Here is a 57021-nt window from a genome sequence, read left to right as displayed (position 1 = left end):
TCCACTCCCTGCCCCCCCCCGCCCCGGGGCCCCCCCCCCGCCCCAATGGGGGCGCCCCCCCCCGGGGGGGGGGGGGGGGCCCCCCCCCCCCCCCCCCCACGGCCGCGCCCGCCGGTCGGCTGCCGCTCCGCTGCGGGCCCGTTCCGGGGCCGTGCGTCGCCGTTCCGTCCGGGGTCGCAGCTCCGCTCGGCAGGCCCTGCCCAGCGGTCCTGTGCGGCAGTGGCTCTGCTCGGCGGTCCCGCTCAGGGCCGCGCGGCCAGCAGCCGCTGCTCCTTCGCGGGCTCGATGCCGTGCACGATCCGGCCGCGCTTGCGTCCGTCGGCCTCGGTGTCGCCGGCCGGCCCGCGCTCCTGCAGCCAGGTCCAGGTGTCCCGCGCGGTCTCGGCGAACGGGCGGCAGCGCAGCCCGGCGGCCTCCGCCCGGGTGGTGTCGGCGAGCCAGATGCCGGCCATGGTGGGCAGACCGGGCGCCCAGAGGGGGAGTTCGCTCCACGGCTGGACGCTGTCCGGCCCCTCGGCCAGCAGCGGCGCGTCCTCGACCCAGACCAACTCGGCCCCGGCCCCGATACCGGGCCCGTCGCCGTCGCCGTCGTCGCCCGCCCCCACCGCCGCGATGCAGCCCGTCAGGAATTCCCGGTAGGTCAGCCGGCCGGGCGGCGCCGTGGTGACGTAGCGGCCCGCCGTGCCCGCCGTCACAAGGTCGAGCCCGAACACCGCGAAGTCCCGGACGTCGATCAACTGCACCGTCCGCTCCGGGTCCCCCGGTGCCAGCACCCGGCCGCCCCGGGCCATCCGCTCCAGCCACCACGGGAGCCGGCCGCCGCGCTCGTGCGGGCCGATCAGCAGTCCGCTGTTGAGGATCGTGGTGTGCTCGGCCCCGAACTGTTCCAGCACCGCGCGCTCGCAGCCGGCCTTGAGCGCGGTGCTGAACTCCTGGCCGGGCGGGGTGTCGGCCGGGCAGGGGTGGAGGGCCGAGGACTCGTCGATCACTTGGGCCGGCCAGTCCGCGAAGGCGTGGACGGAGGAGACCAGGACGTAGTGGCCGGCGCGTCCGCGCAGCAACCGCGCGGAGAGCGCGGCCTGGGCGGGCTGCTGGGCCGAGGTGTCGACCACGGTGTCCCAGCGCCGGTCCTCGACCAGCCGCGCCAGGTCGTCGGCCGAGTCGCGGTCGCCGCGGACGACCTCGACGCCGGGCAGGTCGCCGCCGGAGCGGCCCCGGTTGAACGTGGTGACCGCGTGGCCGCGTGCGAGGGCTTCGGAGGCGAACGCCCGCCCCAGGAAGGACGAGCCGCCGAGCAGGAGGATCTTCATACCGGCAAGCCTGTCCCGGGGAGGGTCCTCGGTATGCCGTCGTTCGCGCTGGGCGGAGCCCGCCCGCGCCGGAAGCAGCCGGGATGCTGATCGTCCGGGGGCCGCATAGCATCCCACCTGTACCGAAATGCCCGAATCGGTTCGCCGGGCCCAGGCCCCGAGGAGACGCCGCCATGACCGAGCCCGAGCTGGAGGCCCTGGCCGCCGACGCCTACGTCTACGGCTACCCGATGGTCGCCGGCCTCACGATGGTCGAGCGGTTCGTCCAGGGCGGCACGGGCGTCCTCCCGGCGACCCCGTACAACCACTTCGGTCACGCCACCCGGCTGGCCGGCCCGGACGACGAATTCGTCTCGGTCAACAACGACACCGTCTACTCGGTCGCCCAGCTCGACCTCTCCGAGGGCCCGCAGATCCTGCGGCTGCCGGACACCGCCGGGGCGTACCACGTCCTGCAGTTCGTCGACGCGTGGACCGACAACTTCGCCTACCTGGGCCGCCGCGCCACCGGCACCGGGGCCCAGACCTGGCTGGTCGTCCCGCCCGACTGGCACGGCACCCCGACCGATCCGGACCGGGTGATCGTCTCGCCGACCACCGTGGCCACGATCGTCGGCAGGTTCGCCTGCACCGGCCCGGACGACCTCCCCCGGGTCCGGGCCCTCCAGGACGGGCTGACCCTCGAACCGCTGGAGCCGGGCGGCCTCTCCGCCGGGCTGCCCGCACCCGACCCGGAGGTGCCCGAGCGGCTCGCCTTCTTCGAGCGGCTCCGGGTCTGGATGGCGGCCTTCCCGCCCGCGGAGACCGACCGGACGTACGAACAGCGGTTCGCGCCGCTCGGCCTGCTCGACACGGGCACCTCGCCGTACCGGGCCGCGGCCCCCGACTGGACGCTCGCCCTGGCGAAGGGGCTGGCCGCCGGCCGGGAGCGGGTCGAGGACGCGACCCGCCCGCCCGAGGACCACCCGGCCGGCGAGTGGCGGGCGGCGCTGCACCTGTTCGACTACAACGTCGACTTCCTCGGCCCGGGCACCCTCGACGACCCCGAGTGGCGCATCCCCGACCGCCGCGCCGCCTACCTCAGCCGGGCCGCCGCCGCCCGTGCCGGCCTCTGGGGCAACCACGCCTACGAGGCGCTGTACGCGATGACGTACGACGACGCCGACGGCCGCCCGCTCACCGGCGCCCACCACTACACGCTGCGGTTCGACCGGCCGCCGCCCGCCGACGCCTTCTGGTCCGTCACCATGTACGGGGTCCCCGAGTACTACCTGGTCGACAACCCGGCCGACCGCTACTCGATCGGCGACCGCACCCCCGGTCTGGTGCACGGCCCGGACGGCTCGCTGACGCTCCACCTCCGGCACGACCGGCCCGCGGACCCGGCCGAGGCGGCGAACTGGCTGCCCACGCCCGAGGGCGGCTTCCGGCCGACGATCCGCATCTACCAGCCGCAGCCGGCGGCACTGGACGGCACCTACCGGCTGCCGCCGATCCGCCGCCGGTAGCGGTTCCGGGCGCGAGGGGAGTCGGGGATGGGTGACGCCGTCGGCGGGATGCTGGCCTCCGCCGTGGGCATCGCGATCAGTCCGATGCCGCTCATCGCGGTGATCCTGATGCTGGCCACCCCCAGGGGCCGGAGCAACGGGACGGCGTTCGCGGCCGGCTGGGTGGTGGCGCTGGCGGCGGTGGTCACCGTGGTCGTGTCGGCGGGGTCGGGGCTGTCCGCCGGCTCGGACCGGCCGTCCTGGGCCTGGTGGCTCAAGCTGGCCCTCGGGACGCTGTTCCTCCTGCTGGGGTTCAGGCAGTGGCGGGCCCGGCCGCGCGAGGGCCACGTGCACGGGCCACCGGCCTGGATGGAGGCGGTGGACCGGTTCACCCCTGTGAAGGCGGCCGGGCTCGCCGCGGCGCTGGTGGCGCTCAACCCGAAGAACCTGGTGCTGGCCGTCGGTGGCGCGGTCTCGATCGCGACCGCCACCGCCTCGGGCGCCGGCAAGGCCTGCGCCGCCGCGCTGATGGTGCTGATCGGCTCGCTCTGCACGCTGGTGCCACTGGGGGTGTACCTGTTCGGCGGGGACCGGGCGGCCAGGATCCTGGGGGAGTGGAAGGCGTGGATGGCCGCGCACAACGCGGCGATCATGACGGTGCTGCTGGTCGTCCTCGGTGCCACGTACGTCGGTGACGCCCTCACGGGCCTCACCTCCTGACGGGCCACCGCCGCTGCTCCGCCCCGCCCTACCGGCCCCCGTCGCCGGTCCCGGCCCGCTCCCGTCCCCCTCAGGTTCAGTGCGGCGAGGGGCTTCCGGACGCCGTGCCCGCCGAGGTCGCCGAGGTCGCCGGCTCGGACGGTGCACCCGGTGCGGACGAGGCGGACGGGGAAGCGGTCGGCGGAGCACTCGGCGAGGTCTCGCCCGTCGGTGTCGCCCCGGCCGGCCCGGTCGGGGTGGCCGACGGTGTGCCCGTGGCGGGGCCGGTCGCCGAGGGTGCCGGGCTGCCCGGCCCGTTCGAGGGCGTGCCGGAGGGTGCACCGGAGGGCGTGCCGGACGGCGAAGGCCCGCGGGTGGGGGCCGGGTCCGTGCCCGGGCCGGTCGCCGGGTCGGTGCCGCCCGGCCCGGCCGGCACCGGGGTGGCACCGCCGCGGTGCTGCGGCCCGCCCTCCAGGGTGACGACGGCCTGCGAGGGCGGTAGCGCGATCCGGGCGGTCCAGCGGGTGCTCGGGGCGAGGCCGTCGTCGACGGAGACGATCACGGTGATCCGCTGCCCCGGCGCGAGCGTGCCGGAGTCGCGGCTGAGCCGGAGCCAGGCGACGTCGACGTCGGCGTGCCAGCGGATCTCGGTGGTGCCGGAGTTGGTGAGGGTGAGCACCGTGCGGTTGCCGTACTCGCCCGCGTCGACCGTGAGCAGGCCGCCGGTCGGGGACGGGGCCTGCGCGGCTGACCCGGCGTCCGGGGTGGGCCCGGCGATCGTGGCCGGCCCGACGGCGGGGGCCGGCGCGGCGACCAGCGTCGGGCTGCCGAGCGGGGTCGCCCCGTGGCCCGGTACCGGAACCAGCGGGCCCTGGATCCCCGGGAGCAACGTTTCTGCACTCAGCGGCCCGGCACCCGCCAGCTCCATCCCGGCCACCGCGGCGCCCGCCGCACCGGCCGCCTCCGGCACGCCCGCCGGTCCGCCCGGCTGCCCGGGCCCCGCCGACGGACCGCCCGGCCGGCGGCTGCCCGCCCGTGCGTCCTCCTCGACCCGGACCGACGAGACCGACGCCGCGGCCCCGGGCCCGTCGCCGCCGCGGTGCCCGGCCCAGAGCGCGACCACCGGCGCCGCCAGCACGGCGGCCAGTACCCCCGTGGTCACCACCCGGCGGCGCACCGTCGGCCCCCGGCCGGTGTCCGGTGCGCGGTGGCGCGGGAACCCGCCCTGGTCGAACCGGAGGCCCGGTTCGGTCACCGGCACCGGACCCCCCGCCCGGCGGCCGGCCGGACGCCGGGCCGGCTGCGGCAGGAAGACCACGGACCCCGCCGGGGCGCCCGTCGCCACGGGCGCGGCCAGCACCGGGAGCCCGGACAGTCCGGCGGCCCCCTCCGGCACCTCGCCCGCGACCCGCTCCGCCGTCCCCCGGCAGGTCGGACAGGCCACCACGTGCTGCACCAGCTCCCGGCGGAGCGCCGGGCCGAGCACCCAGTCCCGCCAGCTCTCCGCCCCCGCCCCGCCGAGCCGGTCGAGTTCGGGGCAGCTGCCGACGCCGAGCACCAGCAGGGCCGCCCTGGTCCGGTCGACCTCGGCCCGGGCGGAGTCCAGCAGCGTCCGGACGGTGTCGAACGGCAGACCCAGCACGGCCGCCACCTCGATGGGGCTCAGCCGGTGGCGCACCGACAGCTCCAGGGCCTCGCGCTGCTCGGGGTCGGTGCCGGCGGCCTCGGGCCAGGCCAGCGAGGCCAACTCGCGCCGGCGCCGCCCGGCCTCCTCGTCCGCGGTGGCCGAACCCCCGACGCCGGACCCTCCGCCCGCCGCAGCCTCGCCCGCCGAAGTCCCGCCCGCCGAAGTCCCGCCCGCAGACCCCTCGACCGCCGGGGCGTCGTAGGGCCCGGGCACGCCCGGCCCGTCCGCCAGCCGCCGCAGGCAGCAGTACCGCGCCAGCGAGTACAGCCAGGCCCGCACCAGGCCGGGCTCGGCGAGCCGCGCGCCGTGCCGCACCGCCAGCTCGCGCACCTCGCGCAGGGCGGCGCCGGCCGCCCGGTGCTCGCACAGCACCGAGAGGCAGTAGGTGAAGAGTCCGTCCACCTGGCGGTCGTACGCCGCGAGGACGGGGTCGCGCGGTCGTTCCGTACTCGTTGTCACCCGTCCGACGGTAGAGACGCCACCCGGTCGGCCCGCGCCGTTTCGCCCGGTTGTACTTCTTTCGGGTAACAACATCGCCCGTTCGTGGACCGGCTGCCCCGCCCGGACCCCGCCCGGACCCCGTCCGGACCCCGCCCGGACCCCGTCCGAGCCCCACCCGAGCCCCACCCGGGCCTCGTCGCCCCGGTCGTCATCGCCGCCGCTGCCGCCCCGCGTTGTCGGACCCAGGCGCTACGGTGACCGCATGGCTGCCCGTACCAAGACCACCGCCAAGCCGCGCCCGGCGTACCGCTGCACCGAGTGCGGCAACCAGCTGCCCAAGTGGGTGGGCCGCTGCCCGGAGTGCAACGCCTGGGGCACGGTCGAGGAGTACGGCGCGGTGCCGGTCCGGACGACGGCCGCGGGGCCGGTCAGCTCGCCCGCCCGTCCCATCGCCCAGGTGGACGGCCAGGTGGCGACGGCCCGCTCCACCGGCGTGTCCGAGCTGGACCGGGTGCTCGGGGGCGGCCTGGTCCCCGGCGCCGTGGTGCTGCTGGCCGGCGAGCCCGGTGTCGGCAAGTCCACCCTGCTGCTGGACGTCGCCGCCAAGGCGGCCTCCGCGCAGCACCGCACGCTCTACGTCACCGGCGAGGAGTCGGCCGGCCAGGTCAGGCTCCGCGCCGACCGGATCAACGCACTCTCCGAGCACCTCTACCTGGCCGCGGAGTCCGACCTCGGGGCCGTCCTCGGGCACATCGAGGCGGTCAACCCGGGCCTGCTGGTCCTGGACTCGGTGCAGACCATCGCCTCGGCCGAGCTGGACGGGGCACCCGGCGGGCCGGCCCAGGTCCGTGAGGTGGCGGGCGCACTGATCCGGGCCTCCAAGGACCGCGGGATGGCCACCCTGCTGGTCGGCCACGTCACCAAGGACGGCCAGATCGCCGGCCCCCGCCTGCTGGAGCACCTGGTGGACGTGGTGCTGAGCTTCGAGGGGGACCGGCACGCCCGGCTCCGGATCATCCGCGGGATCAAGAACCGGTACGGCGCGACCGACGAGGTCGGCTGCTTCGAGCTGCACGACGAGGGCATCGAGGGTCTGGCCGATCCGTCCGGTCTCTTCCTGACCAGGCGCGACAAGCCCGTCCCGGGCACCTGCCTGACCGTCACGCTGGAGGGCAAGCGCCCGCTGGTCGCCGAGGTGCAGGCGCTGATGGTGGATTCGCAGATCCCCTCGCCCCGCCGGACGACCTCCGGTCTGGAGTCGCCCCGGATCGCGATGATCCTGGCCGTGGTGGAGCGTCACGGCGGGGTGAAGCTCGGCAAGCAGGACATCTACACCGCCACCGTCGGCGGGGTGAAGCTCTCGGAGCCCTCGGCGGACCTCGCGATCGCGCTCGCCGTGGCCAGCTCCTCCTCCGACACCCCGCTCCCCAGCAACCTGGTGGCGATCGGCGAGGTCGGCCTGGCCGGTGAGGTCCGGCGGGTGACGGGCGTGCAGCGGAGGCTGGCCGAGGCGCACCGGCTGGGCTTCACCCACGCGCTGGTCCCGTCGGACCCGGGCAAGGTCCCGCCGGGCATGAAGGTGGTCGAGGTGGCGGACATCGGCGAGGCGCTGCAGGCGATCCCGGGCCGCCGCCGGGCCGCCGCCAAGCCGAAGGGTGAGGCTCCGTCGGCCCCGCCGGCCCCGCGCGCGGCCCGGGTGGCGGCCTATCCGGAGGAGGTCATGGAGGGGTGGGAACCGCTCGACTCCGACGAACTGCACTGACCCAAGCCCTGTCGTTGCCGCACGCAGTTAGACTTCCCCTTGTCTCATTGGTGATAAGGCAGTACTAAGCGACAGAGCAACAGACCGCAGGGCCGGCGCACCGCGCGAGGCGCGCGGTACGGGGCGACCGGAGGAGTCACGTGGCAGCCAGCGACCGGGCGGACAAGTCCTCCCGCGAGGAGGCCCTGCTACGGGCCTCCCTCACCGCCATCGCTCCCGGAACGGCGCTGCGCGACGGCCTGGAGCGGGTGCTGCGGGCCAACACCGGCGGTCTGATCGTGCTCGGTTTCGACAAGACCGTCGAGCCGATCTGTACGGGCGGCTTCGTGCTGGACGTCGAGTTCACCGCGACGCGCCTGCGCGAGCTGTGCAAGCTCGACGGTGCCGTGGTGCTCGACAAGGACATCACCAAGATCGTCCGGGCCGGTGTCCACCTGATGCCGGACTCCACCATCCCGACCGACGAGACCGGGACCAGGCACCGCACCGCGGAGCGGGTCAACCGGCAGACCGGTTTCCCGGTGGTCGCCGTCTCGCACTCGATGCGGCTGATCGCCATGTACGTCAACGGCACCCGGCGGGTCCTGGAGGACTCGACCACCGTCCTCTCCCGCGCCAACCAGGCGCTGGCCACCCTGGAACGCTACAAGCTGCGCCTGGACGAGGTGGCCGGCACGCTCTCCGCGCTGGAGATCGAGGACCTGGTGACGGTCCGGGACGTCACCGCCGTGGCCCAGCGGCTGGAGATGGTCCGGCTGATCGCCACCGAGATCGCGGGCTACGTGCTGGAGCTCGGCATCGACGGCCGCCTGCTCTCGCTCCAGCTGGACGAGCTGATCGCGGGCGTGGAGCCGGAGCGCGAGCTGGTCGCCCGGGACTACTTCCCGGAGCGTGCGGCCAAGAAGGGCCGGACGGTCACCGACGTGCTGGCCGACCTGGAGGCGCTGACCCACGCCGAGCTGCTGGACCTGCAGACGGTCGCCAAGGCGCTCGGCTACTCGGGCACGCCGGAGTCGCTGGACTCGGCGGTCTCGCCGCGCGGCTACCGGCTGCTGGCCAAGATCCCGCGCCTGCCCAACACGGTGATAGAGCGGCTGGTGGAGCACTTCGGCGGGCTGCAGAAGCTGCTGGCCGCCAGCATCGACGATCTGCAGACGGTCGAGGGCGTCGGCGAGACCAGGGCCCGCTCGGTCCGCGAGGGCCTCTCCCGGCTCGCCGAATCGTCCATCCTGGAGCGCTACGTCTGACCGGTCCGGTCCGGACACGCAGGAGCCCCCGACCGTCCGCGGCCGGGGGCTCCTGCGTGTCGTCCGCAGGGCGGGTGACCGCCGGTCAGTTCTCCAGGCGGATCGAGGAACGGGCCGAGGCCTGGCCGCCGGAGAGGCCGGTGAGGTCGGCGACGACCAGGTAGTTGCCGGCCGGCGCGGGGGCCGGGTCGGCGGTGGCGCACTGCGGCTTGCTGCGGCCGCGGTCCCAGGTGAAGGTCTCGGTCAGGCCGTTGTTGGCCGGGAGCTGCACCCAGTTGCTGTTGCGGTCGGCGGGGCAGTCGCCGGAGGACCAGATGCGCTCGCCGTTGCTGGCGGTGACGGTGATCGCCGAGGCGGTCCGGCCGAGGTCCACCCGGCAGTTGGTGCCCGAGGAGTTGGTGACGGTGAGCGCCAGCCGCGGCTTGTCCTTGGGCTGGTAGGCGTTCTGGGCGCTGGACAGGCCGAGCGTCACCTGCGAGGAGGCGCAGACCGGCAGCGCCATGACCTCGGGGGTGTTCACCGGGGGAGGGCCGCCGTTGCCGCCGCCGGTCCCGCCCGCGGCTCCGCCGGTCCCGCCGCTGCCGCCGGTTCCTCCGGCCGCGCCGCCGCCCGTCGCGCCGCCGCCCGTCGCCGTACCGCCGGTGGCGGGTGCGGGGTTGGGCGCGCCGCCGGTCGTGCCGCCGGTGCTGAGGCTGGCGTCGCCGCCGCCTCCGCCGCCCACCGCGCCGCCGGTCGCACCACCCGTGGCGGTGCCTCCGCTTCCGCTGCCGGGGCGCGAGTTGTTCGCCGGTCCGCTGGGCGAGGCGCCCGGCGTGATCGCCTGGGCAGGGCTCTGGGACTGGGTCGGCGCGGCCTGCGCGGTCTTGTCCTTCGAGCCGTCGTCACCGCCGCCCTGATCGGACATCAGCCAGATGACGAGGGCGGCGACCGCGACGACGGCGATGAGCACGACGATGCGCCGACGCCAGTAGATCGAGGCCGGCAGCGGTCCTACGGGTTGACGCAGAGAGGGCACGCCCAAACTCTACGAGACAGTGTGTGCCCCCTGACGCACCAACACCGCACACTCACCCCTTCCTTCACATGATCCGCCATTTGCGCCGTTCGGGGGAGGCTGAATGGGGGGTTTTGCGGCCCGATCCGGAATCCCGTGATCCACTTCGGTTGCCGTCGCGGGCGTGGGAGGATCGAGGGGCCATGGCTGCCAACACCGTCACCCCCGCCGTCCCCGTCGTCCCCGCGCCCGCGTCCGCCGCCGGGGGGCCGAAGCTCGCCCTGCCGCTCCCCGTGCTGCACACGACCGTCCTCGACTGGTACGAGGCCAACGCCCGGGACCTCCCCTGGCGGACCCCGGACGCCTCGCCCTGGGCCGTGATGGTCAGCGAGTTCATGCTCCAGCAGACCCCGGTGAAGCGGGTGCTGCCCGTCTGGGAGACCTGGCTGGAACGCTGGCCGACCCCGGCGGACCTGGCCGCCGAGGCGCCGGGCGAGGCCGTCCGGCTCTGGGGCCGGCTGGGCTACCCGCGCCGCGCGCTGCGCCTGCACGCGGCCGCGGTGGCGATCACCACGGAGCACGGCGGTGAGGTCCCGGACGACCACGCGACCCTCCTGTCGCTGCCCGGGGTCGGCGAGTACACGGCGGCGGCGGTGGCCTCGTTCGCCTTCCGCCAGCGGCACGTGGTGCTGGACACCAACGTCCGCCGGGTGTTCGCCCGGGCGGTGACCGGCGTGGAGTACCCGGCGCAGGCCACCACGGCGGCCGAACGGCGGACCGCCACGGCGCTGCTGCCCGACGCCGCCGCGACGGCCGCGACCTGGGCGGTCGGCGTGATGGAGCTGGGCGCCCTGGTCTGCACGGCCCGCGGCCCGGAGTGCGGCGACTGCCCGCTGTTCACCGTCTGTGCCTGGCAACGGGCTGGCTGCCCGCCCTACGAGGGCCCGGCCCGGCGGGGCCAGACGTACGAGGGGACCGATCGGCAGGTGCGCGGCAAGCTGCTCGCGGTGCTGCGGGACGCCCACGACACGGTGCCGCAGGCCCTGCTGGACGCCGTCTGGCCGGATGCGGTGCAGCGGGCCCGCGCCCTGGACGGGCTGGTCGCCGACGGCCTGGTCGAGCCGGTCGAGCAGGGCGTCTACCGGCTTCCCCGGTAGCCCGGGCCGACCGGAGGTCCCGACGGGCGGTCCCGGCCCGGCGGCTCACGCCGGCAACCCCGCCGACCTGTGGCCCCTGAGCCCCCTGGGCCCCTGAAACCCGAAGCCCCGAAGCCCCGAAGCGCCGTGGCGCAGGCCCGGCCCGGCCCGGACAGGCCGGAGGCCCCCGCTCCGTGGAGCGGGGGCCTCCGGCGGCCGGGCGTCAGATCGCGACGGCCGCGGCGTCGGACCCCTTGGCGGCCGCGGCGTCCTCGGCCGGCGGTCCGCCGGCGCCGCGCAGCGGCACCTCGCGCATGAAGACCGCGGCGGCGACCGCGATCACGGCGACACCCGCCCCCCAAAGGAAGACGGTGTGCATGCCGTTGGCCACCGCGTGGTGGTAGGCGTCCTGCACCGGCTCGGGCAGGGCCCGGAGCGCGGCCGGGCTGAGCTGCGACGGGTCGCCCTGCGAGCCGCCGGCACCGGCCGCCGAACCGAGCCGCTCCGTCATGGTCTCGGTGACCCGGCTGTTGAACAGCGCGCCGAACAGCGCCACACCGAACGAGCCGCCGATGGTGCGGAACAGCGTGGCGGTGGAGCTGGCCACACCCATGTCCTTGAGCTCGACACTGTTCTGCGCGACCAGCATGGTGATCTGCATCAGGAAGCCCATACCGGCCCCGAGCACGACCATCCAGCAGGCGGAGGCGAAGTTCGAGGTGTCGGTGGAGAGGGTGGAGAGCAGCACCATGCCGACGGTCATCACGATCGTGCCGATGATCGGGTAGATCCGGTACTTGCCGGTCTTGGTGACGGCCTGGCCGACGACCAGCGAGACCACCAGCATGCCGAACATCATCGGCATCAGCAGCAGGCCGGAGTTGGTGGCCGAGGCTCCCTGGACGGTCTGCTGGTAGAGCGGCAGGAAGACCGTCGCGCCGAACATCACGAAGCCGACCACGAAGCCGATCACCGAGACCAGCGTGAAGTTCAGGTTCTTGAACAGCGAGAGCGGCAGCATCGGCTCCTCGACCCGCTGCTCGACGTAGCAGAAGCCGATCAGCGTGGCCGCCGCCAGCGCGGCCAGGCCGAGGATCTCCTTCGAGCCCCAGGTGTACTCCTGGCCGCCCCAGGTGGTGATCAGGGTCAGTGCGGTGATGCCGGTGGTGAGCAGCAGCGCACCGAGGTAGTCGATCCTGGCCTTGCTGCGGACCTTCGGCAGCTTCAGCGTCACCACGACGACGGCGAGGGCGACCGCGCCGAGCGGCAGGTTGATGTAGAAGGTCCAGCGCCAGTTCAGGTGGTCCGTGATGAAGCCGCCGACCAGCGGACCGCCGATGGTGGCGAGGGCCATCACCGCGGCGAACATGCCCTGGTACTTGCCCCGGTCACGGGGCGGGACGAGCGCGCCCATGATCGACATCACGCCGACCATCAGACCGCCGGCGCCGAGGCCCTGGAGCGCGCGGAATCCGATCAGCTCGGTCATGTCCTGGGAGAGGCCGGAGAGGGCCGAGCCCGCCAGGAAGATCACGATCGAGATGAGGAAGGTGCCCTTTCGGCCGTAGAGGTCGCCGAGCTTGCCCCAGATCGGGGTGGAGGCGGCGGTGGCCAGGGTGTACGAGGTGACCACCCACGAGAGGTGCTCGGCGCCGCCGAGCTCACCGACGATGGTCGGCATCGCGGTTCCGACGATCAGGCCGTCGAGCATGGCGAGCAGCATGGTGACCACCAGGCCGATCATGACCAGGCGGATCTCGCGGGGGGAACGGGGCTGTTCGTCCTCGGCCGGTTTCTGTTCCGGTGACGGGGTGTCGGCCTTGGGTTGTGACATGGGGGTGCGGTCTCCCGGACTGGGTGGGGCGGGGCGTGGCTGACGGGAGCCCGGCGCGTCGGACGACCGGCCCGGCTCCTCGGCGTCTACTTACTTGACGCCCGGCTAGTTTGCGGATCGACGGCACGGTAGGTTGTGTACTAGCCGGTCGTCAAGCCAGTTTTTCCGTGAACTGCCCGGGCAGGGAGAATGAGTCCGGAACGGGGCGCCGAACGCGGCGCCCGTCGGCAACGCCGCGGCCGCCGCAGGTCGTCAGCACCGGACATCGACGCAGTCAGAGGCAGGCCATGGGCACGACGCACAGCCCCCGTAGCGACACCCGGGCCCGCATCGTCGCGGTCGCCCTGGAGCTCTTCTCCGAGCACGGCTACGAACGCACCTCGCTGCGGGAGATCGCCGACCGGCTCGGTGTCACCAAGGCCGCCCTCTACTACCACTTCAAGACCAAGGAGGACATCGTCCACGGCATCGTGGCCGCCACGGCCGTGCCGATCGACGAGCTCATCGCCTGGGGTCGCGAGCAGGAGTGGTCGCCGGAGGTGCGGGACGAGCTCATCCGCCGGTTCGCGGCCGGGATGTCCGAGCGGGCGCCGCTGCTCCGCTTCTTCCAGGAGAACCAGCCCGCGCTGCGGGACCTGCCGGCCGGGCGGGAGTTCAGGGAGCGGATGATCGCGTTGGTCCGGCTGGTGCACGGTCCGGGGGCGAGCTTCGCGGACCGGCTGCGCGCGATGATGTCGCTGTTCACCATCAACTCGGCGCTCTTCCTGCTCCACCAGGACAAGCGGCCCGAGGAGCGGACGGCGGCCGGTGAGGTCACCATCGGGGAGCCCACCCCGGAGGAGGCGATGGCGGCCGCGCAGTACGTCGCGCTGGAGATCGGCCGGACGATCGGCCACGCCGCGCCGGGGAACTGAACGACCGTCGGCCCGGCACCGGAGCGGTGCCGGGCCGCCCCCCCCCCGGTGGGGGGGCCCCGCCCCGGCGGGGCCGAGGGGGGCCGGGGGGGGGCGGGCCGGGCCCGGGGAAGAACCCCCGGGGCCCCGGGGCCCCGCCCGCCGCCGCGGTGAACCCCCCCCCCCGGGGCGGCCGCGCGGGGGGGGCGGCGCCCCCCACGCCGCAGTGGTGCGGAGACCGGGCCCGGGCGGCGCCGTGGGGCGCCGTGGGGCCGCGGGCCGGAACGGGCTCAGAACCCGGTGACCCCGTGCCCCGCGAGGTAGGCGATCGGGTTGACCACGGCGCCGTAGCGGTTGCTGGAGCGGATCTCGAAGTGCAGGTGCGGCCCGGTCGAGTTGCCGGTGTTCCCGGAGCGGCCGATCTGCTCCCCGGCCGAGACCCGGTCGCCCGCCGACACCGAGACGGCCGACATGTGCGCGTACTGGGCGTACCGGCCGTCCGCCAGCCGCAGCACGACCTCCTTGCCGTACGCGCCGTCCCAGCCGGCCGACACGACGGTGGCCTTGCCGACCGCGAGCAGCGGGGTGCCCGGGGGGACCGCGAAGTCGACCCCGGTGTGGTAGCCGGCCGCGTACTCGGGGTTGCGCACGCCGTACGGGTTGCTGGTCGGGGCGCCCGGGACGGGGGCGGACCACTCCGGGGCGGGGGCGGGGGCGGGGGCGGGAGCCGGCGCAGGCTCGGGCTCGGGGGCCGGTGCGGGGGCGGGGGCGGGCTCGGGAGCCGGCTCGGGGGCGGGCTCGGCCGGTGCCTGGTCGGCCGACGGCGCCGGGGCGGCCGGCTCGGGGGCCAGCAGGTTCACCGCCACGGCCACGAGCTCCTGGGCCGAGTCGTGGTCGTGCGACAGCTTGTACTCGCTGGGACCGGCCACCTGGACCAGGGCCGGGGTCTGCGCCGCCCCCTGCGGGACGGTGAAGGCCGAGCTGCCGGGGGTGGTGGGGGTGACCGTCTGCGCCGAGGCGTTGCCGGGGGAGGCGACCAGCAGGGCGCCGGCCAGTATGACCGCGCTGGCGGCGGCGGCACTGGTGGCCCGGTTGCGGTCGGTCCGCAGCAGCGGGGCGACGGTGACGTGGTTCCGGTCGTTTCGCAGCGGCGAGGCGGCGGCGAGCCGGCGAAGGGCCGGCCCCAGGGGCGGGACAGGGGGCATCGGAGCTCAACCTCACGGACGTACGGGGGCAGCACGCTGAGCCCGGTCGGGCGGGCTGAGCAGGGACCACTCAGGTGTAACCGTCACCGAGCGGAGTCCCAAACGGTGTGACGTACTACGGCGTGTAGTCAGTGTTGCGCCGGAGATTCAAACCGACGGAGTAACGATCATGAGATCGGATGGTCTGTTCATGGCCCCACGTGCTCGGCCGTCCGTCCGGCCGTCCTACTACTCCCGCTCGTACCGGCCGGTGGCGCTGTGACCAGCACCACCCGCGGGCCGAGTTTGAAGCAGGGCGAATCGGGTCGAAACCAACGAATCCGGCCCGCCCCCGCAGGTGCGGGGACGGGCCGGACGGATGGTTCAACGGCGCCTGGTCACAGGCTGATCACCACTGCTCGGTGGATCAGTTGTCGACCGGGCGGACGCGGATCCAGGTCTCCAGGTAGTTCGAGGACTCGTTCTCGACCTCGATGCTGGTACCGGTCTTCGGGACCTTGACGCTGCTGTACTTGTTCTCCTCCGACCAGTAGGACTTCAGGTCGGAGAACTCGTCGACACCCTTGGCCTTCGGGTAGACCGTCGGGACGCCGGCCTTGTGCAGGGTCAGACCGTCCACGCGGCGCGAGCCGAAGGTCGAGTCGTAGCCCTGGACGCGCGGGCGCTGCAGGGTGCCGTCCGACCACTTGAGCGGGGTCGGGTGCGAGTCGATCGGGAGGATCAGGCCCTCGCCCGGGTGGTTGGTGACGTTGTTGTCGCTCTGCGACTCGTCCCAGTACCAGAGCAGCAGACCGGGCTGGTAGGCGTAGTGCTCGACCCAGTTCGGCTTGCTGTTGGCGAAGCCGAAGTTGTACGGGCCGGTCTTCAGGGTCTTGTCGTACGAGACGTACTGGCGGTTCTCGGCGATGTAGTACTGGGCGTACTCGTTCGAGAACTTGCCGCTGATGCGGGAGAAGCCCTTCGCGGCCCAGCCGTTGTCACCGTTCTCGGCACCGTCGGTGAAGACGGTGGCGCCGTCGGCGGTGACCGCGATCTCGTCCAGGGCCAGGCCCTTGAGGTGCAGGCCACCGTCGGTGGTGTAGTGGAAGCGGACCTTGACGGCCTTGCCGGCGTAGGCGTTCAGCGGGAAGGAGAGGTCGCCCCACTTGCCACCGGAGGTGCCCGTCAGACCGGCCTTCTCGGCCGGGTTCTTCGGGATGGCGACACCGTTGAAGGTGCCGTCCAGGGCCGCCCAGTTGGCACCACCGTCGGTGGAGACCTCGGCGTAGCCGTAGTCGAAGTCCTGCTCGATGTCGTACCAGGCCTTGGCCGTCAGCGTGGCCGAGGTCTTGCCGGTGAGGTCGACGTCACGGGTCAGCGAGACGTTGAGGTCGTCCGCGCTGCCGCTCCACCACTCGTTGGCACCCGCGAACGGGGTGTTGATCTCGGTGGTGACGGTCTTCTTCGGCAGGTCGACGACGAGCGCCTGCGGCAGGTTGGAGTTGTACTCCGCCGGGCCGATGTGGTGGGTCGACTCGGTGCCGGCCTTGGCCTTCTCGAACTTCAGCCAGCCGAGCTTCAGCTTGCTCCAGGCGTCGAGGTCGTTCGGCTTGTCGCCGATCGAGTCCTTGCCCTCGCCCAGCCAGGAACCGGAGGACATCAGCGACCAGAAGCCGACCGAGTTGTCGATCCCGCTGCCCGAGGTGTCGTACAGGTCGGGCAGACCGAGGTCGTGGCCGTACTCGTGGGCGAAGACACCGAGGCCGCCGTTCTCGGGCTGCATGGTGTAGTCGCCGATCCAGATGCCGGTGCCGCCGACCGGGGTACCGCCGAGCTTGTTGTCGCTCGGGCCGGTGGAGCCCGCCTGGGTGCCGTAGACGTACGAGCGGTGGGCCCAGAGCGCGTCGGTGCCCTGCTTGCCGCCGCCCGCCGACTGGTCCTCACCGGCGTGCACGATCTGGAAGTGGTCGATGTAACCGTCGGGCTCGTTGAAGTTGCCGTCGTGGTCGAAGTCGTACCGGTCCCACTGGTCGTACTGCGCGATGGTCGCCTTGATCTGAGCGTCCGTCTGGCCCTTGGCCTTCTGGTCGGCGACCCAGGAGGTGATGCCGTCGCGGATCAGGTCCTGCGCGTTGTTGCAGACGTGCTGGCCGCAGTAGTCCGAGCCGTAACGGGCCTCGTTCCACGGCACCTTCACCCAGTCGGTGACCTGGCCGTCGACCGAGTAGCGGCCCGAGGACTGCTTCTCGTAGTACGTCTTCAGCGAGTCCTGGGTCTTGCTGAAGTACAGGTCCTGGAAGTGCTGCTGGTTGTAGTCGGCCTGCCACGCGGTCGAGTTGTTGGTGGCGGGGTCCGGCTTCTGGATCTGGTTGCGCTGCGGGCCGGGGGTGCCGCCGTACTTCAGCTTGCCGTCCGGCGTCGTGGTGGTGTTGTCCACCTGGTCGCTGAACTCGACCAGAATGGTGAAGATCTTGTCCGTGCGCTCGCGGGAGAGCTCGACGTACTTGTCCTTGCCCAGCTTGATGCTGGTGCCCCCGCCGTGCTGCTCGATCTTGGCGGTGCCGGCGAGCAGCTGCTCGGTGGCGGCCTTCTGCTCGGCCTCGACCTTCTCGGTCAGCGGGCCCGGGAAGTTGTGTTCAGTGCTCTGAACAGCCTCGGCCGGGTCCTTCGGCACGGGGGCGGAGCCGGCGGCAACGGCCGTGCTCGGGAGCAGTCCCGCGCCGAGCGCGGCTATGACTGCCGCGGCCGAGGCGACTGCAGCGGCTTTCCTGGTCATCTTCAACGTTGTGACGTCCTCCCCAAACCGGTCCGGCTCTTGGCCTTCCGGTAAACCAATGAAAGACAGGTGGAGGTCATTTGATCCAAGCGTGGACGGAAAAGATAGACCTTGACCGTGACATGGCCACAGCGCTATGCTCCGCGACTTCGTATCAGCTGACGCTCCGTCAAGAACATTGGCATTAAAGATGACTGCATGATCGATCGCACTCGCACCGGCGCCCGGTCAGGCCCCCCGCCTGGGACTTCGTGGGCCGGATCACAGCTTCGACGAGGACGTGAAAAACGGCTCGGGCCCCCGGCGCGAACGCCGGGGGCCCAAACCGTTTGCTGTTATCTGTTAACTGTTTCTACTTCGTCAGGTCGGGACCCGACGAGGCGACGGCGGCCGGAGTGTCCGCGACCGCGGACTTCTCCTCTCCGCGGAAGGTGAACTTCGCTTCCTTGCCCTCGCCCTCGACACCGACGACCACGATGTGGCCGGCCCGCAGCTCGCCGAAGAGGATCTTCTCGGAGAGGTGGTCCTCGATCTCGCGCTGGATGGTCCGGCGCAGCGGACGGGCACCCAGGATCGGGTCGTAGCCGCGCTTGGCCAGCAGCCTCTTGGCCTCGACGCTGAGCTCCAGGCCCATGTCCTTGTCCTTGAGCCGCGAGTCCACCTTGTCGACCATCAGGTCGACGATCTGGATGATGTCTTCCTCGGTCAGCTGGTGGAAGACGACGATGTCGTCGACGCGGTTCAGGAACTCGGGGCGGAAGTGCTGCTTGAGCTCCTCGCCGACCTTGGCCTTCATCCGGTCGTACCCGGTCTGGGCGTCACCCGCGGCCGCGAAGCCCAGGTTGAAGCCCTTCGAGATGTCCCGGGTGCCGAGGTTCGTCGTCATGATGATGACGGTGTTCTTGAAGTCGACCACGCGGCCCTGGGAGTCGGTCAGACGACCGTCCTCCAGGATCTGCAGCAGCGAGTTGAAGATGTCCGGGTGGGCCTTCTCCACCTCGTCGAAGAGGACGACGGAGAACGGCTTGCGGCGCACCTTCTCGGTCAGCTGGCCGCCCTCCTCGTAGCCCACGTAGCCGGGGGGCGAACCGAAGAGCCGGGAGACGGTGTGCTTCTCCGAGAACTCGGACATGTCGAGGGAGATCAGCGCGTCCTCGTCACCGAAGAGGAACTCGGCGAGCGTCTTGGACAGCTCGGTCTTACCGACGCCGGACGGGCCGGCGAAGATGAACGAGCCGCCGGGGCGCTTCGGGTCCTTGAGGCCCGCACGGGTGCGCCGGATGGCCTGGGAGAGCGCCTTGATGGCGTCCTTCTGGCCGATGACGCGCTTGTGCAGCTCGTCCTCCATGCGCAGCAGCCGGGAGGACTCCTCCTCCGTCAGCTTGAAGACCGGGATGCCGGTGGCGGTGGCCAGGACCTCGGCGATGAGTTCCTCGTCGACCTCCGCGACGACGTCCATGTCGCCGGCCTTCCACTCCTTCTCGCGCTTGGCCTTGGCCTGGAGGAGCTGCTTCTCGTCGTCGCGCAGGGACGCGGCCTTCTCGAAGTCCTGCGCGTCGATCGCGCTCTCCTTCTCGCGGCGCACGTCGGCGATCTTCTCGTCGAACTCGCGGAGGTCCGGCGGCGCGGTCATCCGGCGGATGCGCATCCGGGAGCCGGCCTCGTCGATCAGGTCGATGGCCTTGTCCGGCAGGAAGCGGTCCGAGATGTACCGGTCGGCCAGGGTGGCGGCGGCGACCAGGGCGGCGTCCGTGATGGAGACCCGGTGGTGGGCCTCGTAGCGGTCGCGCAGACCCTTGAGGATCTCGATGGTGTGCGGCAGCGACGGCTCGGCGACCTGGATCGGCTGGAAGCGGCGCTCCAGCGCGGCGTCCTTCTCCAGATGCTTGCGGTACTCGTCGAGCGTGGTCGCACCGATGGTCTGCAGCTCGCCGCGGGCCAGCATCGGCTTCAGGATCGAGGCGGCGTCGATGGCGCCCTCGGCGGCACCCGCGCCGACCAGGGTGTGCAGCTCGTCGATGAACAGGATGATGTCCCCGCGGGTGCGGATCTCCTTGAGGACCTTCTTCAGGCGCTCCTCGAAGTCACCGCGGTAGCGGGAGCCGGCGACCAGGGCGCCGAGGTCCAGCGTGTAGAGCTGCTTGTCCTTGAGCGTCTCCGGGACCTCGCCCTTGACGATCGCCTGGGCCAGGCCCTCGACCACGGCGGTCTTGCCGACGCCGGGCTCACCGATCAGGACCGGGTTGTTCTTGGTGCGGCGGGACAGCACCTGCATGACCCGCTCGATCTCCTTCTCGCGCCCGATGACCGGGTCGAGCTTGGCCTCGCGGGCGGCCTGGGTGAGGTTGCGGCCGAACTGGTCCAGGACCAGCGAGGTCGACGGGGTGCCCTCGGCGGGCCCGCCGGCCGTCGCCGACTCCTTGCCACCGCCGGTCTGGTACCCGGAGAGCAGCTGGATGACCTGCTGGCGCACCCGGTTGAGGTCGGCTCCGAGCTTCACCAGGACCTGGGCGGCGACGCCCTCGCCCTCGCGGATCAGGCCGAGCAGGATGTGCTCGGTGCCGATGTAGTTGTGGCCGAGCTGCAGGGCCTCGCGGAGCGACAGCTCCAGGACCTTCTTCGCCCGGGGGGTGAAGGGAATGTGACCGGACGGGGCCTGCTGGCCCTGGCCGATGATCTCCTCGACCTGCTGGCGAACAGCCTCAAGAGAAATCCCGAGGCTCTCCAGGGCCTTAGCGGCGACACCCTCACCCTCGTGGATCAGACCCAGGAGGATGTGCTCGGTGCCGATGTAGTTGTGGTTGAGCATCCGGGCTTCTTCCTGAGCCAGGACGACAACCCGCCGCGCGCGGTCGGTGAACCTCTCGAACATCGTTTATCGCTCCTCAGAGCGGTCGGGCAGTTCGGGGTCCGTCCCCGCCCTGTCCTTCCGCATGCTAGTCCCGCTCAGCGGCGCGGCCCACGGATTCACTCCCTGGTAGGGGAGAGACATGCTGCGCGACCAGCCGACACCAATCCCAACCTCATGTTGGGAGACGGTGTTCCCACAGGTGGGCCGGATGCACCGGATGCCGCTACGCCATCGGCGAACAACCTCTGCCGCAGCGCAGCCGACAAGCGTCCGACCGGTCACGCGTACTGCCCCGGGCGGGGTGACTGACCCCGTCCACCTGCATTCATACCCGGTATCGGGGCGGTTCTCGCGCAGTTTCCGGGGTGGCGGTGTTCGCCTGGCGAGAAGTCGCCCGGTGGTGACGGCGGTTCGGCCTCGGCCGTCGGGTCCGGTACGCCATACCGGTGGTGTCCGCGTGACCGCTTTCGCCCCTACAGCGTTGCACAGGCCGTGATTGTTCCGCCGCCCGTCCCGTCGCCCCGGTCACGGCCCCGGTCACGGCCGTGGTCACGGTCGCGACCGCGGACCGGGTCGGCCCGGGGACCGGCGTCCGGGCCGCTGCCCGGGCCGCTGCCCGAACGGGCAGCCCGCCCCACCGTTCACACCGCCGTCCCCGCGCCCGCCGACGGGCGTGCCGGCGGACCGGTCACCGTCCGGGTGTGCGCCGCGGGGCGCGGAGGAATGTCCTCCGCGCCCCGCGCGTGTGCCATGGACGCTTCACGCGACCTCCGGGACCCCGCACCCGTCCGGGCGGCCGGGCGACGCCCGGATCAGGCCGCGTTGGCCTTCTCGTAGGCCTCGCGCACGTTGCTCGGCACGCGGCCGCGGTCGTTGACGTCCAGACCCTGCTCCTTGGCCCACGCGCGGATCTTCGCGGTGTCCGGGACGCTGCCGGACGGGCGGGGGGCCGAACCGCGGCCCGGACGGCGGGCTGCGGCCAGCCGTCCGCTCTGCTTGCGACCCTTCTCGACGTACGGCGCCAGCAGATCGCGGAGCTTGTCCGCGTTGGCGCTCTTCAGGTCGATCTCGTAGGCAACACCGTCGAGCGCGAACGTGACCGTTTCGTCCGCCGACCCGCCGTCGAGATCGTCTTCAAGAATGACCTGCACCCTCTGTGCCACGGGCTTCCCTTTCCGCTAAACGACCCATTGCCTAAGGAAAGGAAAGCGCCTTTCTCCGGAAAACACAAACCCCTGCCCCGTCCGGGAGCGGCTCACAGGTGCAGCAGCATGCGCGAGTTGCCCAGCGTGTTGGGCTTCACCCGCTCCAGGTCGAGGAACTCCGCGACACCTTCATCGTACGAGCGGAGAAGTTCTTCATAGACATCCGTAGCGATGGCCGCCGGGTCTGTCGTACCATCATCGGTTTCCTGGAGCTCGCCGATCTCGACGAAACCGTGTTTCGCGAAGAACGGAACCTCGAACGTCAGGCAGAAAATCCGACGGACGCCGAGCCAGCGGGCGGTCTGCAGCAGCTTCTCCAGCAGGAGATGTCCGACGCCGTGGCCCCGGCAGGACGGATCGACCGCGAGCGTGCGGACCTCGGCGAGGTCCTCCCACATCACGTGCAGGGCGCCGCACGCCACCACGGCTCCGGTGTCGTCGCGTTCGGCGACCCAGAACTCCTGAACGGATTCGAACAGGGTGACGGTGGGCTTGTCGAGCAGAATGCCGTCGCGCGAGTAGGCATCGATGAGCCCGCGCACTGCCCGCACGTCCGTGGTCCGCGCCCGGCGGATGGTGACCTCCATGGCGGGACGTTATCGTGCCGGCCCCGGTGGGGTCTCCCCGGTATCGGGCCCGGTCTCCGCGGAATCCTGGGCGGCCGGATCGGGCGGGAACAGAGCGGCGACCCGCAACGCGTCGCGGAGAGCCTCGCGTTGCTCCGGTGACATCAGGCCGAAGAAGTGCACCAGGGCGGCGGCAGGATTGTCACCGGTGGCCCAGGCGTCGTTCATGAGAGCGGCGGTGTACGCCTCGCGGGACGAGACCGGTTCATATCGATAGGCCCGTCCCACCCGCTCGCGGCGGAGCCAGCCCTTTCTGTGGAGCTTGTCCAGGACGGTCATCACCGTGGTGTACGCGATTTCGCGTTCGGACCGCAGATCCACGAGAACCTCGCGAACCGTGACCGGTCGGTTCCACTGCCACACCCGGGTCATGATGGCGTTCTCAAGTTCGCCGAGTTGCCGGACCATAGTGCGGCCAGGATAGGGAGTGAATGGGGCAAATCTTGTGAAGTGCCGCCAAACCGGCGCGCCGCCACTCCCGGAATCGGGAATGGCGGCGCGGGTGCCGTGGTGGCCGACGGGCGTCAGTCGACCACGTCCTCCTTGGCCTTCCGGGCTCCGCCCTGGCTGCGGATGATGGCCCGCACCAGGAAGCCGAAGCCGATCGCCATGACCAGCGGTGGGACGATAGCGCTGACGTAGTCCATCAGGTCACTCCTCCTCGGTCTTCTCCGCCGCGGTGGCGGCGGACGCCTTGGGCTCCGGCTTCACCAGCGGGAAGAGCACCGTCTCCCGGATGTTCTTGCCGGTGAGCAGCATGATCAGGCGGTCCACGCCGAGACCGAGACCGCCGGTGGGCGGCATCGCGTACTCCAGGGCCCGCAGGAAGTCCTCGTCGATCTGCATCGCCTCGACGTCGCCGCCGGCCGCGAGCAGGGACTGCGCGGTGAGGCGGGCGCGCTGCTCGACCGGGTCGATCAGCTCGGAGTAGGCGGTGCCGATCTCGGTGCCGAAGATCACCAGGTCCCACTTCTCGGCCACGCCGGGGACCGAGCGGTGCTGACGGGTCAGCGGGGAGACCTCGGTCGGGTAGTCCTTGATGAAGGTCGGCCGGACGGCGTTCTCCTCCAGCAGGCGCTCGACCATCTCCAGCACGATCTGGCCGTGGCCCCACTCCTTCTCGAAGGGGATGCCGTGCTCGGCGGCCAGCTTGCGGAGCTCCTCGACGCCGGTCTCCGGGGTGACCTCGACGCCGAGCCGGGCCGAGATGCCGGGGTAGACGCCGACCTCCTCCCACGGCTCGGCCAGGTCGATCTCGTGCTCGACGCCGTGCGGGTCGAGGCCCCTGATCACCGTGGTGCCCAGGGCGTCCCGGGCGGCGTTGACGATGGTGGCCCGGATCAGCTCGGCCTGGGTGTCGTAGTCGCCGTAGGCCTCGTACGACTCCAGCGAGGTGAACTCGGGGTTGTGGGTGGAGTCGGCGCCCTCGTTGCGGAAGTTGCGGTTGATCTCGAAGACCTTCTCCGCGCCGCCGACGACGAGCCGCTTGAGGTACAGCTCGGGGGCGATCCGCATGAAGAGGTCGATGTCGTACGCGTTGATGTGCGTCTTGAACGGCCGCGCGTTGGCGCCGCCGTGCACCGGCTGCAGCATCGGGGTCTCGACCTCGATGTAGCCGCGCTCCTCGTAGGTGCGGCGGATCGAGCGGACCACCTTGGACCGCAGGTGCAGGATCTCGCGGGCCTCGGGGTTGACGATCAGGTCCACGTACCGCTGGCGGACCCGGGCCTCCGGGTCGGTCAGGCCCTTGTGCTTGTCCGGCAGCGGGCGCAGGCACTTGGCGGTGAGCTCCCAGCGGTCCACCATCACCGACAGCTCGCCGCGGCGGGAGGTGATCACCTCGCCCTCCACGCCGACCTGGTCGCCGAGGTCGATGTCGGCCTTCCACGCGGCCAGCCGCTCCTCGCCCAGCTTGTCCAGGGAGAACATCACCTGGAGGTCGCCGGAGCCGTCGCGCAGGGTGGCGAAGCAGAGCTTGCCGCCGGTGCGGGAGAGGATCACCCGGCCGGTGATGCCGGCCCGCTCGCCGGTCGCGGTGTCCGGGGCGAGGTCCGGGTGCTTGGCCCGGAGGTCGGCGATGGTGCTGGTGCGGGGGAAACCGACCGGGTACGGGTCGATGCCGGCGGCCCGGAGCCGGTCCAGCTTCTCGCGCCGGACGCGCATCTGTTCCGGAAGGTCGTCGGTCGCGGGGATTGGGCTCTGATCGCTCACCCCACCAGGGTAGCCAGCCCCGGCCGGTGCTCCGCCACGGGATTGCCCGCGGCCCGCGGCGGCCGTCCCGGCCGGCGCCCGGCCCGCGGTGCGTCCCCGGGGTGCGGGGCGGGCGGCGGGTGCCGTCCGCCCCGCACCGGGCGGGGTCGCTCAGGCCCGTCGGCGGCCCGGCCGGCGTGCGGCGAGCACCGCCCCGGTGCCGAGCGCCAGTGCGGCGGCGGAGGCCCAGGCCAGCGGGACGGCCGCCGGGCTGCCGGTGTCGGCGAGTTCGCCGCCCGCGGTGACGGTGACGGCGGTGGCCCGGGCGGCGGGCGCCGACGGGGCCGCGGTGACGGCGGGTGCCGCGACCGCCACGACGACGGCCGGCGGGGTGGTCGCGGCGGGCGCGGGCGGGGGAGTGGTCGGTGCCGGTGCCGGGGCGGCCCGCAGGGTGACCTTCACCAGGTTGTCGGCCGGGTTGCGGTCCCACCTCATGAGGGCGCTGGGCAGGCCCTCCTCCAGTTCGCTCCCCATGTTCTGGAGCGAGACCGTGGCCGTCAGCGGGTCGGTGCCCTCGGCCAGCTTCAGGGCCAGCTTGAAGGACGCCTTCGCGCCGTCGGCCATGTAGGAGTCGAACGCCTCGCAGCCGAACCTGTTGAGCGGCTTCTCGGACGGGCGGCCGAGCACGCGGTCCTCCGCCGTGCAGCCCTTCGGGAGGCCGGTGACGGTGGCGCCTGCGGGGAGCTGGACGTCGAGGTGCGGGGTCGCCTCGCCACCGCTGCGGTCGATGATCGAGGCCGGGCCGTCGTTGGCGGCGGTGACGGTCAGGGTGCCCGCGCGGCCGGTGGCGTCGGGGGCCCAGGTGCCGGTGACGCCGAAGTCCGCGTGGCTGTCGGCGCTGACCTCCTGTTCGGTGGAGTTGTCGTTGCGGCCGGGGAAGCCGGCCGGGATGCCCTCGGTACCGGCCTTGACCAGCGTGGCGGGGGCGCCGGTGCCGTGCTTGAACGTCAGCCTCTTGCGCAGTGCGGGCCCGTTGGCGTCCGCCGCGTCCGGGCGGGGCAGGACGGTGAAGCCGGCGAAGGTGTCGTACGCGTCGGCGGCCACGGTGAGGTCGAGGCCCGCCAGCCGGACCGCCTCGTCGGGTGCGATCCCGCCCTCGACGGTGCAGAGGCCGTACGTGACGGGTGCGTACGCGCCGGTGCCCTCGGGGCGGGGCTCGCCCGGGGCGGTGGCGTACTCGCAGTTGGACGGCCAGGCGTCGACCTTCAGGCCGGGGGCCAGGTAGACCTCGACGACCGCGCGGGAGGCGGGGACGCCGCCGCGGTTGGCGAACCGGAGCCCGGGGTCGATGCGGCTGCCGATCGCGGCGCCGGTCTTCGGGGTGAGCTCCTTGGTGCGGAACGCGGCGGTGCCGACCTCGACCGTGAAGTCGGTGCTCGCGGACTCGGCGTCCGGGGCGCTGATGGTGGCGTGGACGGTGCCGCTCGCGCCGGGCCGGACCCCGGGGAGCGCGCTCAGCCACAGGCGGGCGGTGGTGTTGACGTCGTCGCTGTCGAGGTAGCCGACGTCGCAGGTGATCACCTTGGCGGCGGTGGTGCAGCGCTCGCCGGTGGTGAGGGTGGCGACGCCGTCGAGGCCCGAGACGTCCAGGGTGATCCTGGTGCCCAGGACCGGCCCGGTGCCGGTCCGGCCGATCCGCAGGTCGACGTTGTCGCCGAGCTGGGGCCGGGGGGTGGTGGGCTCGACGGGGATCTGGACGGGGCTCCCCACCCTGATCCTGAGTGCGTGGTCCGCGGCGTGGGCCGGAGCGGCCAGTGTGCCGACGGAGAGGGCGGCGACCGCGGTCGCCGCGGCCGCGCGGCGGGCGCGGCGCGGGCGGGGGGGGGGGAGGGGGAGGCGCGGGGTGGTGTGGGGGTGGCCGAGACCCCAAAAAACCCCGGCCCCCCCGCAATCCGGGTGATCGGTCATCAATTCGTACAGGACGGGATCGATCCGGCGGCGCGTCTCGTGAAGGTTATGAAGTCGTGACCGCGAGATCCTGACGGAACGGCGACATTGTCGACACATGGATCGGGGGAGGCCGCCGGAGCGGCCTCCCCCGGTGTCCGGGCGGCGGGCGGTCAGCCGGTGCCGGTCGCGAGTTCCAGGTCCTCCGGCGCGGGCGGCGGCGCGGCGTGGTCCGGGTGGGCCGGGGGCTTGGGACGGCGGCCGAACAGCTCGGCCGGGGTGGGCAGCCGGTGCGGCCGGGGCGCCTGCTGGCCCTGGGGGCTCGGCTGGGGGCCCTTGCGGGCGGCGGCGGGCTGCTCGGCGGCGGGCTCGGTGCTGCTCATCGGGATCCGTCCTCCAACAGGGGTGGGGAGAATGCTCGGGGGTGCGGCGGGGCTCGGTACGGCGACGAGGTGGCGCTGGCCGGTGGTGAGGGCGAGCCGTTCGCGGACGGCGGCCTCCGCCAGCGCGTGGCAGCGCCCGGCCAGCCGCGAGCGGCGGGACCGTTCGTTCTGCCCGCACGGTTGGCGGGTCAGCCCGCGGAGCGCGGTGAGGTCCTCCGGCCCGGGGAGGTACCCGTCGGTCACCGCCTCCTCCAGCCGTTCCAGGTAGCCGCCGGCACTGCCGGGCAGGGCTGCCCGGTAGCGGCCGAGATCGGCGAGGAGGAAGGCGCGCAGTCGGCCGCCCTCCTGGACCGCCTCGTCGATCGCCTCGGTCAGGCGCAGCGCGTCCTGGACGTCCTCCGTCCACAGCTCGGCGCCCGCGCCGGTGAACGGCGACCGGTCGTGGCCCTGGAGGTGGACGGGGACGGAGGGGTGCAGGGCTTGGGCGAGGGCGCGGCGCAGCACGCGGACTTCGTCGGCGCTGAAGGCCATGCCGCCGCGCGATCCGTGTGGCGTAGGCATGGGTTGACACTACGTGAGGAATATCCGATTTGTCGGTAGCGTCGCGCCGATCCCCCACGTTTGGCCCGTGCCGGCCCCCGGAACGGCCCGCGGTGCCCGTGGGCTCCCCGGCGGGGGAGCCCACGGACGCCGGGTCAGGCCGGGCGGTTGCGTTCGAAGACCAGCCGGAGGCCGATGAGGGTGAGCCAGGGCTCGTGGACGTCGATCGAGCCGGCCTCGCCGAGGACGAGCGGGGCCAGGCCGCCGGTGGCGATCACCTGGACGTCGTCCGGGTCCTTGGAGAGCTCGCGCGCCATCCGGTCGACCAGGCCGTCGACCTGGCCGGCGAAGCCGTAGAGGATGCCGGACTGCATGCCCTCGACGGTGTTCTTGCCGATGACGTTGCGCGGCCGGGTCAGCTCGATCTTGCGCAGCAGCGCGCCGCGGTTGCCGAGCGCCTCGACGGAGATCTCGATGCCGGGGGCGATCGCGCCGCCGACGTAGTCGCCGCGGGCGTTGACCGCGTCGAAGGTGGTGGCGGTGCCGAAGTCGACCACGATGCACGGGCCGCCGTAGAGGTGGTTGGCGGCCAGCGCGTTGACGATCCGGTCAGCGCCGACCTCCTTGGGGTTGTCCATCAGGACGTGCACCCCCGTCTTCACCCCCGGCTCCACGATCACCGCGGGGACGTCGCCGTAGTACCGGCGCGTCACCTCGCGGAACTCGTGGAGCACGGAGGGGACGGAGGAGCAGATCGCCAGGCCCTCGACCGTCGCGTCCGCGATCGCGGTGTGCGAGCCCATCAGGCCGTGCAGCAGCACCGCCAGCTCGTCGGCCGTGCGGCGCGGATCGGTGGAGATCCGCCAGGTCTCGACCACTTCCTCGCCGTTGAACAGGCCGAGGGTGGTCTGGGTGTTGCCGACGTCGATGGTGAGCAGCATGGGGTGCTTTCTTCGTCGAGGGTCAGCGGACGGGCGGATCAGGTGCCGAGCAGATCCTGAGCGCTCAGATCCCGAGCGAGCGGATTCCGAGCGGGCGGATCACGAGCGGGCAGGGCGCGAGCGGGCGGATCAGGCGCGCAGGTCCAGGCCGATGTCCAGGATCGGCGAGGAGTGGGTGAGCGCCCCCACCGCCAGGTAGTCGACACCAGTCTCCGCGACCTCGCGCGCGCCGGCCAGGGTCAGTCCGCCGGACGCCTCCAGCTTCGCCCGGCCGGCCACCAGCGCGACGGCCTCGGTCAGCTGCGGGACGGTGAAGTTGTCCAGCAGGACCAGGTCCGCCCCGGCGTCCAGGACCGGCGGGATCTGCTCCAGGGTGTCGACCTCGACCTCGACCGGCAGGTCGGGGTAGGCGGCCCGGACGGCGCGGAAGGCCTCGGCCACGCCGCCGGCCGCGATCACGTGGTTGTCCTTGACGAGGGCCGCGTCGGAGAGGGCCATCCGGTGGTTGGCACCGCCGCCGCAGCGGACCGCGAACTTCTCCAGCGCCCGCAGGCCCGGGGTGGTCTTGCGGGTGTCGCGGACCACGGCGCCGGTGCCCTCCAGGGCGTCCGACCAGGCCCGGGTGGCGGTCGCGATCCCGGACAGGTGGCAGAGCAGGTTGAGCGCGCTGCGCTCGGCGGTCAGCAGGTCCCGGGTGCGGGAGCGGACCGAGAGCAGCACCTGGCCGGCCTCGACCCGGTCGCCGTCCTGGACGTGCCGCTCGACCTCGAACTCCTCCTCGCAGACCAGCGAGACGACGGCCTCGGCGATCCGCAGACCGGCCACCACACCGGCCTGGCGGGCGGTGAAGTCGGCGGTCGCGACGGCGTCGGCCGGCACGGTGGCCACCGAGGTGACGTCCTCGCCGCCGGCCAGGTCCTCGGCCAGTGCGAGGGTGGCGATGTCCTCGACCTCGACCGGGTCCAGGCCGGCCTCCTCCAGCAGCTCGGCGAGCTGCGGGTCCAGGCCGGTCTCGTAGCCCTCGCCGTCCCCGCAGGCGCAGCCGTCGCCGCAGCCGTCGGCCATCGGGAGTTCCTCGTGCGTGTGGGTCGCGTCGGTCATGGTGTTACTGCTCCTCGGGGGTGCTGACAAGGTCGCCTTCGGCGCTGAGGGTGGTGATCAGGTGGCGTCGCCACTGCGCGTCGTCCCGGTCCGGGAAGTCCTCGCGCCAGTGGCAGCCGCGGGTCTCCGCCCGCTGGGTGGCGGCGGTGGTCAGCGCGCTGGCGACCAGGAGCAGGTTGGCGGCCTCCCAGGTCTCCACCCGGGGGTCGGCCGGCTTCTCCTCGGCGACGTGCGTGAGCGCCTGCTCGGCCAGCCGGGTCAGCCCGGCCGCGGTGGCGGCCATCGACGCGGCCGAGCGCAGCACGCCCGCGCCGCGCGACATCAGCCGCTGGATCTCGGCCCGGGCCTCGGGCGCGGGCAGCGGCACGGTGCGGGCGGCACGGGCCGCGGCCACGTCCACCGACCGCTCGGACAGCTCGCCGGCCGCGTGCCGGGCGGCCAGGTCGGCGGCGATCGCCTCGGCGAAGACCAGGCCCTCCAGCAGCGAGTTGGAGGCCAGCCGGTTGGCGCCGTGCACCCCGGTGCACGCCACCTCGCCGCAGGCGTACAGGCCGGGGACGGTGGTCCGGCCGTGCCCGTCGGTGCGGATGCCGCCGGAGGCGTAGTGCGCGGCCGGGGCGACCGGGATCGGCTCGGTGACCGGGTCGATGCCGTGCGACCGGCAGGACGCCAGGATGGTCGGGAACCGCTGCTCCCACATCTCGGCGCCGAAGTGCCGCCCGTCGAGGGACATGTGGTCGGCGCCGTGGAGCTGCATCTGCCGGGTGATGGCCTTGGCGACGATGTCGCGCGGGGCCAGCTCGGCCAGTTCGTGCTGCCCGACCATGAAGCGGGTGCCGGTCCCGTCGACCAGGTGGGCGCCCTCGCCGCGGACCGCCTCGGAGACCAGCGGCTGCTGGCCCTCGGCGTCCGGGCCGAGCCACAGCACGGTCGGGTGGAACTGGACGAACTCCAGGTCGGTGACCTCGGCGCCGGCCCGCAGGGCGAGTGCCACGCCGTCGCCGGTGGAGACCGCGGGGTTGGTGGTGGCCGAGAAGACCTGGCCCATGCCGCCGGTGGCGAGCACCACCGCGCGGGCCCGGACGGCGCCGACGCCGTCCCGCTGGCCCTCGCCCATCACGTGCAGGGTGAGGCCGGCGGCGTGGCCGTCGGCGTCGGTGAGCAGGTCGAGGACGAGGGCGTGCTCGATCAGCTCGATGCCCGGGTCGGTCCGTACGGCGGTGACCAGGGCGCGCGATATCTCGGCTCCGGTGGCGTCACCGCCCGCGTGGGCGATCCGGCGCCGGTGGTGGCCGCCCTCGCGGGTGAGCAGGATCTCGCCGTCCTCGCCCCGGTCGAACGCGGCGCCGACCGCGATCAGCCGGCGGACCGCGTCCGGGCCCTCGGTGACCAGGGTGCGGACGGTGTCCTCGTCGCAGAGGCCGGCGCCGGCCACCAGGGTGTCGTCCAGGTGCTGCTCGGGGGTGTCCCCCTCGCCGAGGGCGGCGGCTATGCCGCCCTGGGCCCAGCGGGTGGAGCCGTCGTCCAGCATCGCCTTGGTGACCACCAGGGCCCGCAGGCCGGCCTTGCGGACGTTGAGGGCGACGGTGAGCCCGGCCACGCCGGAGCCGACCACCACGACGTCGGTCGTGGTGGTCCAGCCGGGTGCGGGGGCGGCGAGGCGGTGCGTGACGGACATGGCTTCAGTGGCTCCTTCAGCGCGCGGTCGGGGCCGCACTGTTGCCGTCACCGTACGCTCCCCCCACCGCCGTCGGGGCCGCCACCCGGTCACCGCGGACCAGCCCGGTGCCCTCCGCGGCCTCGGCCGGATCGCCGCCCAGACCGGTGACCCGGTTGCGGTCGTCGACGAAGACGACCTTGGGGAGGTAGCCCTTGGCCTCGGCGGTGTCCATCTGCCCGTAGGCGATGAGGATGACCAGGTCACCGGGGTGGACCAGGCGGGCGGCGGCGCCGTTGATGCCGATCACGCCGGAGCCGCGCGGACCGGCGATGGTGTAGGTCTCCAGCCGGGCGCCGTTGTTGATGTCGACGATGTGGACCAGCTCGCCCGGGAGCAGGTCGGCCGCGTCGAGCAGGTCCTCGTCCACCGTGACCGAGCCGACGTAGTGCAGGTCGGCCTGGGTCACGGTGGCCCGGTGGATCTTGGACTTGAGCATGGTGCGGAGCATGTGGTCACGCCTCCTGTGAGTGCATGCCTGAGGGATGTGCAGCTGCCGGACGATTCTGCGTGATGGTCGCCGATCCGCCCAGAGCCGGGGCCGTGCGGGTTCGTCAGCGGCAGATGACGTGGACGTTGTCGATCAGACGGGTCGCGCCCACCGTCGCGGCGACGGCCAGCACCGCCTCGCCCTGGAAGTCGTCCGGCGCCTCGGTGAAGGAGAGCGGGTCGACCAGGGCGAGGTAGTCGAGGGTGATGCCGTCGGCGGCTTCGAGGGCGGCCGAGGCGGCCTCGCGCGCGGCCTTCGGGCCCTGGGCGGCGACGTCCCGCCCGGCGAACAGCGCCCTGGAGAGGGCGAGCGCGTGCGCGCGCTCCTCGGCGGAGAGGAAGCGGTTGCGGGAGGACAGCGCCAGGCCGTCCTCCTCGCGGACGGTCGGTACGCCGACCACCTCGACGTCGAAGTCCAGGTCGGCCACCATCCGGCGGACGATCGCCAGCTGCTGGGCGTCCTTCTCGCCGAAGAAGGCGAAGTCCGGGTCGGTGATGTGCAGCAGCTTGGCGACGACGGTCAGCATCCCGTCGAAGTGGCCGGGCCGGGTGGCGCCCTCGTACCGCTCGCCCATCGGGCCGGCGGCCACCCGCACCTGGGGCTCGCCGTTCGGGTAGACCTCGTCGACGGACGGCGCGAAGACCACGTCGGCGCCGCTCTCCTCGGCCAGCTTCACGTCCTCGTCCAGGGTGCGCGGGTAGCGCTCCAGGTCCTCGCCGGCGCCGAACTGCAGCGGGTTGACGAAGACCGTGACGGCGACCCGGCCGTCCCGGCCGACCTGCCTGCGGGCGGCGCGGATCAGCGCGGCGTGGCCCTCGTGCAGGGCGCCCATGGTCATCACGACCGCGTTGTCCACCGGCTGCTCGTCCGGCCAGAACGCGGCCTCGAAGTCGTCGACGGTGTGCGTGACCACGGCCCGGTGGACCTTGGGGGCGCGCTGGACCTTGCCCGGCTGCTTGCCGCGTGCCATTACTGGTTCTCCTCGTTCAGTACGTCCAGCAGCGATGCCGCCGACGCTTCGTCGATCGTCCCGTGCGCGAGTGCCCGCTGGGCGGTGGCGCGGGCCATCGCCCGGTAGGCGGCCGGGATGTCCGGGGACACCGTACTGAGCTGCGCCAGGTGGCGCCGCACGGTGCCGGTGTCGCCCCGGGCGACCGGGCCGGTGATGGCCGCGTCGCCGGAGCGCAGGGAGTTGTCGAGCGCGGCGCCGAGCAGTGGGCCGAGCATCCGGCCGGGCTCGGCGACGCCGGCCGCGCGCAGCAGTTCGAGCGCCTGCGCGACCAGGGTGACCAGGTGGTTGGCGCCGTGCGCGAGGGCCGTGTGGTAGAGCGGGCGGACGTCCTCCGGCACCCACTCGGGCTCGCCGCCCATCTCGACCACCAGCGCCTCGGCGACCGGGCGCAGCTCCTCGGGGGCGGTCACCCCGAACGGGCAGCCGGCCAGCCGGGCCAGGTCGACCGAGGTGCCGGTGAAGGTCATCGCGGGGTGCAGCGCGAGCGGCAGCGCACCGGCCCGGGTGGCCTGCTCCAGCACGGCCACGCCGTGCGCGCCCGAGGTGTGCACCAGCAGCTGGCCGGGGCGGACGGAGCCGGTCGCGGCGAGGCCGGCCACCAGGTCGGCCAGCGCGTCGTCGGGGACGGTCAGCAGGACGAGGTCGGCGGCGGCCAGCACCTGCGGCGGGGAGACGATCCGCACGCCGGGCAGCAGCGCCTCGGCGCGGCGCCGGGAGGCGGCCGAGACCCCGGACGCGGCGACCACCCGGTGGCCGGCGAGCTGCAGGGCGGCGCCGAGGGCGGGGCCGACCCGGCCGGTGCCGACCACGCCGACGGCCAGGCGGGCGGGCCGGTTGCCGGGGTCGGCCGGGTCGCCGAAGCCGTCGGCGAGGGGTGGGAACGCGGCGAATTCGTCGGGGTAGGCGCTGTCGGACGTGCTCACGGCTCGGCCCTGGTCCTCACTCTCCGTTCCGGTCCTCCTCGGGTACCGGACGTACCGGCCCATTCTACGGGCGCGGGGCGGTCCCGGTCGGGGCGGGTCGGGAGGGTCGTGCCGGGCCGGGCGGGTCGGGGGCGGCCCGGGGCGGTCCGGCGGCCGGTCGACCGGCGGGTCAGTCCGTGGCGCCGGCCCGGATCAGGCCCGCCTCGTACGCGAGGACGACCGCCTGCACCCGGTCCCGCAGGCCCAGCTTGGCCAGGATCCGGCCGACGTGGGTCTTCACGGTGGCCTCCGAGAGGACCAGCCGGGCGGCGATCTCCCCGTTCGAGAGACCCTGCGCGACGAGCAGGAACACCTCGCGCTCGCGCTCGGTGAGCGGCCCCAGGGTGTCCCGGCCGGGCCCGCTCTGCGGGGTCGGCAGCACCTCGGCGAACCGGTCGATCATGCGGCGGGTGGTGGTCGGGGCGACCACCGCGTCCCCGCCGTGCACCGCGCGGATCGCGGCCACCAGCTCGGTCGGCGGCACGTCCTTGAGCAGGAAGCCGCTGGCGCCGGCCTTGAGGGCGGCGAAGGCGTACTCGTCGAGGTCGAAGGTGGTGAGGATGAGCACGTGGGGGGCGTCGGGCAGCGGGCTGCCGTCCTCCGCCAGGCAGATCCTGCGGGTGGCCTGCACGCCGTCCAGCCTCGGCATCCGGACGTCCATGAGGATCACGTCGACCGAGGTGTGCCGGAGCTTGTCCAGGGCCTGGACGCCGTCCCCGGCCTCGGAGACGATCTCGATGTCGCCCTGCGACTGCAGGATCATCCGGAATCCGGTGCGCAGCAGCTCCTGGTCGTCGACCAGCATCACGCGGATGGTCAAGGTGGCTCCTAGTTCCTCGATGAGGGGCGACGGGGTGGTGACGTCGGGCGGGGTCAGTGGGCCGTCTTGAGCGGCAGGACGGCGCGGATCCGGAACCCGCCGCCGGGGCGGGGCCCGACGTCGAGGCTGCCACTGACCATGCCGACCCGCTCGCGCATGCCGATCAGGCCGTGGCCCTGGCCGTCGGTACCGCCGGAGGCCAGCTGCTCGTCGGTGGAGCCGCGGCCGTCGTCCTCGATCAGGACGGCCAGCTCGCGCTCCCCGAAGTCGACCGCGACCCGGGCGTGCACGTCCGGACCGCCGTGCTTGCGGACGTTGGTCAGCGCCTCCTGGACGATCCGGTAGACGGTCAGCTCCACGCCGCGGGGCAGCTCGCGCGGCGATCCCGAGGTGGCGAAGTCCACCTGGAGGCCGGCCGTGCGGCACTGGTCCAGCAGGTCGGGCAGTTCCTCGACACCCGGCTGCGGCACGTACTCCTCGGCGTTGGTGTCGGAGGTGCGCAGCACGCCGAGCAGCCGGCGCATCTCGACCAGGGCCTGGCGGCCGGTGGAGGCGATCGTCCCCAGCGCCTCCCTGGCCTGCTGCGGGGAGTTCTCCAGCACGTAGGCGGCGCCGTCGGCCTGCACGATCATCACCGAGACGTTGTGCGCGACCACGTCGTGCAGCTCACGGGCGATCCGGGCGCGCTCGGCCGCCACCGCCACCTTGGACTGGGCGTCGCGTTCGCGCTCCAGCCGGGCCGCGCGGTCCTCCAGCTCGACCAGGTAGGCGCGCCGGACCCGGGTGAGCCGGCCCCACGCCCAGCACAGGACGAACGGCGTGGTCATGAGCGCCGAGATGAACAGCGACTCGGGGATCGAGTAGGACTGGTGGTGGGCGTCGCCGAGGTCGTCGACCGTGGTCTTCATCGGGTGCAGCTGCCAGAACACCAGCGGGCCGGCCAGCAGCCCGGCGGTCAGGGCCGTCCGGGACGTCCAGGGCCGCCCGAAGGCGGCGCCGGTGTAGGCGAACACCAGGTAGGCGATGCTGGAGACCGCCGGGTTGACGTCGAGCGCCACCTGGGTCAGGCCGATCGCGGTGGCGGCGGCCACCGTGGCGTTCGGCCAGCGGCGGCGGATCACCATCAGCATCGGCAGGACGAGGGCGATGGCGAAGTGGACGCCGAACCGCCAGCCGTCGTTGCCGCTCCCGTTCTCCGGCAGGATGCCGAGGAAGAGCACCAACGCGGCCCAGGCGGAGTCGACCACCATGGGGTGACGGCGGAGCCAGGCGTTGAGTCGATGCACGACTCAAGCGTAGGCAGTCGCGGAGCGTGTCCAGGTCCGCCGGGAGGGCGATCCCTCCTACTCCCTAGGTCGGAGAGCCCGCAGTGCCGATGCCGTACTGGTCGGGAGGGTACGGACCGGTTGTGTAGCGTCCCGGCGCATGAGCTGGATGCGGTGGGTGACCGCGATGGAACACGCCCTGTACGACCCCGACGGAGGGTTCTACCGCAGGCCGGAGGGCCCCGCCGGGCACTTCCGCACCTCGGTGCACGCCTCGCCGCTGTTCGCCGGGGCGGTGGCCCGGCTGCTCCTGGAGGTCGACGCGGCCCTCGGCCGTCCGGAGGAGCTGGCCTTCGTGGACGTCGGGGCCGGGCGGGGCGAACTGGTCGCCGGTGTCCTCGCCGCGCTGCCGGACACCGGCCCGGACGCGGTCCGTGACCGGCTGCGGCCGTACGCGGTGGAGCTCGCCGACCGTCCGGCCGCCCCTCCGTCCACAGGGCTGTGGACGGAGCGGGCCTGGGCGGACGTCGTCTGGACGGACCGGGTGCCACGCGGTGTCACCGGTCTGCTGTTCGCCAACGAGTGGCTCGACAACGTCCCCCTGGACACCGGCGAGGCCGACGAGGACGGGGTGCTGCGCTACGTCGAGGTGGAGACCGCGACGGGCGGGGAGCGGCTCGGCGACCCGGTCTCCGCGGCGGACGCGGCCTGGGCCGCCCGCTGGTGGCCGGCGGAACGCCCCGGGGACGTGGTGGAGTTCGGCGGCCCCCGGGACGCGGCCTGGGCGCACGCGGTCGCCGGGCTGGACCGCGGGCTGGCCGTCGCCGTCGACTACGCGCACACCGCCGGCCGCCGCCCGCCGCTGACCACCCGCACCGGCTTCCGGGCCGGCCGCGAGGTGCTCCCCGTGCCGGACGGCTCCTGCGACGTCACCGCGCACGTCGCACTGGACGCCGCCGCCGCGCCCGGTCTCCACAGCCTGTGGACGACGCAGCGGGACGCGCTCCGGGCACTCGGCGTCAGCGGGGCCCGGCCCCCGCTCGCCCTGGCCTCCACCGACCCGGTCGCCTACCTCCGGGCGCTCGGCGGCGCGGGCGAGGGCGCCGAGCTGACCGACCCCGGCGGCCTCGGTGCGTTCGGCTGGCTCTCGCAGACCGTCCGCATGCCGGTACCGCGGAGCCTGGGGCCGCTGCCGGGATGGCAGACTCTGACCCCATGAGGGAGACCACGGTCGGCATCGGGGCGGGAGCCGAGAACTTCACGGGCGAGGCGGGCACCACCGACATGGTGCTCAACATCGGCCCGCAGCACCCGGCGACCCACGGCGTGCTGCGCCTGAAGCTGGTGCTGGACGGCGAGCGCATCGTCACCGCCGAGCCGGTCATCGGCTACATGCACCGGGGCGCGGAGAAGCTCTTCGAGGCCCGGGACTACCGGCAGATCATCATGCTGGCCAACCGGCACGACTGGCTCTCCGCCTTCTCCAACGAGCTGGGCGTGGTGCTCGGCGTCGAGCGGATGCTCGGCATGGAGGTGCCCGAGCGCGCGGTCTGGATCCGCACCCTGCTCGCCGAGCTCAACCGCGTCCTCAACCACCTGATGTTCCTCGGCTCCTACCCGCTGGAACTCGGCGGCATCACGCCGATCTTCCACGCCTTCACCGGCCGCGAGGACCTCCAGCACGTGCTGGAGGAGGCCTCCGGCGGGCGCATGCACTACATGTTCAACCGGGTCGGCGGGCTCAAGGAGGACCTGCCGGCCGGCTGGCTCGGCCGGGTCCGGACCGCCGTCGCCGTCGTCCGCTCCCAGCTGCCGGTCTTCGAGGACCTGGTGCTGGGCAACGAGATCTTCCGCGCCCGGACCGCCGGCGTCGGCGTGCTCACCCGGGCCCAGGCCCAGGCGTACGGGGTCAGCGGACCGATCGCCCGGGCCAGCGGCCTCGATCTGGACCTGCGCCGCGACGAGCCCTACCTCGCCTACGGCTCCGAGGAGCTGCGGCAGGTCCTGACCGTGGTCACCCGCGAGGAGGGCGACTGCCTGGCCCGCTTCGAGTGCCTGCTGGAGCAGACCGTCAACGCGCTGGCCCTCGCCGACGCCTGCCTCGACAAGTTGGCGCAGCTGCCGCCCGGCCCGGTCAACCTGCGGCTGCCCAAGGTGCTCAAGGCCCCCGAGGGCAGCACCTACGCCTGGACGGAGAACCCGCTCGGCGTCAACGGCTACTACCTCGTCTCGCGCGGCGACAAGACGCCGTGGCGGATGAAGCTGCGCTCGGCCTCGTTCAACAACATCCAGGCGCTGACGGAGCTGCTGCCCGGCACGCTGGTCGCCGACATGGTGGCGATCCTGGGGTCGATGTTCTTCGTGGTCGGGGACATCGACAAGTAACGGTCCCCGCAGGCGAGCACCCGCCCGGGAGCCCCCGCGCGGGAGCCCGCGGCGTCGGCCCGCGCGGACGGCCGTCCCGGGGCTGCGGCCGGGGGCTCCCGGGGTGCTACTTCTTCGCCTTCTTCACCGGGTCGGCCGGGTGCGGGGCCACCTTGCGGTCGCCCTTGGTCGCGATCCGCTGCTCGCAGAGGCCGGCCAGCACCTCGTACGCGGCCTTGCCCATCAGCTCGGTGAGCTCGGGGCGGTAGCTGACGAACACCGGGTCGGGCCCCTGGTGCGCCTCCGGGCTGCCGGTGCACCACCAGTGCAGGTCGTGGCCGCCCGGACCCCAGCCGCGCCGGTCGTACTCGCCGATGGTGACCTGGAGGTAGCGGGTGTCGTCCGGGCGGTCGATCCAGTCGTAGGTGCGGCGGACCGGCAGCTGCCAGCAGACGTCCGGCTTGGTCTCCAGCGGTTCGAGGCCCTCCTTGAGCGCCAGGGTGTGCAGCGCGCAGCCGGCGCCGCCGGGGAACCCGGGGCTGTTGAGGAAGAGGCAGGCGCCGTTGATCCGGCGGGTCTGCCGGTCGCCGTCCTCGTCGAACATGGTGATGCCGCCGTCGAGCCTGATCCGGCCCTTGGCGTCGGTGCCGTGCTCGAAGTTCTCCCAGATCTCCGGGGTCAGCCGGGTCGCGTGGCCGGCGACGCGCTTCTCGTCGTCCTTGTCCGAGTAGTGCGCGCCCAGGGTGCAGCAGCCGTCGGACTCGCCGCGGCCCTCGCGGATCCCGTGGCAGCCCTTGCCGAAGATGCACGACCAGCGCGACGTCAGCCAGGTCAGGTCGCAGCGGAAGACCTGCTCCTCGTCGTCCGGGTCGGAGAACTCGACCCAGGCGCGCGGGAAGTCCAGCGCGACCTCGGGGCGGAGCCGGTCGCCGGGCCCGGCACCGGGCTCGGAGCCGAGGTCGGAGCGGAGGGTCGGCATCGCGAGGTCGACGGTCGTCGGACCGCCGGCCTTGGGCTTGGTCTTCTTCTTGGAGGTCTCTGCTGCTGCCACCCGGCAAGGGTAGAGCCTTCCCGGAGGTCCGGACCGTCTGCGGCCGGGGCGTCCACGGTGGTGTCACCGGCCGGTGACCGGGCGGGTGGATCCCCGGACGCGGTCACCCGGTGATCGTCCGCGCCGACCGGACCGTGCGGTGACCGGGCGGGTGCGGTCGCCCGGGTGGCGGCGGCGCATCGTCACGGTGCGGCATGCTGGCTCCCTGCCGGCCGACCGGCGACCACCGGACCGCGAGCAGTAGAGCAGTAGAGCAGTAGAGCCACGGAGCAGCAGAGCAGCAGAGCAACTGGAGCCCCGAGTCGTGACCGCCCCGCCCCGCCCCGCCAGGACGGCCCTGCGCACCGCCCTCCCCGCCCTCGCGCTGGTCGCCGCCGCCGTCCCCGGTTGCGCCGCCACGGCGGCCCGCACCTCCGAGCCCGCCACCGGCCTGCGGGCCCAGCCGGCCGCCGTCGCCCAGCCGGCCGCCGTCGCCCGGACCGGCTGCGGCGCACCCCTGGTGATCGGTCACCGGGGCGCGCCGCTCGACGCCCCCGAGAACACGATGGCCTCCTTCGAGGCGGCCCTCCGCCAGGGCGCCGACTGGCTGGAGACCGACGTCCGGACCACCCGGGACGGCGTGCCGGTGCTCATGCACGACTCCGCGGTGGACCGCACCACCGACGGCGAGGGTGCGGTCGCGGACCTGACCGCCGCTCAGCTCGCGGGACTGCGGGTGACCACCGGACCCGGCCCGGCCGTGCCGGTGCCGACCCTGGAGGAGCTGCTCCGGCGGCTCTCCGGCGGCGGCGTCACCCTGCTGATGGAGATCAAGTGGCAGCGTGCCGAGGACGTCGAGCGGATCGCCCGGCTGGCGGCCGACAGCGGGGCGCCGGTCCACCTGTACTCGTTCTCCGCCGAGCACCTGCGGCAGGCCCACGCCGTCGCGCCCGAGCTGCCGGTGGTACTGATCCAGGGCGCAGGGCTCGCCGACGACCCGGCGGGCCTCCCGCTGCACGGCATCGCCCTGGACCGCACGCTCGCCACCGCCGACCGGATCGCCGCCGAGCGCCGGAGCGGCCGCGAGGTGTACGTCTGGGTCCTGGACGACGAGGAGGCCTGGCGGTCGGCGGCCGGGCGGGGCGCCGACGGGCTGATCACGGACGCCCCCGGCCGGGCCCGCGCCTGGGCCGACACCCGCTGCCGTACCGGCCACCGGGCGGAACACACCGGCTGATCGGCCCGCGGCCGACCCGTCCCGGCCCGTCCCCCGCACCCTTCCGACCGTACTCGTCGGACCAGCACGAATACCGGCGCAGCCGGTCTCCACAGCCCCCGAATCGCGTAGCGTGGAGCGCTATGCGACTCGGTGTTCTCGACGTAGGTTCCAACACGGTCCACTTCCTCGTGGTGGACGCCCATCCGGGCGCCGCTCCGGTGCCCGCCTACTCCCACAAGGCCGAGCTGAGGCTCGCCGAACTCCTCGACGAGCAGGGCGCGATCAGCGAGCCCGGCGTGGACAAGCTGGTCGGCATGGTCGCCTCCTCGCTGCGGGTCGCCGAGGACAAGGGCGTCGTCGACATACTGCCGTTCGCCACCTCCGCCGTCCGCGAGGCCGTCAACGGCGAGGAGGTGCTGCGCAGGGTCGCCCAGGAGACCGGGGTCGAACTGCGGGTGCTCTCCGGCCAGGACGAGGCCCGGCTCACCTTCCTCGCCGTCCGGCGCTGGTTCGGCTGGTCCTCCGGCCGGCTGCTCAACCTCGACATCGGCGGGGGCTCGCTGGAGATCGCCTGCGGCCTCGACGAGCAGCCGGACGTGGCCTGCTCGCTGCCGCTCGGCGCCGGCCGGCTGACCGCCCGCTGGCTGCCCGGCGACGTCGCCGACCCGGAGGAGCTGCGGGAGCTCAGACGCCACATCCGGGCCGAGATCGCGACCGTGGTCGGCGAGATCTCCCGGCTCGGCACCCCCGACCACGCCGTCGCCACCTCCAAGACCTTCAAGCAGCTCGCCCGGATGACCGGCGCCGCCCCGGCCGACGCGGGCCCGTACACGGACCGTCGGCTCACCCGCAGCAACCTCTCCGCCTGGCTGCCCCGGCTCTCCGCGATGACCGTCACCGAGCGGGCACACATCCCGGGGGTCTCCGAGGGCCGCGCCAAGCAGCTGCTGGCCGGCGCCCTGGTCGCGGACGCCGCGATGGACCTGTTCGGTCTGGACGAACTGGACGTCTGTCCCTGGGCGCTGCGCGAGGGGATCATCCTGCGCCGCCTGGACGCCATGGACGGTTCCGCCGACCGCCGTCGGCCCGCCCTCACCCCCTGACGGGCCGTTCCCGCCCCCGAACTGCCGGTTCCCCCGCCCGGACGGCCCGGCGCGTGGCCGGCCCGCGCGCCCTCCGACCGGCTCCCCGTTCCGGGCGCGGGACGCTTACGCTGTCTCCCGTGGCGCATCCAGCGGGCGAGGACGGTACGCGGGAGGGCCGCGCTCCCGAGGACGGGCAGCCGCGGCCGGACGCCGCGCGCCGGGCCCGCCGCCCGTCCGGCCCGGCTCCGAACGCCGGCGAGGGCCCTGCGGGCCCTGCGGGCACGACCTCGGACACGACTCCGGACCCGGACGCGCCGCGGTCCGCGGACACCGCCGACCCGGACACCGCGCCCGTGCGCTCCCGCAAGCTGGGCAAGGCGGTGAAGGGCGTCCGGGCGGCCAGGGAGGCCGCCGGCGGGGTCGCCGAGAAGGCGGCCCGGAAGGCGTCGAAGCAGTCGGCGGGCCGGACGGCCGGACGCACCGCCCGCCGGACCGCCGAGCCCGCGGCCGGGCCCGGCCCGGAGGCCGCGGAGGCGCCCGCGGCGCGGGCGGCCAAGCTCGGGGCAAAACCCGCGGCCAGGTCGACGGCCAGGCAGAAAGCCGGACGAAAGGCCGAACCGGCTACCGAGCCGACGACCGAACCGACGACCGAACCGGCGGCCGGGGAGGACACCGGGCGGAAAGCCGGACGGAAGGCCGAACCGGCGGCCCGGCGCAGCGCCGGGAGGGCCCGGACGGAGAGGTCCGCGGCCAAGGGCGCCGCGAAGGGCGCCCCCGCCACCGAAGCCGCCGCACCGGCGCAGCCCGCCCGCGGCACCCGCACCGCCCGGGCCGCCGGCGCCGCCAAGGCCGCCGTCCAGTCGGTGAAGTCGGTCAAGGCCGCCCGGCAGGCCGCCGCCCGCCCGCCGCTGCTCCGCACCACCGACCGCCTGGTCCTGCCCGCCCACCCGGCCCTGCACATCCCGGACACCAAGGTCGCCCTCTCCACCGCCTCGGTCTATCCGGCCAACACCGCCATCGCCTTCGAACTGGCCGCGAAGCTCGGCTACGACGGCGTCGAGGTGATGGTCTGGAACGACCCGGTCAGCCAGGACATCGAGGCGCTGCGCCGGCTCTCCGACGTGCACGGCGTGCCGATCCTCGCCGTGCACGCGCCGTGCCTGCTGATCACCCAGCGGGTCTGGACCACCGACCCGTGGACCAAGCTGGTCCGGGCCCGGGCGGCTGCCGAGAAGCTCGGTGCGAGCGCGGTCGTCGTCCACCCGCCGTTCCGCTGGCAGCGGCAGTACGCCCGGGAGTTCGTCGAGGGCATCGACCGGATGGCGGGGGAGACGGACGTCCGGTTCGCCGTCGAGAACATGTACCCGTGGCGGTACCGCGACCGCGAGGTGCTGGCGTACGCGCCCGGCTGGGACGTCACCGACGAGGACTACCGGCACTTCACCATCGACCTGTCGCACGCCGCGACCTCCCGGATCGACGCGCTCGCGATGGTCGAGCGGATGGGCGACCGGCTCGCCCACATCCACCTCGCGGACGGCTCCGGCTCCGGCAAGGACGAGCACCTGATCCCGGGCCGGGGCAAGCAGCCCTGCGCCGAGCTGCTCGAACACCTCGCCCGGACCGGTTTCGACGGTCACGTGGTGCTGGAGGTCAACACCCGGCGGTCCGCGTCGCCCGCCGAACGGGAGGCCGATCTCGCCGAGGCGCTGGCGTTCACCCGCCTGCACCTGGCCACCTCCGCACGCGTACGCTGAGCGTACGAACGGACCTGTGCAGGGGGAGCCATGACGGATCGACAGAAGTTCAGGGAGCTCGCGGAGTCCTTCGGCGGGGTGGCGGCCGAGTACGACCGGGCGCGGCCGTCGTACCCGGACGAGCTGTTCGACGAGCTGGAGCGGCTGTCCGGCCGGAGCCTCAAGGGCGCCCGGGTACTGGACGTCGGGGCCGGCACGGGCATCTCCACCCGGCTGCTGGCCGGGCGCGGCGCGGACGTCGTCGCCGTCGAGCCCAATGACGGCATGGCCGCCCGGTTCCTGGCCGGCAGCCCCGGTCTGCCGCTGGTCAGGGGCACCGGCGACGAACTGCCCTTCCACGACCGCTCGGCGGACTTCGTCACCTACGCGCAGGCCTTCCACTGGACCGACCCCGCACGGTCGGTCCCCGAGGCGATCCGGGTGCTGCGGCCCGGCGGGGCCCTCGCCACCTGGTGGAACGTGAAGGACAGCAGCGTCGGCTGGATCCGCGCGATGGGCGAGCGGCTGGCCGCCGCGCTGCAGAGCTACCACGGCTACGGCGCCGTCAACGAGATCGCCGGTCACCTCGCGCCCCACGACCTGCGGACCGGCTCCGCCCGGCTGCGCTGGGAGCGCCGGGTCACCGTCGACCACGTGATCACCGACCTCACCTCGCGCTCCTACCTCGCCGCCCTCACCCCGGAGCGGCGTGCACCGCTGCTGGCCGTCGAGCGCGAGGCCCTGCTCGGCGAGTTCCCGGACGGCTGGGTCGTCGAGCCGTACGTGCTGGACCTGACGGTGGCGGTCACCCCGGGCTGACCCGGCTGCCCGTGCCCGGCCCACCACCCCCGCTCCGCCCCGCCGAGACCCCGCCGCGACCCGGTTCCGCCCGCTCCGTCCACGCGCCGCCCTGACCGCATCGCGGACGCGCCGTCCGCCGCCCGGACGGCGGGCGTAGGCTCGACGGACACAGTGGCCCCGCACCCTCCATACCGAGCGGGGCCGCGAGTCAGCCTCCGAAGGAGTGGAGCACAGTGCCCGAGCTGAGGTCCCGTACGGTCACCCACGGTCGCAACATGGCAGGCGCCCGGGCGCTTCTCCGGGCGGCCGGCGTAGCCCGCGAGGACTTCGGCAAGCCGATCATCGCGGTCGCCAACTCCTTCACCGAGTTCGTCCCCGGGCACACCCACCTGCAGCCGGTCGGCCGGATCGTCTCCGAGGCGATCAAGCAGGCGGGCGGCATCCCGCGCGAGTTCAACACCATCGCGGTGGACGACGGCATCGCGATGGGCCACGGCGGCATGCTCTACTCGCTGCCCTCCCGCGACCTGATCGCCGACTCGGTCGAGTACATGGTCAACGCGCACTGCGCCGACGCGCTGATCTGCATCTCCAACTGCGACAAGATCACCCCCGGCATGCTGATGGCCGCGCTGCGCCTGAACATCCCGACCGTCTTCGTCTCCGGCGGCCCGATGGAGGCCGGCAAGGCCACCCTGGTCGACGGCACCGTGCGCAAGCTCGACCTGGTCGACGCCATCTCCCAGGCGGTCAACGAGAACGTGTCCGACGAGGACATCGCGATCATCGAGGAGAACGCCTGCCCGACCTGCGGCTCCTGTTCGGGCATGTTCACCGCCAACTCGATGAACTGCCTCACCGAGGCGATCGGCCTCTCGCTGCCCGGCAACGGATCCGTCCTCGCCACCCACACCGCCCGCCGCGCCCTCTACGAGAACGCCGGGCGGACCGTCGTCGAGATCACCAACCGGCACTACGGCCAGGACGACCCCTCCGTCCTGCCGCGCGCCGTCGCGACCCGCGCCGCCTTCGAGAACGCGATGGCCCTCGACATCGCCATGGGCGGTTCGACCAACACCATCCTCCACCTGCTCGCCGCCGCCCAGGAGGCCGAGCTGGACTTCGACCTGCTGGCCATCGACGCCGTCTCCCGCAGGGTGCCCTGCCTCTCCAAGGTCGCGCCCAACGGCTCGTACTACATGGAGGACGTCCACCGGGCCGGCGGCATCCCGGCCATCCTCGGCGAGCTGTACCGGGCGGGGCTGCTCAACGAGGACGTGCACACCGTCCACTCCGACTCGCTCGCCGAGTGGCTCAAGACCTGGGACGTGCGCGGCGGCTCGCCGTCCGCCGAGGCCGTCGAGCTGTGGCACGCCGCGCCCGGCTGCGTCCGCTCCGCCGAGGCCTTCTCGCAGTCCGAGCGCTGGGACAGCCTGGACACCGACGCCGCCGGGGGCTGCATCCGCAGCGTCGAGCACGCCTACTCCGTCGAGGGCGGCCTCGCCGTGCTGTACGGCAACCTCGCCGAGGACGGCTGCATCGTGAAGACCGCGGGCGTCGACGAGTCGATCTGGACCTTCAGCGGCCCGGCCGTGGTCGTCGAGTCCCAGGACGACGCGGTCGAGGCGATCCTCGCCAAGCGGATCAAGGAGGGCGACGTCGTCGTCATCCGCTACGAGGGCCCCAAGGGCGGCCCGGGCATGCAGGAGATGCTCTACCCGACCTCGTTCCTCAAGGGCCGGGGCCTGGGCAAGGCGTGCGCGCTCGTCACCGACGGACGCTTCTCCGGCGGCACCTCCGGCCTGTCGATCGGCCACGCCTCCCCGGAGGCCGCGTCCGGCGGCACGATCGCCCTGGTCGAGAACGGCGACATCATCGCCATCGACATCCCCGGCCGGACGATCTCCCTGGAGGTCTCCCCGGAGGTCCTGGAGGAGCGCCGGGCGGTGCTGGAGGCCGGGGGCGGCTACAAGCCGAAGAACCGGGAGCGCCAGGTCAGCCAGGCCCTGCGCGCGTACGCCGCGATGGCCACCTCCGCCGACAAGGGCGCCGTCCGGGACGTCAGCAAGCTCGGCTGACACCCCCGCGCACCACGAGGAGCCGTCCCACCAGGGGGACGGCTCCTCCGCCGTTCCGGGGCGCCGGGTGATAATCGGCCGTGTGACCGAGGAATCCGCCCCCGCCCCCCAGCCCGCCGGCGACCGCACGCCCGCAGGCGCCCCCGAACCGGAGCCGATCCGCTGGTTCGGCACCAGCTGGGTCGACCACGACGGCGGCTACCGGATCCGCCGGATCCTGGTGCCGGTCGGCGCGCTGCTCGCCGCCGCGGCCGCCGCCTTCGTCCTGCGCCTCGCGGTCGACGGCATCCGGATGTCCGACAACGGCGGCTTCCTCAACGGCCTGCTGGTCGCCGCCGTGGCGATCTGCTCGCTGCTCTCCGCGCTGCGCACCTGGAAGGTGCTCACCGAGGGCAAGGACCGGCTGACCGGCTGGATGGCCGAGGAGAAGTCGCTCGGCGTGGTCTGGATCATCGGCGGGGTCGGGGCCCTGCTCGCCTACGCCGCCCGCGGTCTGGTCGAGGCGCCCGGCGAGGCCGTCCACCGGGCCGACTACGAGCGGGCGCTGACCCGCCACGAGCGGCGCCGGTCCGGGCGCGGCGGCCGGCCCGGCCCGAAGGGGCCGGTCCGGGCCAGGCGCAGGCGCTGACCGCCGGCGGGGCCGTTCAGCTGCGGGTGATCGTCCCGCATTCGCCGTCGTCCTCCGTCAGGTCCTTGCTGCGGTCGTACGGGTCGCTCGACGTCCCGCTCGGTGCGGGCTCGGGTCCGGTGGCGGCGGCGAACTGGTCGAACTGCGGGTGCAGGTAGCCGTCGTAGACGTCGCACGCGCTGTTGCCGATCTCGGTCCTGCTGCTGAGAGTCAGCTTCTTCGGGTCCACCCGGTACCGCGCCGGGTCGTGGAAGCGGAAGGTGTCCACCTTGCGGACCACGGTGCGGGTCGTCCGGGTGTCCCCGGCGACGTCCGCGGCCGGTACCGTCCAGCCCACCGGCCTGGGCGCGCCGCCGCCCGTCGCGGGCGGGGCCGTCGGGCGCGGGGTGGCCGGCTTCGGCGGGGGCGAGGCGGCCCGCCGGGCGGCCTCCGGACCGGGGCGCAGCGCGTAGACGTAGGTGAAGTCGGCGCGCACCAGCACCCCCTTCGCGCCGTCGCCCTCGACCGTGATCAGGCCCTGGAGCTTCACGGTGTCGCCGACCGGTACGGCCTCGGCCGGGTCGAAGCGGCTGAACCAGTGCGTCGGGTCCGTGTCCACGGAGGGCCTGGTCAGCGCGGCGTCGGCCGCGTCGCGCTCCTCCCGGTCCAGGAGGGCCAGTGCCGCCTCCGGGCGGGCGCCGGCGATCACCTTCGGGTCCAGGTTGGCCGCCGCCAGGTAGTCCTTGACCAGCTTGACCTGGGCGGCGACCTGCGCGGCGTCGAACACCCCGATGGCCGGCGGGGTCTCCTTGGGCTCGAACACCGTGATGTCGGTCGGCCAGCCCTCGGCGGGGGAGCCGGCCCACGGGTGGTCGACGGTCGGGCGCTGCTCGGCGACGGGGGAGGGCGCGCCGGTCGGCCGGGCCGTCTCCGGTGCGACGGTCGGGACGGCGGTGGGCACGGACGAGGCGGCGGTCCCGTCGGAGCCGAAGCGGGTCGAGTACCAGGACCGCAGGCCGTCGACGTTCAGCGCGGCGAGCGCCAGGGCGACGGCGAGCACCACGAACATCGGCGCCCGCCACTCCGGCCGACGGCGCGGTCGGGGACGGCCCCAGGCGTCGGCCGGCCGCGGACCGCGGCCGAACCGCTTCCGGGCCCGGGGGCCGTCGTTCACGGAGCGGCGGCCGCCGGGGTCGACCGGCGGGGTGTGTTTCCACTGGGCGGCGAGCATCCGGGTGCGGCCCGCCTGCTCCTTCACGGAGGCACCCTTGACGAACTCCTCGTCGAGGACGAGGTCGGCGAACGGGTCCTTCCCGTCCGCCCCGGACGGGGTGGTCCCGTCCTGGTCCCGGCCCTCGTGCGGGCGCGGTTCTGGATCTTCGGCGATCGGCATCGCGCCAGTATGTCGACGGGGTGTGACGTTCGTCCGATCGGGGGCACCCCGGCCGGTGAACCGGAGTGCGCCGTCCGGGGACCGGACCGGCCCCGTCGCCCGTCCGGACCGGCCCCGTCGTCCGTTCGGGCCGCCCCCGCGCCGCCGCCCCGCGTCCTCCGGCCCCGCGTCCGCCGCCCCCGCTCAGCCCTTGCCGCGGGCCCGCTTCACCGAGCCGACCACGCCCGCGACGGCCAGCAGCAGGCCGGCCGGCAGCAGCGAGAGGAAGAAGGCCTCGAACACGCCCGCGTCGCCGAGGAACAGCTGCGCCAGCGTGTTCAGCAGGAGCAGCCCGCCGGCCGCCGGCAGCGCCGACTGCCACGGGTGCTCGGCCGCCCACCGGGCCAGCCGCCGGTCGGTGGTGTCGCGGCGCAGCTGGCCGCCGACCGCACCGACCAGGAAGAAGAAGAACAGGCCCCAGCCGGCCGGATCGGCCAGCATGCTCAGCGACCAGTCCCCGGAGATCGCGTCGATCCCCAGGGCCGTCGCCCCCACCACCGCACCGACTCCCGCGGCGGTCCGCCACGGGCCCACTGTCGCCGCGGCGACGGCGACCTGCCGGTTCTCACGTCGGGACATCTCTCCGTGTGCCATACCTCCACGGTGCGCCCGGGCCCAGCGCCGGGCCATAGGGGAGAACCCGGAGTTTCGCCCTAGGGGGCGCCCCGGGCCCGGCGCCCGCGGACCCCGGACCCGTGCCTTCCGCAGGGTGGACGGTCCCGCCGCCGGCGCGTACGCGGTGCGAGGATGGCCGCGGTACCGGAAGCAAGGAGTGGCCATGGCCGGCAACACGGAGCACGGACAGAAGATCGCCTTCCTCGGCACGGGCAAGATCGGTGAGGCGCTGCTCTCCGGCCTGCTGCGGGCCGGGAAGGACCCGGCGGACGTCCTGGTGACCGCCCGCCGTCCGGAGCGGGCCGAGGAGCTGGCCGCCCGGTACGGGGTCGGCGTGGTGGGCAACACCGAGGCCGCCAAGCTCGCCGACACCCTGATCCTGGCGGTGAAGCCGCAGGACATGGGCACCCTGCTGGACGAGCTGGCGCCGCACGTCGGACCGGACCGGCTGGTGATCTCGGCGGCGGCCGGCATCCCCACCGAGTGGTTCGAGGCACGACTGGCGGCCGGTACCCCGGTGGTCCGCGTGATGCCCAACACCCCGGTCCTGGTGGACGAGGGGATGAGCGTCATCTCCGGCGGCTCGCACGCCACCGAGGCGCACCTGGTGCGGGCCGAGGAGATCTTCCGGTCGGTCGGCAAGGCGCTGCGGCTGCCCGAGGCCCAGCAGGACGCGGCGACCGCGCTCTCCGGTTCGGGTCCGGCGTACTTCTACTTCCTGGTCGAGGCGATGACCGACGCGGGCATCCTGCTCGGGCTGCCGCGCCAGGTGGCGCACGACCTGATCGTGCAGTCGGCGATCGGCGCCTCGATCATGCTGCGGGACTCCGGCGAACACCCGGTGAAGCTGCGCGAGGCGGTCACCTCGCCGGCCGGCACGACCATCGCGGCCATCCGCGAGCTGGAGAACCACGGGGTGCGGGCGGCCCTGCTGGGCGCCCTGGAGGCGGCCCGGGACCGCTCCCGGGAGCTGGCCTCCGGCGGCAGGTAGCCGCCGGGCGGGCCCGGTACGCTCGAACGCGTGGCCTACGAACTGGTGATCTTCGACAACGACGGCGTCCTGGTGGACAGTGAGCCGGTGTCCAACCGGCTGCTGGCCGAGTACCTGACCGAGCTCGGTTACCCGACCACGATCGAGGACTCCTACCGGGACTTCATGGGCACCGCCGCCCACCGGGTGCACGACGTGATCGCCGAGCGCCACGACGGCGCGCGGCTCCCGGACGGCTTCGACGAGCTGTTCCACGGCCGGGTGTTCGACGCCTTCGGCACCGAACTCGTGGCCGTGCGGGGCGCGGAGACGCTGCTGAAGGAGCTTCGGCAGCGCTCCGTGCCGTACTGCCTGGCCTCCTCCGCGCACCACTCCTGGATCCGCACCGCGCTGGACGTCACCGGCCTGCGCGGGGAGTTCCCCGAGGAGCGGATCTTCAGTGCCCAGGACGTCGGGGTCGGCAAGCCCGCGCCCGACCTGTTCCTGCACGCCGCCCGCACCCTCGGCGTCGACCCGGCCGCCTGCCTGGTCCTGGAGGACAGCCCCAACGGAGTGCTGGCCGCCCGCGCCGCCGGCATGGACGTGTACGGCTACACCGCGCTCACCGACCCGGCGAAGCTGCTCGCCGCCGGTGCCACCGGTCTGATCGCCGACCTGGCGGAGGTCCCCGGCCTGCTCTGATGCGGCCCGTGTCCCGGAATCGCTGCGCGACCCCTCCCGCGATCGCCCGTCACGGCCTACGCTCTCGCCACCACTGTCGTACCGGCCGGTAGCGAGGTTGATGTGCGTTCCGAGAGTGCCGCGGTCACGCCGCGGCTCCGGGCCGGCCGCGCCGCGCTGGCGGCGGGCTTCCTGCTCCAGGGCGTCACCTTCGCCCTGCTGGTCACCTGCATCCCGGAACTCCAGGACCGGTACGGGCTGAGCGACGCGCTGCTGCCGGTCTTCCTGGCCGCGGTGCCGGTGTTGGCCGGGGTGGGCTCGATCGCCTCCGAGCGGCTGGTCCGGCGGACCGGGGCGCGGGCCGTGCTGCGGGTCGTCCAGCCGGCCGTCTGCGTCACCCTGGCCGCCGCCGGGTTCGGCGACACGCTCTGGCAACTCGCCCTCGCGCTGGGCGCGTTCGGCCTGCTGGTCGGGGCGCTGGACGCGAGTATGAACATGCTCGGGGTCGGCCTCCAGCACCGCTACGGCCGGTCGGTCATGCTCGGCTTCCACGCGGCGTTCAGCCTCGGCGGGATCCTCGGCGCCGCCGTCGCCGGCCTGGGTGCGCACGCCGGCCTCGGCCTGCCGGTGCTGTTCGGCACGGCGGCCGGGGTGATCGCCCCGCTCGCGGTGCTGGCCGGCACCCGCCTCGCCGGGCCGGCCGAACTCGGCGACGCCGTCCGCGAGGCCGCCGAGGCCGCCGCCCGGGCCGTTCCGTGGCGCCCGCTGCTGCCGCTCTGCCTGGCGATGGCCTTCGCGTACATCGCCGACGCCTCGGTCTCCAACTACAGCGTCAAGTACCTGACCGACGGCCTGGGCAGCCCGGAGGACGTGGCCAAGCTCTCCTACCTCGGCTACATGGTCGCGATGCTGTTCGGCCGGGCGCTGGGCGACCGCGCGGTGCAGCGCTGGGGCGCCGTCCCGGTGGTCCGGTCCGGCGCGGTGCTGGCCGCGCTCGGGTTCGCGCTGGCCGCCGTCGCACCCGGCGCCCGGGTCGGGATCGCCGGGTTCACCGTGCTCGGTCTGGGGATCTGCGCGATCATCCCGCAGGTCTTCGCGGCCGGCGGGCGGCTCTTCCCGGCCGGCTCGGACGCCGCGGTGGCCCGTCTCAACCTCTTCAACTACGTGGGCTTCCTGGTCGGTTCGCCGCTGGTCGGGGCGCTGGCGGACGCGAGCTCGTACCGCTGGGCGCTGCTCGCGCCGATGCTGCTGGTGCTCGCCGTGCTGCCGCTCGCCGACCGCTTCGCCCCGGCCCCGGTGGCCCCCGACGCGGTCGCGGTCCGCGTCTAGGCCGTTCCGCGCGGCCGCGCCCGTCACCGGCCGCGTGGCGGGCCTAGCGCCGGTCCCCGCCCTCGCGGACCTCGTCGAGCGACTCGCGCAGCAGCCCCTTCGCGCGGGTGAACCAGTCGGCGAGCACCGCGACCTCGTCCGCGGTGTAGTCGGCGAAGAGGCGGTTGATCCGCTCGTAGAACGGTCCGTAGACCTCCAGGATGCGGGCCTGCGCGCTGCTGTCCAGCACCACCCGGACCCGGCGTCGGTCGCCCGGGTCCGCCTCGCGCCGGGCGTACCCGGCCCTCTCCAGCCGGTTGAGCACCCCGGTCACCGCGCCGGTGGTCAGCTGCGCGCGTTCGGCGAGGTCGCCGGCCGCCAGCGACTCGCCGGCCAGGGCGGCCTCCATGACGAAGCCCAGACAGGTGAGGTCGGTGACGTTGAGCCCGAGCCGCGAGGCGATGTCCTGCTGGCCGAACTGCGCGAGCGCGATCATCCGGTCCATCGCATAGAGCGCCTGCTCGGCCGTCGCCTGCGGGCGCGGCTTGCCCTCCACGGGGTATCTCCTTAGTATCTAAGTTACTTAGCTCGTGAGATAAAACGTCCGAGTGGATGCGGACCGCACCCATCACACCAAACGAGGAGACATGGGCGCACACGGAGATCACGACATGGGCCACACCGTGGCCGGCTGGACCGGGACCGCGATCGTCGTGCTCGGATCCGCCGTCGCGGGCGTCGCCCTCATCGCCGGGTCGGCCCCCGGGCTCTGGGCCGGCGCCGGTCTCACCGTGCTCGGGGCCCTCGCCGCCTGGCTGCTCCACCTCGCCGGCCGGGGCAAGGCCACCGGGCCGCGCCCGCCCGGCCGCCGGCACTGGCGCACCCCCGACCCCGACGCCCGCCGGGGCCACCCCGACTGCCTCGGGTGCCGGCTGGCCGGCCGCCGCCCGGACCGGGCCGCCGCACCCGCGACCGCTCCCGCCGCCGCGCCCGTTCCGGCGGCACCGCCCGTCGGGGCGCGCGCCGGCCTCCCTCGCGGCTGACGTCCGTACCACCGGCGTTCAAGGGCCCGTTGCCCGGCCGCACCGGCCTCACCCACTACGGTGGAGGCCATGCCCGAAGCCGAGCGCGTCACCCCCTGCGGCCTGCACCTCTTCTGGGACGAGGCGGTCACCGCGTACGACTTCGGCCCCGGCCACCCCATGGACCCGGCCCGGCTCTCGCTCACCATGCGGCTGGTGGAGTCCCTCGGCCTCGACGGCGGTCCGGGCGTCACCGTCCGGTCCGCGCCGCCCGCCGGTGAGTCGACCCTCCGGCTGGTGCACACCGCCGCCTACGTCGAGGCGGTCAAGCACGCCGCCGCCCACCCCGACGAGCAGGACCCCCGGCACGGGCTCGGCACCGACGACAACTGGTCCTTCCCGGCCGTCCACTCCGCCTCCGCGCTGATCGCCGGGCAGTCGGTCGCCGCCGCCGAGGCCGTCTGGCGCGGCGAGACCCCGCACGCCGTCAACTTCGCCGGCGGCCTGCACCACGCCATGCCCGGCAAGGCGTCCGGCTTCTGCATCTACAACGACCCGGCCCTCGCCATCGCCCGGCTGCTCGAACTCGGCGCCGAGCGGGTCGCCTACGTCGACGTCGACGTCCACCACGGCGACGGCGTCCAGGAGGCGTTCTGGGACGACCCCCGGGTGCTCACGGTCTCGCTGCACGAGCACCCCGCCACGCTCTTTCCGCAGACCGGCTGGGCCACCGAGACCGGCGGGCCCGGCGCCCCCGGCTCCGCGGCCAACCTCCCGCTGCCGGCCGGCACCGGTGACTCCGGCTGGCTGCGCGCCTTCCACGCCGTGGTGCCCGAACTGATCGCCGCCTTCCGGCCGCAGGTCCTCGTCACCCAGCACGGCGCCGACACCCACCTGGAGGACCCGCTCGCCCACCTCGCCGTCACCGTGGACGCGCAGCGGCTGATCGCCGAGGAACTGCACGCGCTGGCCCACGAGCACGCCGACGGCCGCTGGATCGCCCTCGGCGGGGGCGGCTACGCGGTCGTCGACGTCGTACCGCGGACGTGGACCCATCTGGTCGCGACCGCCGCGGGCCGGCCCGTCGACCCGGTCACCGAGACTCCGGAAACATGGCGGGCGGAGGTTTACCGGCGGACCCGGCGTCCGGCCCCGCTGCGGATGACCGACGGCGCGCGCCCGGCCTGGCGCGACTTCGAGGCGGGATACGATCCGGCCGACCGCCTCGACCAGGCGATCCTGGCCACCCGCAGGGCCGTCCTGCCGCACCACGGACTGCTGCCCTGACCTGCGGCGTCGGCCGCGGCGGCGGCCCGCGCCGCTGAACGGCCGCCCCCGGTTGTGAAGGGCCGGTGCCGGACCGGGGCCGTGCGCACGACCACTGGTGCAGACCGCCGATCGGCTACGTACTGCAACGGGCTTATCCCTCACCGTACGACGACTGCGCTTCTCCCTCTTCCCACTGGTACCACCCATAACTACTCTGGGGATACACGTGTGCCGGTGGAGTCACCGGAGGGGAAGCCGGTGCCTTGCACACGGGTAAGGGTCGGGTGATGGTCATGAGTTCCGGCGAACGCCCCTTGCAGGACGTCGTCTTCCTGACCGTGGCCGAAGTGGCCGCGGTCATGCGGGTCTCCAAGATGACGGTCTACCGGTTGGTGCACAGCGGCGAACTGCCGGCCATCCGGGTCGGCCGGTCGTTCCGGGTGCCTCAGCAGGCAGTGCACGAGTACCTCAAGGACTCCTACGTGCGGCTCGAAAGCGCGTAGGACAGTCCGGCGGAGCGGGGCCCACAGCCGGTGGGCCCCGCGCCCGTTCGCCTCGGATTCGCCCCGAGTTTGCCCGTCCCGGGGAGCACGATTACGGCCCTGGGCGAGTGGACGGTAGGCTAGGCCGTCCGTCAGTCGTATGGACTCCGTCTCTCACGGGCGCGAGTCTCAGTGAGCGAGGGTTGTTCCGTGGGCTCTGTCATCAAGAAGCGTCGCAAGCGTATGGCCAAGAAGAAGCACCGCAAGCTTCTGAAGCGGACGCGTGTTCAGCGTCGCAACAAGAAGTAACGCCTGAGCTTGTGAGCTTCCCCGCCTCGGCGGGGGTGACCCCACGACGAGGGTCCAGCGACGCAACGAAGTATCCCCCCGCTCCGGCGGGGTTCAGGCGTTCCCCCGCCCGTCCAGGCCCTCGTGGCCTGGGCGGGCGGTGTCGTTTCACGGCCCGCCACGGCGGCGCGGTACGGTGCACGCAGGCCGCCCGGGCCGAGGAACGGGCGGGCGTGGAAATGGGGTGCAGCGCTGTGGGAACGGTCGTGCTCGTCACCGGCGTGGCCCGGCACCTGGGCGCCCGTTTCGCCGCCGAGCTGCGCCGCAGGCCCGGGGTGGACCTGGTGGTCGGCGTGGACGTGCAGCCGCCCCGGCCCCCGCTGCGCGCGCTCGCGGAGCCGGACGGGCCCGCCGCGCCGTACCGCTTCCACCAGCTCGACCTGCGCCGCCCCGCCGTGGCCCGGGTGATCGCCGAGCACGGGGTCGACACCGTGGTCCATCTCGCGGTCAGCGCCACCGGGCTGGGCTCCACCAACCGCTCGTCGGTGAAGGAGTCCAACGTGATCGGCACCATGCAGCTGCTCGGTGCCTGCCAGAAGGCGCCGGGTGTCCGCCGGCTGGTGGTGAAGTCGACCACCGGCGTGTACGGCTCGGCGCCGCGCGACCCGGCGGTGTTCACCGAGCGCACCCAGCCCAGGAACCTGCCGGGCGGCGGCTTCGCCAAGGACGCGGTCGAGGTCGAGGGCTACGTCCGCGGTTTCGCCCGGCGCCGCCCGGACGTCGGGGTGACGGTGCTGCGGTTCGCCAACATCGTCGGCCCGGCCGCCGACACCCCGCTGACCGACTACTTCGGGCTCCCGGTGCTGCCGACCGTTCTCGGCTACGACCCGAGGCTCCAGTTCGTCCACGAGGACGACGTGATCGAGGTGCTCTGCCGGGCCGCGTTCGCCGCCGAGCCGGGCACCGTCAACACCGGTACCTTCAACGTGGCGGGGGAGGGCGTCCTGCTGCTCTCCCAGTGCGCCCGCCGGCTGGGCCGGCCGACCCTGCCGCTGCTGCTGCCCGCGATCAGCTGGTTCGCCGGACTGGCCCGGCAGACCAGGCTCGTGGACGTCTCGCCCGAGCAGCTCCGGCTGCTCACGCACGGCCGGGTGGTGGACACCACGCGGCTGCGGGAGACCTTCGGCTACCGTCCGGCGTTCACCACCCCGGAGGCGTTCACCGACTTCGCCGCGGCGCAGTCGCCCGGCCTGCTGCCGCCCGAGCGGCTGGCCGCCGTCACCGACGGCGTGGCCGCGCTGCTCGGCCCCGAGCGCCCGGGGCACGGCCGGGCCGCACCGGAGAGTCCCGCCCGCCCGCACCGACCCAGGAGCTGAACCCGCATGAGTGCCGCCGCCGAGAACGCGCCGGGCGAGGCGAAGGTCATCCCGATCGAGTCCGCCCCCAGCTGGACCGAGCCGCCGGTCGGCCCCGGCCTGGCCGACCGGGTCGCCGAGACGGTCGGCGGGGCACTGGCCGGGCAGCTGGGCCCGGCCGCCACCCGGCTGTTCGGCAAGGGCTGGGAGTCCCGGGCCGCCGACGGCCTGGCCTTCCTGCGCCGCCGGATCACCGGCGACTACGAGGTGGACGAGTTCGGCTTCGACCGGGAGCTGACCGAGGAGGTCCTGCTCGGGCTGCTGCGGCCGCTGGCCGAGAAGTACTTCCGGGTCGAGGTCCGCGGCGTCGAGAACATCCCGGCCGAGGGCGGCGCGCTGATCGTCGCCAACCACTCCGGCACGATCCCGCTGGACGCCCTGATGACCCAGGTGGCCATACACGACCACCACCCGCACCACCGGCACCTGCGGATGCTCGCCGCCGACCTGGTGTTCGTCCTGCCCGGCATCAACGAGCTGGCCCGGAAGGCCGGGCACACGCTGGCCTGCAACGAGGACGCCCAGGCACTGCTGGAACGGGGCGAGCTGGTCGGGGTCTGGCCGGAGGGCTTCAAGGGGGTCGGCAAGCCGTTCTCCGAGCGGTACAAGCTGCAGCGCTTCGGCCGCGGCGGCTTCGTGTCGTCCGCGCTGCGGGCGCGGGTGCCGATCGTCCCGTGCTCGATCGTCGGGGCCGAGGAGACCTACCCGATGATCGGCAACTTCCGGACCCTGGCCCGGCTGCTGGGCCTGCCGTACGTACCGATCACGCCGACCTTCCCGTGGCTGGGGCCGCTGGGGGCGGTCCCGCTGCCGACCAAGTGGATCATCCAGTTCGGCGAGCCGATCGCGACCGACCGGCACCCCGTCGAGGCGGCGGACGACCCGATGCTGGTCTTCGACCTGGCCGACGAGGTCCGGGAGACCATCCAGCACACCCTCTACCAGCTGCTGGTGCAGCGGCGTTCGGTGTTCTTCTGAGCGCCGCTGAGCGCAGCTGAGCTGAGCGCGGCCCCGCCGGGCGGAGGCGCCGTCCCTCCCGGCGGGGCGCCCCCGGGCCTCGGCCGGTGCGTCCGGCCGAGGCCCGGCGCCGCACGCGGGTGGGCCCCGGTGGACGACGCG

The 57021-nt window shown here is 73.6% G+C and carries 49 protein-coding genes; 23 read left to right on the top strand and 26 right to left on the bottom strand.

Annotation, left to right across the window (positions count from 1 at the left end):
• Positions 1 to 242: 242 nt before the first annotated feature.
• A complete protein-coding gene (locus tag ACFWIC_RS00245) occupies positions 243 to 1310 on the bottom strand; it encodes an NAD-dependent epimerase/dehydratase family protein (RefSeq protein WP_380514505.1) in 1068 nt (355 codons plus the stop codon).
• A gap of 173 nt (positions 1311 to 1483) precedes the next feature.
• Between ACFWIC_RS00245 and ACFWIC_RS00240 the strand changes: the two genes are divergently transcribed.
• Both ACFWIC_RS00240 and ACFWIC_RS00235 read left to right on the top strand, forming a co-directional pair.
• On the top strand, positions 1484 to 2818 hold the full coding sequence (locus tag ACFWIC_RS00240) for a DUF1254 domain-containing protein (RefSeq protein ID WP_380354760.1): 1335 nt from the start codon (positions 1484 to 1486) through the stop codon (positions 2816 to 2818).
• Between the two features lie 27 nt (positions 2819 to 2845).
• On the top strand, positions 2846 to 3517 hold the full coding sequence (locus ACFWIC_RS00235) for a GAP family protein (protein WP_329951401.1): 672 nt from the start codon (positions 2846 to 2848) through the stop codon (positions 3515 to 3517).
• 76 nt (positions 3518 to 3593) lie between these two features.
• Here the strand turns inward: ACFWIC_RS00235 and ACFWIC_RS00230 are convergent, their stop codons facing one another.
• Positions 3594 to 5642: a sigma-70 family RNA polymerase sigma factor gene (locus ACFWIC_RS00230; RefSeq protein WP_380514501.1), complete on the bottom strand. Its 2049-nt coding sequence runs from the start codon at positions 5640 to 5642 to the stop codon at positions 3594 to 3596.
• A 244-nt stretch (positions 5643 to 5886) separates the two neighbouring features.
• On the opposite strand from ACFWIC_RS00230, the gene radA reads away from it, so the two are divergent.
• Positions 5887 to 7386: a DNA repair protein RadA gene (radA, locus tag ACFWIC_RS00225; protein WP_329951403.1), complete on the top strand. Its 1500-nt coding sequence runs from the start codon at positions 5887 to 5889 to the stop codon at positions 7384 to 7386.
• A 140-nt stretch (positions 7387 to 7526) separates the two neighbouring features.
• Entirely contained in the window at positions 7527 to 8633 is a 1107-nt protein-coding gene (gene disA / locus ACFWIC_RS00220; protein WP_329951404.1) for a DNA integrity scanning diadenylate cyclase DisA, read from the top strand.
• An 85-nt stretch (positions 8634 to 8718) separates the two neighbouring features.
• Here disA and ACFWIC_RS00215 read toward each other — a convergent pair whose 3' ends face one another.
• Positions 8719 to 9648 (bottom strand): hypothetical protein, encoded by a 930-nt coding sequence (locus ACFWIC_RS00215; RefSeq protein ID WP_329951405.1) that lies wholly within the window; start codon positions 9646 to 9648, stop codon positions 8719 to 8721.
• 182 nt (positions 9649 to 9830) lie between these two features.
• Between ACFWIC_RS00215 and ACFWIC_RS00210 the strand changes: the two genes are divergently transcribed.
• Entirely contained in the window at positions 9831 to 10784 is a 954-nt protein-coding gene (locus tag ACFWIC_RS00210; protein WP_380514497.1) for an A/G-specific adenine glycosylase, read from the top strand.
• Positions 10785 to 10986: 202 nt separating this feature from the next.
• On the opposite strand, the gene ACFWIC_RS00205 is transcribed toward ACFWIC_RS00210, so the two are convergent.
• Positions 10987 to 12597, bottom strand: a complete 1611-nt coding sequence (locus tag ACFWIC_RS00205; RefSeq protein WP_355407508.1) for an MDR family MFS transporter — start codon at positions 12595 to 12597, stop codon at positions 10987 to 10989.
• A gap of 287 nt (positions 12598 to 12884) precedes the next feature.
• Between ACFWIC_RS00205 and ACFWIC_RS00200 the strand changes: the two genes are divergently transcribed.
• The gene (locus ACFWIC_RS00200) at positions 12885 to 13511 is read left to right on the top strand and encodes a helix-turn-helix domain-containing protein (RefSeq protein WP_329951408.1); all 627 of its coding nucleotides are present in this window, start codon (positions 12885 to 12887) and stop codon (positions 13509 to 13511) included.
• A gap of 269 nt (positions 13512 to 13780) precedes the next feature.
• On the opposite strand, the gene ACFWIC_RS00195 is transcribed toward ACFWIC_RS00200, so the two are convergent.
• From ACFWIC_RS00195 to ACFWIC_RS00110, 18 genes are all read right to left on the bottom strand, one after another.
• Positions 13781 to 14695, bottom strand: coding sequence for a M23 family metallopeptidase (locus ACFWIC_RS00195; RefSeq protein WP_329951409.1), 915 nt, complete (start codon positions 14693 to 14695; stop codon positions 13781 to 13783).
• 406 nt (positions 14696 to 15101) lie between these two features.
• Positions 15102 to 17450 (bottom strand): immune inhibitor A domain-containing protein, encoded by a 2349-nt coding sequence (locus ACFWIC_RS00190; protein WP_329951410.1) that lies wholly within the window; start codon positions 17448 to 17450, stop codon positions 15102 to 15104.
• Positions 17451 to 17802: 352 nt separating this feature from the next.
• A complete protein-coding gene (locus ACFWIC_RS00185) occupies positions 17803 to 20322 on the bottom strand; it encodes an ATP-dependent Clp protease ATP-binding subunit (RefSeq protein WP_329885570.1) in 2520 nt (839 codons plus the stop codon).
• 791 nt (positions 20323 to 21113) lie between these two features.
• Positions 21114 to 21464, bottom strand: coding sequence for an Lsr2 family protein (locus ACFWIC_RS00180; protein ID WP_329885569.1), 351 nt, complete (start codon positions 21462 to 21464; stop codon positions 21114 to 21116).
• A gap of 92 nt (positions 21465 to 21556) precedes the next feature.
• Positions 21557 to 22093, bottom strand: a complete 537-nt coding sequence (locus tag ACFWIC_RS00175; RefSeq protein WP_329885568.1) for an amino-acid N-acetyltransferase — start codon at positions 22091 to 22093, stop codon at positions 21557 to 21559.
• 9 nt (positions 22094 to 22102) lie between these two features.
• On the bottom strand, positions 22103 to 22540 hold the full coding sequence (locus ACFWIC_RS00170; RefSeq protein WP_329885567.1) for a BlaI/MecI/CopY family transcriptional regulator: 438 nt from the start codon (positions 22538 to 22540) through the stop codon (positions 22103 to 22105).
• Positions 22541 to 22656: 116 nt separating this feature from the next.
• Complete coding sequence (locus tag ACFWIC_RS00165) at positions 22657 to 22779, bottom strand: hypothetical protein (protein WP_329885566.1); 123 nt, start codon at positions 22777 to 22779, stop codon at positions 22657 to 22659.
• 4 nt (positions 22780 to 22783) lie between these two features.
• Complete coding sequence (gene lysX, locus ACFWIC_RS00160; RefSeq protein ID WP_329951411.1) at positions 22784 to 24343, bottom strand: bifunctional lysylphosphatidylglycerol synthetase/lysine--tRNA ligase LysX; 1560 nt, start codon at positions 24341 to 24343, stop codon at positions 22784 to 22786.
• Between the two features lie 150 nt (positions 24344 to 24493).
• The gene (locus ACFWIC_RS00155) at positions 24494 to 26092 is read right to left on the bottom strand and encodes a hypothetical protein (protein WP_380359968.1); all 1599 of its coding nucleotides are present in this window, start codon (positions 26090 to 26092) and stop codon (positions 24494 to 24496) included.
• 350 nt (positions 26093 to 26442) lie between these two features.
• A complete protein-coding gene (locus tag ACFWIC_RS00150) occupies positions 26443 to 27213 on the bottom strand; it encodes a hypothetical protein (RefSeq protein WP_329951413.1) in 771 nt (256 codons plus the stop codon).
• 134 nt (positions 27214 to 27347) lie between these two features.
• Entirely contained in the window at positions 27348 to 28133 is a 786-nt protein-coding gene (locus tag ACFWIC_RS00145; protein WP_329885562.1) for a type III pantothenate kinase, read from the bottom strand.
• Between the two features lie 129 nt (positions 28134 to 28262).
• Positions 28263 to 29234, bottom strand: a complete 972-nt coding sequence (gene nadC, locus ACFWIC_RS00140; protein WP_380514488.1) for a carboxylating nicotinate-nucleotide diphosphorylase — start codon at positions 29232 to 29234, stop codon at positions 28263 to 28265.
• Positions 29235 to 29238: 4 nt separating this feature from the next.
• Entirely contained in the window at positions 29239 to 30912 is a 1674-nt protein-coding gene (locus tag ACFWIC_RS00135; protein ID WP_380514485.1) for an L-aspartate oxidase, read from the bottom strand.
• Positions 30913 to 30928: 16 nt separating this feature from the next.
• Entirely contained in the window at positions 30929 to 31402 is a 474-nt protein-coding gene (panD, locus tag ACFWIC_RS00130) for an aspartate 1-decarboxylase (RefSeq protein WP_329885559.1), read from the bottom strand.
• Between the two features lie 103 nt (positions 31403 to 31505).
• Complete coding sequence (gene panC, locus ACFWIC_RS00125) at positions 31506 to 32411, bottom strand: pantoate--beta-alanine ligase (protein WP_329885558.1); 906 nt, start codon at positions 32409 to 32411, stop codon at positions 31506 to 31508.
• On the bottom strand, positions 32411 to 33376 hold the full coding sequence (locus ACFWIC_RS00120) for a Rossmann-like and DUF2520 domain-containing protein (protein WP_380359974.1): 966 nt from the start codon (positions 33374 to 33376) through the stop codon (positions 32411 to 32413). Before ACFWIC_RS00120 ends, panC begins: the two co-directional genes overlap by 1 nt.
• Positions 33377 to 33545: 169 nt before the next feature.
• A complete protein-coding gene (locus ACFWIC_RS00115; protein WP_329885557.1) occupies positions 33546 to 34235 on the bottom strand; it encodes a response regulator transcription factor in 690 nt (229 codons plus the stop codon).
• A gap of 53 nt (positions 34236 to 34288) precedes the next feature.
• Positions 34289 to 35485, bottom strand: a complete 1197-nt coding sequence (locus ACFWIC_RS00110) for a sensor histidine kinase (RefSeq protein ID WP_380359990.1) — start codon at positions 35483 to 35485, stop codon at positions 34289 to 34291.
• A 175-nt stretch (positions 35486 to 35660) separates the two neighbouring features.
• Between ACFWIC_RS00110 and ACFWIC_RS00105 the strand changes: the two genes are divergently transcribed.
• Positions 35661 to 36719, top strand: coding sequence for an SAM-dependent methyltransferase (locus tag ACFWIC_RS00105; protein ID WP_380514481.1), 1059 nt, complete (start codon positions 35661 to 35663; stop codon positions 36717 to 36719).
• Complete coding sequence (locus ACFWIC_RS00100; protein WP_329885554.1) at positions 36716 to 37885, top strand: NADH-quinone oxidoreductase subunit D; 1170 nt, start codon at positions 36716 to 36718, stop codon at positions 37883 to 37885. The genes ACFWIC_RS00105 and ACFWIC_RS00100 overlap by 4 nt, the downstream gene beginning before the upstream one ends.
• A 106-nt stretch (positions 37886 to 37991) precedes the next feature.
• Here ACFWIC_RS00100 and ACFWIC_RS00095 read toward each other — a convergent pair whose 3' ends face one another.
• Positions 37992 to 38915, bottom strand: a complete 924-nt coding sequence (locus ACFWIC_RS00095; RefSeq protein ID WP_329885553.1) for a hypothetical protein — start codon at positions 38913 to 38915, stop codon at positions 37992 to 37994.
• A gap of 304 nt (positions 38916 to 39219) precedes the next feature.
• Between ACFWIC_RS00095 and ACFWIC_RS00090 the strand changes: the two genes are divergently transcribed.
• The 6 genes from ACFWIC_RS00090 (at position 39220) to ACFWIC_RS00065 (ending at position 46441) form a co-directional block, all read left to right on the top strand.
• Positions 39220 to 40131, top strand: coding sequence for a glycerophosphodiester phosphodiesterase (locus ACFWIC_RS00090; protein ID WP_380514477.1), 912 nt, complete (start codon positions 39220 to 39222; stop codon positions 40129 to 40131).
• A 122-nt stretch (positions 40132 to 40253) separates the two neighbouring features.
• Positions 40254 to 41216, top strand: coding sequence for a Ppx/GppA phosphatase family protein (locus tag ACFWIC_RS00085; RefSeq protein WP_329885551.1), 963 nt, complete (start codon positions 40254 to 40256; stop codon positions 41214 to 41216).
• A gap of 911 nt (positions 41217 to 42127) precedes the next feature.
• Positions 42128 to 42955 (top strand): sugar phosphate isomerase/epimerase, encoded by an 828-nt coding sequence (locus ACFWIC_RS00080; RefSeq protein WP_329951437.1) that lies wholly within the window; start codon positions 42128 to 42130, stop codon positions 42953 to 42955.
• A 30-nt stretch (positions 42956 to 42985) separates the two neighbouring features.
• Positions 42986 to 43753, top strand: coding sequence for a methyltransferase domain-containing protein (locus ACFWIC_RS00075; RefSeq protein ID WP_329885550.1), 768 nt, complete (start codon positions 42986 to 42988; stop codon positions 43751 to 43753).
• Positions 43754 to 43968: 215 nt separating this feature from the next.
• Positions 43969 to 45813 carry a dihydroxy-acid dehydratase gene (gene ilvD / locus ACFWIC_RS00070; RefSeq protein WP_329885549.1) on the top strand — a complete coding sequence of 615 codons (1845 nt, stop codon included), beginning with the start codon at positions 43969 to 43971 and terminating at the stop codon, positions 45811 to 45813.
• An 82-nt stretch (positions 45814 to 45895) separates the two neighbouring features.
• Positions 45896 to 46441 (top strand): hypothetical protein, encoded by a 546-nt coding sequence (locus ACFWIC_RS00065; RefSeq protein ID WP_329951419.1) that lies wholly within the window; start codon positions 45896 to 45898, stop codon positions 46439 to 46441.
• Between the two features lie 16 nt (positions 46442 to 46457).
• On the opposite strand, the gene ACFWIC_RS00060 is transcribed toward ACFWIC_RS00065, so the two are convergent.
• Together ACFWIC_RS00060 and ACFWIC_RS00055 are read right to left on the bottom strand one after the other, a co-directional pair.
• Positions 46458 to 47813, bottom strand: coding sequence for a hypothetical protein (locus tag ACFWIC_RS00060; protein WP_380514473.1), 1356 nt, complete (start codon positions 47811 to 47813; stop codon positions 46458 to 46460).
• Positions 47814 to 47996: 183 nt separating this feature from the next.
• Complete coding sequence (locus ACFWIC_RS00055) at positions 47997 to 48431, bottom strand: hypothetical protein (protein ID WP_355409052.1); 435 nt, start codon at positions 48429 to 48431, stop codon at positions 47997 to 47999.
• 199 nt (positions 48432 to 48630) lie between these two features.
• Between ACFWIC_RS00055 and proC the strand changes: the two genes are divergently transcribed.
• The 3 genes from proC to ACFWIC_RS00040 all read left to right on the top strand — a co-directional run bounded on the left by proC (position 48631) and on the right by ACFWIC_RS00040 (position 51447).
• The gene (gene proC, locus ACFWIC_RS00050) at positions 48631 to 49458 is read left to right on the top strand and encodes a pyrroline-5-carboxylate reductase (RefSeq protein WP_380514470.1); all 828 of its coding nucleotides are present in this window, start codon (positions 48631 to 48633) and stop codon (positions 49456 to 49458) included.
• 30 nt (positions 49459 to 49488) lie between these two features.
• Positions 49489 to 50139 carry an HAD family phosphatase gene (locus ACFWIC_RS00045; protein ID WP_329885544.1) on the top strand — a complete coding sequence of 217 codons (651 nt, stop codon included), beginning with the start codon at positions 49489 to 49491 and terminating at the stop codon, positions 50137 to 50139.
• Positions 50140 to 50241: 102 nt separating this feature from the next.
• A complete protein-coding gene (locus ACFWIC_RS00040) occupies positions 50242 to 51447 on the top strand; it encodes an MFS transporter (RefSeq protein ID WP_380514467.1) in 1206 nt (401 codons plus the stop codon).
• Between the two features lie 43 nt (positions 51448 to 51490).
• Here the strand turns inward: ACFWIC_RS00040 and ACFWIC_RS00035 are convergent, their stop codons facing one another.
• Positions 51491 to 51982, bottom strand: a complete 492-nt coding sequence (locus ACFWIC_RS00035; RefSeq protein WP_329951424.1) for a MarR family transcriptional regulator — start codon at positions 51980 to 51982, stop codon at positions 51491 to 51493.
• 91 nt (positions 51983 to 52073) lie between these two features.
• Between ACFWIC_RS00035 and ACFWIC_RS00030 the strand changes: the two genes are divergently transcribed.
• The 6 genes from ACFWIC_RS00030 to ACFWIC_RS00005 all read left to right on the top strand — a co-directional run bounded on the left by ACFWIC_RS00030 (position 52074) and on the right by ACFWIC_RS00005 (position 56880).
• Complete coding sequence (locus ACFWIC_RS00030; RefSeq protein ID WP_329951425.1) at positions 52074 to 52469, top strand: HGxxPAAW family protein; 396 nt, start codon at positions 52074 to 52076, stop codon at positions 52467 to 52469.
• A gap of 69 nt (positions 52470 to 52538) precedes the next feature.
• Positions 52539 to 53735 carry an acetoin utilization protein AcuC gene (locus ACFWIC_RS00025; RefSeq protein WP_329951426.1) on the top strand — a complete coding sequence of 399 codons (1197 nt, stop codon included), beginning with the start codon at positions 52539 to 52541 and terminating at the stop codon, positions 53733 to 53735.
• Between the two features lie 275 nt (positions 53736 to 54010).
• Positions 54011 to 54220 (top strand): helix-turn-helix domain-containing protein, encoded by a 210-nt coding sequence (locus ACFWIC_RS00020; protein ID WP_329885539.1) that lies wholly within the window; start codon positions 54011 to 54013, stop codon positions 54218 to 54220.
• Positions 54221 to 54409: 189 nt separating this feature from the next.
• Positions 54410 to 54508, top strand: coding sequence for a 30S ribosomal protein bS22 (locus ACFWIC_RS00015; RefSeq protein WP_003948845.1), 99 nt, complete (start codon positions 54410 to 54412; stop codon positions 54506 to 54508).
• Between the two features lie 233 nt (positions 54509 to 54741).
• Complete coding sequence (locus ACFWIC_RS00010) at positions 54742 to 55863, top strand: NAD-dependent epimerase/dehydratase family protein (protein ID WP_329885538.1); 1122 nt, start codon at positions 54742 to 54744, stop codon at positions 55861 to 55863.
• A 6-nt stretch (positions 55864 to 55869) separates the two neighbouring features.
• On the top strand, positions 55870 to 56880 hold the full coding sequence (locus ACFWIC_RS00005) for a lysophospholipid acyltransferase family protein (RefSeq protein WP_329951427.1): 1011 nt from the start codon (positions 55870 to 55872) through the stop codon (positions 56878 to 56880).
• Positions 56881 to 57021 lie beyond the last annotated feature (141 nt).

Source organism: Kitasatospora sp. NPDC127035 (assembly GCF_042726075.1).
In the GTDB taxonomy this organism is placed as follows: domain Bacteria; phylum Actinomycetota; class Actinomycetes; order Streptomycetales; family Streptomycetaceae; genus Kitasatospora.
This window is presented reverse-complemented; position numbering and strand designations above follow the sequence as displayed.

Coding starts and splice junctions, on each gene's coding strand:
- ACFWIC_RS00185 (WP_329885570.1), bottom strand. CDS start 20,322: ATGTTCGAGAGGTTCACCGACCGCGCGCGGCGGGTTGTCGTCCTGGCT.
- ACFWIC_RS00245 (WP_380514505.1), bottom strand. CDS start 1,310: ATGAAGATCCTCCTGCTCGGCGGCTCGTCCTTCCTGGGGCGGGCGTTC.
- ACFWIC_RS00205 (WP_355407508.1), bottom strand. CDS start 12,597: ATGTCACAACCCAAGGCCGACACCCCGTCACCGGAACAGAAACCGGCC.
- radA (WP_329951403.1), top strand. CDS start 5,887: ATGGCTGCCCGTACCAAGACCACCGCCAAGCCGCGCCCGGCGTACCGC.
- panD (WP_329885559.1), bottom strand. CDS start 31,402: ATGCTCCGCACCATGCTCAAGTCCAAGATCCACCGGGCCACCGTGACC.
- ACFWIC_RS00110 (WP_380359990.1), bottom strand. CDS start 35,485: ATGGTGGTCGACTCCGCCTGGGCCGCGTTGGTGCTCTTCCTCGGCATC.
- ACFWIC_RS00055 (WP_355409052.1), bottom strand. CDS start 48,431: ATGTCCCGACGTGAGAACCGGCAGGTCGCCGTCGCCGCGGCGACAGTG.
- ACFWIC_RS00170 (WP_329885567.1), bottom strand. CDS start 22,540: ATGGTCCGGCAACTCGGCGAACTTGAGAACGCCATCATGACCCGGGTG.
- ACFWIC_RS00060 (WP_380514473.1), bottom strand. CDS start 47,813: ATGCCGATCGCCGAAGATCCAGAACCGCGCCCGCACGAGGGCCGGGAC.
- ACFWIC_RS00100 (WP_329885554.1), top strand. CDS start 36,716: ATGAGGGAGACCACGGTCGGCATCGGGGCGGGAGCCGAGAACTTCACG.
- ACFWIC_RS00030 (WP_329951425.1), top strand. CDS start 52,074: ATGGGCGCACACGGAGATCACGACATGGGCCACACCGTGGCCGGCTGG.
- proC (WP_380514470.1), top strand. CDS start 48,631: ATGGCCGGCAACACGGAGCACGGACAGAAGATCGCCTTCCTCGGCACG.
- ACFWIC_RS00195 (WP_329951409.1), bottom strand. CDS start 14,695: ATGCCCCCTGTCCCGCCCCTGGGGCCGGCCCTTCGCCGGCTCGCCGCC.
- ACFWIC_RS00200 (WP_329951408.1), top strand. CDS start 12,885: ATGGGCACGACGCACAGCCCCCGTAGCGACACCCGGGCCCGCATCGTC.
- ACFWIC_RS00190 (WP_329951410.1), bottom strand. CDS start 17,450: ATGACCAGGAAAGCCGCTGCAGTCGCCTCGGCCGCGGCAGTCATAGCC.
- ACFWIC_RS00150 (WP_329951413.1), bottom strand. CDS start 27,213: ATGCCTACGCCACACGGATCGCGCGGCGGCATGGCCTTCAGCGCCGAC.
- ACFWIC_RS00235 (WP_329951401.1), top strand. CDS start 2,846: ATGGGTGACGCCGTCGGCGGGATGCTGGCCTCCGCCGTGGGCATCGCG.
- panC (WP_329885558.1), bottom strand. CDS start 32,411: ATGGCACGCGGCAAGCAGCCGGGCAAGGTCCAGCGCGCCCCCAAGGTC.
- ACFWIC_RS00165 (WP_329885566.1), bottom strand. CDS start 22,779: ATGGACTACGTCAGCGCTATCGTCCCACCGCTGGTCATGGCGATCGGC.
- ACFWIC_RS00210 (WP_380514497.1), top strand. CDS start 9,831: ATGGCTGCCAACACCGTCACCCCCGCCGTCCCCGTCGTCCCCGCGCCC.
- ACFWIC_RS00145 (WP_329885562.1), bottom strand. CDS start 28,133: ATGCTGCTCACCATCGACGTCGGCAACACCCAGACCACCCTCGGCCTG.
- ACFWIC_RS00020 (WP_329885539.1), top strand. CDS start 54,011: ATGAGTTCCGGCGAACGCCCCTTGCAGGACGTCGTCTTCCTGACCGTG.
- ACFWIC_RS00005 (WP_329951427.1), top strand. CDS start 55,870: ATGAGTGCCGCCGCCGAGAACGCGCCGGGCGAGGCGAAGGTCATCCCG.
- ACFWIC_RS00240 (WP_380354760.1), top strand. CDS start 1,484: ATGACCGAGCCCGAGCTGGAGGCCCTGGCCGCCGACGCCTACGTCTAC.
- nadC (WP_380514488.1), bottom strand. CDS start 29,234: ATGACCGACGCGACCCACACGCACGAGGAACTCCCGATGGCCGACGGC.
- ACFWIC_RS00105 (WP_380514481.1), top strand. CDS start 35,661: ATGAGCTGGATGCGGTGGGTGACCGCGATGGAACACGCCCTGTACGAC.
- ACFWIC_RS00025 (WP_329951426.1), top strand. CDS start 52,539: ATGCCCGAAGCCGAGCGCGTCACCCCCTGCGGCCTGCACCTCTTCTGG.
- ACFWIC_RS00085 (WP_329885551.1), top strand. CDS start 40,254: ATGCGACTCGGTGTTCTCGACGTAGGTTCCAACACGGTCCACTTCCTC.
- ACFWIC_RS00075 (WP_329885550.1), top strand. CDS start 42,986: ATGACGGATCGACAGAAGTTCAGGGAGCTCGCGGAGTCCTTCGGCGGG.
- ACFWIC_RS00175 (WP_329885568.1), bottom strand. CDS start 22,093: ATGGAGGTCACCATCCGCCGGGCGCGGACCACGGACGTGCGGGCAGTG.
- ACFWIC_RS00135 (WP_380514485.1), bottom strand. CDS start 30,912: ATGTCCGTCACGCACCGCCTCGCCGCCCCCGCACCCGGCTGGACCACC.